51 protein-coding genes, 4 pseudogenes and 1 other annotated feature (2 of these 56 running past the window's edge) are annotated in these 57671 nt (G+C 39.3%); of the genes and pseudogenes, 23 read left to right on the top strand and 32 right to left on the bottom strand.

The features are described from left to right. From K1T76_RS01000 to K1T76_RS00985, 4 genes are all read left to right on the top strand, one after another. Window positions 1–497, top strand: the end of a protein-coding gene (locus tag K1T76_RS01000; RefSeq protein ID WP_230245601.1) for a leucyl aminopeptidase. 952 nt of this gene lie to the left of the window's left edge; 497 of the gene's 1449 nt are visible here — the last part of the coding sequence; the start codon falls outside the window, past its left edge; the stop codon is at window positions 495–497. Continuing rightward, window positions 490–900, top strand: coding sequence for a DNA polymerase III subunit chi (locus K1T76_RS00995; RefSeq protein WP_230243863.1), 411 nt, complete (start codon window positions 490–492; stop codon window positions 898–900). Before K1T76_RS01000 ends, K1T76_RS00995 begins: the two co-directional genes overlap by 8 nt. 47 nt (window positions 901–947) lie before the next feature. Next, window positions 948–1568, top strand: a complete 621-nt coding sequence (gene blhA / locus K1T76_RS00990; RefSeq protein ID WP_019838147.1) for a cell division protein BlhA — start codon at window positions 948–950, stop codon at window positions 1566–1568. Window positions 1569–1711: 143 nt separating this feature from the next. Beyond that, a complete protein-coding gene (locus K1T76_RS00985) occupies window positions 1712–1930 on the top strand; it encodes a hypothetical protein (RefSeq protein ID WP_026438238.1) in 219 nt (72 codons plus the stop codon). 108 nt (window positions 1931–2038) lie between these two features. Here K1T76_RS00985 and K1T76_RS00980 read toward each other — a convergent pair whose 3' ends face one another. The 7 genes from K1T76_RS00980 to glnK all read right to left on the bottom strand — a co-directional run bounded on the left by K1T76_RS00980 (window position 2039) and on the right by glnK (window position 8236). Continuing rightward, on the bottom strand, window positions 2039–2584 hold the full coding sequence (locus K1T76_RS00980; protein ID WP_019838149.1) for a VTT domain-containing protein: 546 nt from the start codon (window positions 2582–2584) through the stop codon (window positions 2039–2041). 123 nt (window positions 2585–2707) lie between these two features. Next, window positions 2708–3367: a riboflavin synthase gene (locus K1T76_RS00975; protein WP_230243861.1), complete on the bottom strand. Its 660-nt coding sequence runs from the start codon at window positions 3365–3367 to the stop codon at window positions 2708–2710. Window positions 3368–3401: 34 nt separating this feature from the next. After that, window positions 3402–4694 carry a DNA adenine methylase gene (locus K1T76_RS00970; RefSeq protein ID WP_178318305.1) on the bottom strand — a complete coding sequence of 431 codons (1293 nt, stop codon included), beginning with the start codon at window positions 4692–4694 and terminating at the stop codon, window positions 3402–3404. Further along, the gene (ribD, locus tag K1T76_RS00965; protein WP_230245600.1) at window positions 4691–5794 is read right to left on the bottom strand and encodes a bifunctional diaminohydroxyphosphoribosylaminopyrimidine deaminase/5-amino-6-(5-phosphoribosylamino)uracil reductase RibD; all 1104 of its coding nucleotides are present in this window, start codon (window positions 5792–5794) and stop codon (window positions 4691–4693) included. Before ribD ends, K1T76_RS00970 begins: the two co-directional genes overlap by 4 nt. A 36-nt stretch (window positions 5795–5830) precedes the next feature. Then, window positions 5831–6289, bottom strand: coding sequence for a transcriptional regulator NrdR (nrdR, locus tag K1T76_RS00960; RefSeq protein ID WP_179991343.1), 459 nt, complete (start codon window positions 6287–6289; stop codon window positions 5831–5833). Window positions 6290–6428: 139 nt separating this feature from the next. Further along, window positions 6429–7835, bottom strand: a complete 1407-nt coding sequence (locus K1T76_RS00955) for an ammonium transporter (RefSeq protein ID WP_230243859.1) — start codon at window positions 7833–7835, stop codon at window positions 6429–6431. A gap of 62 nt (window positions 7836–7897) precedes the next feature. Then, complete coding sequence (glnK, locus tag K1T76_RS00950; RefSeq protein WP_004650081.1) at window positions 7898–8236, bottom strand: P-II family nitrogen regulator; 339 nt, start codon at window positions 8234–8236, stop codon at window positions 7898–7900. A 276-nt stretch (window positions 8237–8512) separates the two neighbouring features. On the opposite strand from glnK, the gene K1T76_RS00945 reads away from it, so the two are divergent. From K1T76_RS00945 to K1T76_RS00920, 6 genes and pseudogenes are all read left to right on the top strand, one after another. Continuing rightward, on the top strand, window positions 8513–8740 hold the full coding sequence (locus K1T76_RS00945) for an accessory factor UbiK family protein (protein ID WP_019838153.1): 228 nt from the start codon (window positions 8513–8515) through the stop codon (window positions 8738–8740). A gap of 72 nt (window positions 8741–8812) precedes the next feature. Then, window positions 8813–9658, top strand: a pseudogene (locus tag K1T76_RS00940) (YifB family Mg chelatase-like AAA ATPase); the annotation flags it as partial. A gap of 108 nt (window positions 9659–9766) precedes the next feature. Continuing rightward, window positions 9767–11602, top strand: coding sequence for a hypothetical protein (locus tag K1T76_RS00935; RefSeq protein WP_230243857.1), 1836 nt, complete (start codon window positions 9767–9769; stop codon window positions 11600–11602). Between the two features lie 346 nt (window positions 11603–11948). Then, the gene (locus K1T76_RS00930) at window positions 11949–12170 is read left to right on the top strand and encodes a DUF6471 domain-containing protein (protein ID WP_268259873.1); all 222 of its coding nucleotides are present in this window, start codon (window positions 11949–11951) and stop codon (window positions 12168–12170) included. Between the two features lie 31 nt (window positions 12171–12201). Then, window positions 12202–13977 (top strand): site-specific DNA-methyltransferase, encoded by a 1776-nt coding sequence (locus K1T76_RS00925; protein ID WP_230243856.1) that lies wholly within the window; start codon window positions 12202–12204, stop codon window positions 13975–13977. Beyond that, window positions 13970–16807, top strand: a complete 2838-nt coding sequence (locus tag K1T76_RS00920; RefSeq protein ID WP_230243855.1) for a DEAD/DEAH box helicase family protein — start codon at window positions 13970–13972, stop codon at window positions 16805–16807. Before K1T76_RS00925 ends, K1T76_RS00920 begins: the two co-directional genes overlap by 8 nt. A gap of 178 nt (window positions 16808–16985) precedes the next feature. On the opposite strand, the gene K1T76_RS00915 is transcribed toward K1T76_RS00920, so the two are convergent. Beyond that, on the bottom strand, window positions 16986–18149 hold the full coding sequence (locus tag K1T76_RS00915) for a hypothetical protein (protein WP_230243853.1): 1164 nt from the start codon (window positions 18147–18149) through the stop codon (window positions 16986–16988). Between the two features lie 68 nt (window positions 18150–18217). On the opposite strand from K1T76_RS00915, the gene K1T76_RS00910 reads away from it, so the two are divergent. The 5 genes from K1T76_RS00910 (at window position 18218) to K1T76_RS00890 (ending at window position 23729) form a co-directional block, all read left to right on the top strand. Then, entirely contained in the window at window positions 18218–18523 is a 306-nt protein-coding gene (locus tag K1T76_RS00910) for a helix-turn-helix domain-containing protein (RefSeq protein ID WP_230243847.1), read from the top strand. A 36-nt stretch (window positions 18524–18559) separates the two neighbouring features. After that, window positions 18560–19522, top strand: coding sequence for a phosphoribosyltransferase-like protein (locus tag K1T76_RS00905; protein WP_230243846.1), 963 nt, complete (start codon window positions 18560–18562; stop codon window positions 19520–19522). Window position 19523: 1 nt separating this feature from the next. Continuing rightward, window positions 19524–21464: an ORC-CDC6 family AAA ATPase gene (locus tag K1T76_RS00900; protein ID WP_230243844.1), complete on the top strand. Its 1941-nt coding sequence runs from the start codon at window positions 19524–19526 to the stop codon at window positions 21462–21464. Window positions 21465–21830: 366 nt separating this feature from the next. Then, window positions 21831–23050, top strand: a protein-coding gene (locus K1T76_RS00895; protein ID WP_180106673.1) for an IS3 family transposase whose coding sequence is annotated in 2 segments (ribosomal slippage) — window positions 21831–22107 and window positions 22107–23050 — 1221 coding nt in all. Because the reading frame shifts where the segments join, the coding sequence is not laid out codon by codon here. Next, window positions 22106–22222, top strand: a sequence feature (AL1L pseudoknot). (Overlaps the previous gene by 117 nt.) Before the next feature lie 163 nt (window positions 23051–23213). Continuing rightward, a complete protein-coding gene (locus K1T76_RS00890) occupies window positions 23214–23729 on the top strand; it encodes a hypothetical protein (protein ID WP_230243842.1) in 516 nt (171 codons plus the stop codon). A 26-nt stretch (window positions 23730–23755) separates the two neighbouring features. Here K1T76_RS00890 and K1T76_RS00885 read toward each other — a convergent pair whose 3' ends face one another. From K1T76_RS00885 to K1T76_RS00825, 13 genes and pseudogenes are all read right to left on the bottom strand, one after another. After that, on the bottom strand, window positions 23756–25192 hold the full coding sequence (locus K1T76_RS00885) for a transposase (RefSeq protein WP_230243840.1): 1437 nt from the start codon (window positions 25190–25192) through the stop codon (window positions 23756–23758). A gap of 1 nt (window position 25193) precedes the next feature. Continuing rightward, a complete protein-coding gene (locus tag K1T76_RS00880; RefSeq protein WP_230243839.1) occupies window positions 25194–26285 on the bottom strand; it encodes a TniQ family protein in 1092 nt (363 codons plus the stop codon). 17 nt (window positions 26286–26302) lie between these two features. Then, window positions 26303–26473: pseudogene (locus K1T76_RS00875) on the bottom strand (TniB family NTP-binding protein); the annotation flags it as partial. Window positions 26474–26504: 31 nt separating this feature from the next. Then, the gene (gene tnpC, locus K1T76_RS00870) at window positions 26505–28109 is read right to left on the bottom strand and encodes an IS66 family transposase (RefSeq protein WP_230243837.1); all 1605 of its coding nucleotides are present in this window, start codon (window positions 28107–28109) and stop codon (window positions 26505–26507) included. A gap of 74 nt (window positions 28110–28183) precedes the next feature. Continuing rightward, window positions 28184–28519, bottom strand: a complete 336-nt coding sequence (tnpB, locus tag K1T76_RS00865) for an IS66 family insertion sequence element accessory protein TnpB (protein WP_000618091.1) — start codon at window positions 28517–28519, stop codon at window positions 28184–28186. Beyond that, window positions 28516–28899 (bottom strand): transposase, encoded by a 384-nt coding sequence (locus K1T76_RS00860; RefSeq protein ID WP_230243836.1) that lies wholly within the window; start codon window positions 28897–28899, stop codon window positions 28516–28518. Before K1T76_RS00860 ends, tnpB (K1T76_RS00865) begins: the two co-directional genes overlap by 4 nt. Before the next feature lie 85 nt (window positions 28900–28984). After that, a pseudogene (locus K1T76_RS00855) lies at window positions 28985–29629 on the bottom strand (TniB family NTP-binding protein); the annotation flags it as partial. A 32-nt stretch (window positions 29630–29661) separates the two neighbouring features. Further along, window positions 29662–31287, bottom strand: a complete 1626-nt coding sequence (tnpC, locus tag K1T76_RS00850; RefSeq protein ID WP_230243835.1) for an IS66 family transposase — start codon at window positions 31285–31287, stop codon at window positions 29662–29664. Window positions 31288–31361: 74 nt separating this feature from the next. Continuing rightward, a complete protein-coding gene (tnpB, locus tag K1T76_RS00845) occupies window positions 31362–31697 on the bottom strand; it encodes an IS66 family insertion sequence element accessory protein TnpB (protein ID WP_165382150.1) in 336 nt (111 codons plus the stop codon). Beyond that, window positions 31694–32077, bottom strand: a complete 384-nt coding sequence (locus K1T76_RS00840) for a transposase (RefSeq protein ID WP_130122116.1) — start codon at window positions 32075–32077, stop codon at window positions 31694–31696. The genes tnpB (K1T76_RS00845) and K1T76_RS00840 overlap by 4 nt, the downstream gene beginning before the upstream one ends. A gap of 21 nt (window positions 32078–32098) precedes the next feature. Beyond that, entirely contained in the window at window positions 32099–32284 is a 186-nt protein-coding gene (locus K1T76_RS15080; RefSeq protein ID WP_230243833.1) for a hypothetical protein, read from the bottom strand. 4 nt (window positions 32285–32288) lie between these two features. After that, window positions 32289–34202 carry a Mu transposase C-terminal domain-containing protein gene (locus K1T76_RS00830; RefSeq protein WP_230243831.1) on the bottom strand — a complete coding sequence of 638 codons (1914 nt, stop codon included), beginning with the start codon at window positions 34200–34202 and terminating at the stop codon, window positions 32289–32291. Then, complete coding sequence (locus K1T76_RS00825) at window positions 34203–34913, bottom strand: TnsA endonuclease N-terminal domain-containing protein (RefSeq protein ID WP_230243829.1); 711 nt, start codon at window positions 34911–34913, stop codon at window positions 34203–34205. Between the two features lie 157 nt (window positions 34914–35070). On the opposite strand from K1T76_RS00825, the pseudogene K1T76_RS00820 reads away from it, so the two are divergent. Then, window positions 35071–35721, top strand: a pseudogene (locus K1T76_RS00820) (ATP-binding protein); the annotation flags it as partial. Window positions 35722–35841: 120 nt separating this feature from the next. On the opposite strand, the gene K1T76_RS00815 reads toward K1T76_RS00820, so the two are convergent. Next, window positions 35842–36594 carry a TorF family putative porin gene (locus K1T76_RS00815; RefSeq protein WP_019838155.1) on the bottom strand — a complete coding sequence of 251 codons (753 nt, stop codon included), beginning with the start codon at window positions 36592–36594 and terminating at the stop codon, window positions 35842–35844. A 1130-nt stretch (window positions 36595–37724) separates the two neighbouring features. On the opposite strand from K1T76_RS00815, the gene K1T76_RS00810 reads away from it, so the two are divergent. Beyond that, window positions 37725–39053, top strand: a complete 1329-nt coding sequence (locus K1T76_RS00810; protein ID WP_230243825.1) for an OprD family outer membrane porin — start codon at window positions 37725–37727, stop codon at window positions 39051–39053. 98 nt (window positions 39054–39151) lie between these two features. Here K1T76_RS00810 and ppa read toward each other — a convergent pair whose 3' ends face one another. Further along, the gene (gene ppa, locus K1T76_RS00805; RefSeq protein WP_004975651.1) at window positions 39152–39688 is read right to left on the bottom strand and encodes an inorganic diphosphatase; all 537 of its coding nucleotides are present in this window, start codon (window positions 39686–39688) and stop codon (window positions 39152–39154) included. A 124-nt stretch (window positions 39689–39812) separates the two neighbouring features. Then, the gene (locus K1T76_RS00800) at window positions 39813–40211 is read right to left on the bottom strand and encodes an MAPEG family protein (RefSeq protein ID WP_230243823.1); all 399 of its coding nucleotides are present in this window, start codon (window positions 40209–40211) and stop codon (window positions 39813–39815) included. Between the two features lie 104 nt (window positions 40212–40315). Here K1T76_RS00800 and K1T76_RS00795 point away from each other — a divergent pair, with 104 nt between their 5' ends. Continuing rightward, on the top strand, window positions 40316–40696 hold the full coding sequence (locus K1T76_RS00795; RefSeq protein ID WP_104852905.1) for a hypothetical protein: 381 nt from the start codon (window positions 40316–40318) through the stop codon (window positions 40694–40696). Between the two features lie 108 nt (window positions 40697–40804). Here K1T76_RS00795 and K1T76_RS00790 read toward each other — a convergent pair whose 3' ends face one another. From K1T76_RS00790 to K1T76_RS00765, 6 genes are all read right to left on the bottom strand, one after another. Further along, window positions 40805–42481, bottom strand: a complete 1677-nt coding sequence (locus tag K1T76_RS00790) for an AMP-binding protein (protein ID WP_230243821.1) — start codon at window positions 42479–42481, stop codon at window positions 40805–40807. Window positions 42482–42629: 148 nt separating this feature from the next. Then, window positions 42630–44849: a DNA topoisomerase IV subunit A gene (gene parC / locus K1T76_RS00785; RefSeq protein ID WP_230243819.1), complete on the bottom strand. Its 2220-nt coding sequence runs from the start codon at window positions 44847–44849 to the stop codon at window positions 42630–42632. 170 nt (window positions 44850–45019) lie between these two features. Beyond that, the gene (gene niaP, locus K1T76_RS00780; RefSeq protein ID WP_230243818.1) at window positions 45020–46339 is read right to left on the bottom strand and encodes a niacin transporter NiaP; all 1320 of its coding nucleotides are present in this window, start codon (window positions 46337–46339) and stop codon (window positions 45020–45022) included. A 153-nt stretch (window positions 46340–46492) separates the two neighbouring features. Further along, complete coding sequence (locus K1T76_RS00775; protein ID WP_161419638.1) at window positions 46493–47137, bottom strand: trimeric intracellular cation channel family protein; 645 nt, start codon at window positions 47135–47137, stop codon at window positions 46493–46495. Between the two features lie 65 nt (window positions 47138–47202). Beyond that, window positions 47203–47670, bottom strand: a complete 468-nt coding sequence (locus tag K1T76_RS00770; protein ID WP_230243816.1) for a YchJ family protein — start codon at window positions 47668–47670, stop codon at window positions 47203–47205. Window positions 47671–47769: 99 nt separating this feature from the next. Then, window positions 47770–49353: a TerC family protein gene (locus K1T76_RS00765; protein ID WP_070154766.1), complete on the bottom strand. Its 1584-nt coding sequence runs from the start codon at window positions 49351–49353 to the stop codon at window positions 47770–47772. 333 nt (window positions 49354–49686) lie between these two features. Between K1T76_RS00765 and K1T76_RS00760 the strand changes: the two genes are divergently transcribed. Next, window positions 49687–50313 (top strand): TIGR00730 family Rossman fold protein, encoded by a 627-nt coding sequence (locus K1T76_RS00760; RefSeq protein WP_026438242.1) that lies wholly within the window; start codon window positions 49687–49689, stop codon window positions 50311–50313. A gap of 162 nt (window positions 50314–50475) precedes the next feature. Here K1T76_RS00760 and K1T76_RS00755 read toward each other — a convergent pair whose 3' ends face one another. After that, on the bottom strand, window positions 50476–52362 hold the full coding sequence (locus K1T76_RS00755; protein ID WP_070154768.1) for a choice-of-anchor I family protein: 1887 nt from the start codon (window positions 52360–52362) through the stop codon (window positions 50476–50478). A 183-nt stretch (window positions 52363–52545) separates the two neighbouring features. On the opposite strand from K1T76_RS00755, the gene mdtD reads away from it, so the two are divergent. From mdtD to K1T76_RS00735, 4 genes are all read left to right on the top strand, one after another. Beyond that, the gene (mdtD, locus tag K1T76_RS00750) at window positions 52546–53937 is read left to right on the top strand and encodes a multidrug transporter subunit MdtD (protein ID WP_070154770.1); all 1392 of its coding nucleotides are present in this window, start codon (window positions 52546–52548) and stop codon (window positions 53935–53937) included. A 133-nt stretch (window positions 53938–54070) separates the two neighbouring features. Next, window positions 54071–54829, top strand: a complete 759-nt coding sequence (locus K1T76_RS00745; RefSeq protein WP_084792814.1) for a glycoside hydrolase family 25 protein — start codon at window positions 54071–54073, stop codon at window positions 54827–54829. Window positions 54830–55338: 509 nt separating this feature from the next. Continuing rightward, window positions 55339–56394 (top strand): DNA polymerase IV, encoded by a 1056-nt coding sequence (gene dinB, locus K1T76_RS00740; RefSeq protein ID WP_230243815.1) that lies wholly within the window; start codon window positions 55339–55341, stop codon window positions 56392–56394. Between the two features lie 449 nt (window positions 56395–56843). Continuing rightward, on the top strand, window positions 56844–57224 hold the full coding sequence (locus K1T76_RS00735) for a RidA family protein (protein ID WP_230243807.1): 381 nt from the start codon (window positions 56844–56846) through the stop codon (window positions 57222–57224). Between the two features lie 88 nt (window positions 57225–57312). Here K1T76_RS00735 and K1T76_RS00730 read toward each other — a convergent pair whose 3' ends face one another. Then, window positions 57313–57671 carry the 3' portion of a DUF2726 domain-containing protein gene (locus K1T76_RS00730; RefSeq protein ID WP_230243805.1) on the bottom strand. It continues 178 nt past the right edge of the window, so the window shows 359 of its 537 coding nt (coding positions 179–537); its start codon lies off the right edge, out of view — the gene reads right to left on this strand; it ends in the stop codon at window positions 57313–57315.

Raw genomic sequence — 57671 nt, 5'->3', positions numbered from 1 at the left:
TTGTGACCAGTATGAGCGGTCAAACCATCGAAATTTTAAATACCGATGCCGAAGGTCGTTTGGTACTGTGCGACACCCTTACCTATGTGAAACGCTTCAACCCTGCTTTGGTAATTGATATTGCGACGTTAACAGGCGCTTGCGTAGTTGCACTCGGTTCGGTACTCACAGGCATGTTTACCCCAGATGACCAACTTGCTGCGGAATTGGAGACTGCGGGACACACCGCATTTGACCGTGTATGGCGTATGCCCGTGATTGACGATTATCAAGAACAACTGGATTCACCATTTGCCGATATTGGCAATATTGGTGGGCCTAAAGCAGGCTCAGTGACTGCAGCATGCTTCTTGCAACGCTTTACCCGTGACTATCGCTGGGCACACTTAGATATTGCAGGCACTGCATGGAATTCAGGTACCAATAAAGGTGCAACAGGTCGTCCTGTACCATTATTGATGCAGTTCCTCGCACAACGTGCAGGCAATAATGGCTAAAGTAAGCTTTTATTTGTTTGAAAAAAGTCCAGAGCGGCAGGTGGAAAGCACTTGCCGCTTATGCCGCAAAATTTTGCGGCAACAGACCGCCCGCATTTGGCTGCATTGCCCTGACCCAGAGTTACAGCAAATATTGGATGAACATCTGTGGAGTTTTGATGCCAGTAGTTTTATTCCACATGGTATTAACCAAAAACAGGCTAGCGTATGTATTTCTGCCGATTTACCACAGCAATCGGACTGGATTGTATTTAATTTTAACAGTCAGGCACTTGAAGCCTATGCAAAATTTAGTCACATTATTGAGATTATTGAAAATCATGAAGAAGCAAAAGTGCTTGGACGTGAAAAATTCAAACAATATCGACGTTTGGGCATAGAACCACAGACGTTTAAGCTTTAATTTTAAAAATTTTAAAAAAAATATAGCTCGGAATAAGGAGAGATGCAGTGACTTTAAATGTCGGCTCAGATTTTAAACAGCGCTGGTTAACTGCGCCTCAGGCTGTGCGCCAGACATTTATGGATGATCTGCATCGAATTTGTGAGGTCTTGCAACCTGAAACACAATTACACCAGTGGATTGCAGAAGATCAGCGTGCTCAGCAACAATCACAGGAAAAAATTGAACAAGCCTATGCTGACCTAAAAGCACGTTTGATTGAAGAAGCACGCCAACGTCGCCAATTGGCACTTGAACTCAAATTAGAACAGCGTCGTGCAGAACAAGCCGCTTATGCTGCACAGTTACAACAAGATGAAGTACAACGCTTCGCAGAACAAACTCAAGTACTTGAGCTGATGCGTCAAAGTCTGGATCAGGAAATTTCAAACTATACGGCGCGTTATGAGCAAAATCCTGAATTACCTACAGTGACTTTTAACCAAGCCGCAACTGCAGTAAATGATGATAAAATTACCTCTGAACTTGAAAGTGTACGTTTGCGCTTAGAGCTAGAAGCCGAAACTCAAATTGAGCAGGCGGTCACGGTCTTTCGTGCGCGACTGCATGCCGCAGCTCAAGAAGAAATTGACTATATCTTAAAAAATTCAAGTTTTTCTAAAGAATAAATTTACTTTTACCCCCTATTCGCCCATAGCCTTAAATCAAGTGTCATCAAAATGAAATAATTTTGTCTCATGATTGTCATCCAGAAAAAGTTGAATTTTCAGCTTTTATCTTCTTTAATAACTTTGACAATCTCGGGTTTCAAATGGATATCTTGACGAAAATTTCAGGCAAAATCGACCATCTTAATACGGGCGAACAGTGCAGTATTCGTGCTCAGGATTTATGGATCAGTCGTGCAGATTTCCAATCATTAAGCATTTATTTGTCTAAAGAAGCGGAAAAGGGTAAGTTTTCAATTCAAACAAACGATACTTTTAGCTCGCGCTTAGGTGGTACAGAATTAATTGTCACCAAACACTAAAACTGAACCAGACCAAAAGTCCACACGGTGGGCTTTTTTGTGGTCGTCAATCAGTTTTTTTGAGTTATCGCTGTTGATTTAGAATAAGAAAATAGGAAACATTAGGAATTAAATCCAATCACCCAACCAAGACAAAATATTGCCCAAACCATAACCTATTGCCATTAAAGAAAAAACCCACACGGCAGCACCCACCACATTATAAAAACTAAAAGTCGCCAAAGGCATGTGCCCAGACCCTGCCGCAAATGGTGCAAATGAACGTACAAACGGTATAAAACGCGCCATTAAAATAGTTTTGCCACCATGTTTCATAAAATAATGGTTGGTTTTTACAATATATTCAGGTTTGAAATAACGTGAATGTTGATGGAAATACTTCACACCTAGAATTCGTCCAGTGTAATAGTTGACGCTATACCCCAAGACCGCAGCGACAAAAAGCAAAACCCCCATATAGTGCAAATGCACCACATCGGTGGTGGAACACAAGGCACCAATGGCGATCAGCAAACTATCGCCTGGTAAAAAAAACATAAACACGGAACCTGTTTCTGCAAAAATAATCAGAAACAAAATGGCATAAATCCACAGACCATAATTATCGAGTAATAATGGCAGCCAGTGTTCCAAATTCATTAAAAAATCAATCATCTACATTAAGCCAAAGGGGTGTTTATGATGAAAAAACTATCTATATCTCTTTAATTATCCCTAAAAACAAAAAAACAGTCTAATTTTTCAATCAGACTGTTTAAATTTCATTCGGCTCAGTGCTTATTTTAAAAAGCCATTTTCTGACAAGAATTCCATGCTAATTTTGGACTGCTGCGTTGTTTCTGCCGCTTTATCGCCCAAGAGCAAACGCTCAATATAACGTGCCAAGACATCCACTTCTAAATTGACCTTGCTACCAACTTTCCATGTGCCAATATTGGTACGCTCTGCCGTGTGCGGAATTAAATTCAGACTAATGACATTACCGCGTAAATGGTTAATGGTCAGGCTAATCCCATCAACTGTCACCGAACCCTTTTCTGCCAAGTATTTGGCAATTTCTGCAGGTGCAGTCACTTCATAGTAAATCGAACGTGCATCTTCACGTACCAGCGTAATTTCACCGACTGCATCAACATGCCCACTTACGATATGTCCACCAAAACGTGTGGTCGGTAACATGGCCTTTTCAACATTGACAGGCTGACCCACTTTCCATATGCCTAAAGTGGTACGGTTTAAACTTTCACGGGACACATCTGCGGCATACCAATTGTCGCCCCATTCAATCACAGTCAGGCAAATACCATTGGTGGCAATTGAATCCCCCAAATGCACATCCGACATATCCAAATCGGTCTGAATACGCAAACGTACATCACCGCCCACACTTTGCAGGCTTTCTACTTTACCTAAACTTTCAATAATGCCTGTAAACATAATCTTTTCTCTCATTCACTGAGGATTTGTGGATTTACCACAACGCCAATTGGGTACTCACACCTGAGGTATCTACACCACCCAATTCTGCAAAATGGTAGAGTTGCCCTAACAACTGGCGAATAGGTGGGCCTGACTTAGCATGCGTATCGGTAATCACAATAAATTCCAGTACGCGCGCACGCTCAGACTGACGCTGTTTACTCACGCGATAACGCGGAACATCTTGCGTCAATAACGTCACTCGACCGCGTTTTAAATTGGCTTGCAACAAGTCTGTGGCACTAATATTACCATCGGTAGAATAACTGGTCAGAATAAAACGTGCATTAATGGTGTCCAATAAGGTTTCATACGCCTCTTTGGCGTACTTAGATGAGTTGTATGGACTTGGGCGTTCTTTGCGCCATGCGCGGTCAATACCGCTTTTAAAGCCTTTGGTGTCTGGAGTTGGTAAATCAATCTGATCCCACAAAGTTAAGGCATTTAACACATGATAGTTACTGCTATAAGCATGTTGATTATACGGTGGGTCTAAATAAGCCACATCCACCTCAAAACCACTCATTTGATTGGCAAGATGCTGTGCATCGACACACCACATTTCTGCAGCAGGTTTATTCGGTTCGCCAATGTCACAAAAACGACTTGGAGTGAGCCACAATAATGATTCAATTCGTTCGAGTGCAGTTTGGGTTTTGCCGCCCCAGCCGTGGTGGAAGCTTTTAAACACCCCGCTGGTATTGCTGACAAAACTGGCAGAATAGAGTAAAGGTGCCAACAAGGCCGACATCTCAACATCATCAATTGCACCCTGCGCTTGCCACGTGGCAATTTGCTGACGAATCGCATCAATACGCATACCGTTACGACGTTTAAAAAATAAACGGTCACGGCTCGGGTCATAAATTTCGTCGTTACGTGGGCATAAGTTATGCGTTACCCAGCCTTTGACTTCAGGCAAGCGGTTCAAATAATCAATGGCTTTTTGATAGCCACCTAATTCTTTAAACGCAGGTGCTTCAGTGCAGGCCAAAATCGCATGGTTTAAGGCATGGCTGTACGGTTCCCAATCATTGGCAATCACTCGATAACCATTTTGGCGCGCCAAACGTGATACCACTCCTGAACCTGCAAAAAAATCGGCAAAAATTGGGGCACGACCATTTTTAGGATGCAGCGTTCCTGTCTGTTCAAGCGCTTCTAGAATCAGATGCAGCAAACGGCGTTTATTGCCCAAATAAGGCACTAACTGATGAAATAAATACTCATCAGTGGTGCGTGCCGCATGACGGCGTTTATGATAAACCGTTGACTCTGAACTCATAGTGTCTCTTGAGAAGGAATTAACCTAAGGCGCACGTCATCACCCAATTGAGTGACATCGTAAAGTTTAAATCGAAGTTGCTCTGACATCTGCTCAAATTCTGCATTAAACATGGTACGAGCCGAGCTCCCTAACAATGTAGGTGCCACATAGCTGATCACTTCATCTACCCAACCTTCCTGCAAGAAAGCAGTCGATAAGGTTGCTCCCGCTTCAATCAATACATCATAAATTTGATGTTGTTGTACCAATTGGGCAAGTAAGGTTGCTAAAGGCTGTACCGCCAATTGTATCACGCCTAAGGCTGCCAACTCTGCACGATATGGTCCCATCACCATCACCGTTTCAGGCTGCTGCAAAATTTGTGCGCTCAAAGGCAAACGGCCTTGGCGATCTAAAATAATCCGTTTGGGTTGTACCACGCTGTGAGTGTCATCTACACTCGCTAAGTGGCGTACATTAAGCAGACAGTCATCGGCCAGCACTGTGTCGATACCCGTTAATACTGCAGCAGAGATTGCCCGCCAATGCTGCACATCAGCACGGGCAGCTGTGCCAGTAATCCATTTAGATTCACCCGAAGCCATTGCCGTGCGACCATCCAAACTTGAAGCTACTTTTAAACGCACATAGGGCATGCCCGTAGCCATGGCTTTTAAAAAGCCTAAATTTAACTGACGCGCTTCAGCTTCTGCCACACCGACATCAACCTGAATACCCGCATCTTTTAAAATTTGAACGCCCTTACCTGCTACCAATGGATTTGGGTCTGGACAAGCGACTACCACTTTGACCACGCCTGCATCGACCAACGCTTTGGCACAAGGTGGAGTGCGTCCATAGTGCGCACACGGCTCCAAAGTTACATAGGCTGTTGCACCACGTGCCTGTTCACCCGCTTGACGCAAAGCAAACACTTCAGCATGCGGTTGTCCTGCACGCGGATGATGCCCTTCGCCCAACAATTGTGCATCTTTAACGATCACACAGCCGACATTTGGATTAGGTTTGGTGCTGTATTGCCCCAAACGTGCCAACTCAATCGCACGACGCATCCAAAAAAGATCATTGGGAGGTAAATTAGAAGTGAATTCAGTCATATTCAGATGTTGTCTGCTTTTTGCTGACATGAGGATTTATTGCTCACGTAACTGCATTTGTTCAATTTGACGACGAAACGCTTCGACATCCTGAAAGTCCTGATACACCGAAGCAAAACGCACATACGCCACGTGATCCAATGCAAATAAAGCCTGCATCACAATTTCACCAATGGTACGCGATTTCACATCACGCTCTCCCAAACGGCGAATTTGCAGTTGGATGTCACTAAGTACCGTTTCAATTTGCTCTTGGGTCACAGGACGTTTTTGCAAAGCGTGCATTAACGAACGACGCAACTTGGCTTCATCGAAAGGCTCACTTTTACCATCGGATTTAATTACCCGAGGCATGACCACTTCATAACTTTCAAAGGTGGTAAAGCGTTCACCACAGCCAATACACTCACGACGTCGGCGAATTTGGCAGCCTTCTGCCGCCAAACGTGAGTCAATCACTTTACTGTCTGCAGTGTTGCAAAATGGACAATGCATAGCGGTTTAATTGCACAAATTTAAATGAAAATGCAGTGTAGCAAAATTTCCAAACTTTGTAGAGTTTTACGCAACATATAGAAAAAAAACAGCCCCGAAGGGCTGTTTTACACAATATATTGATTATGTGCTGTCTGAATTATTCTACACGTTCACCATGTTGGCTTAAGTCGAGTCCCATACGCTCATCTTCTGCAGCCACACGAATACCAATTGTTAGATCAATTACTTTTAAGATGATGAAAGTCAGTATAGCTGAGTAAGCAATGGTCGCTAACACACCTTCAACTTGCACCCAAAGTTGGCTCATCAAGTTGCTTGGTGCAGCATCGCCCATAATAAACTCGCTGGCAAAGAAGGCGGTTAAAATTGCACCGACAATACCACCTACACCATGTAGTCCAAAGGCATCTAAAGAGTCATCGGCTTTCAGGGCGCGTTTTAAGGCAGTAATACCCCAGAAACATACGATACCACCAATTAAACCCATCGCTAATGCACCACCAACAGTCACAAAACCTGCTGCTGGAGTAATCACCACCAAACCTGCAACAGCACCCGATGCAGCACCTAATACCGAACCTTTACCACGTACCAGTTTTTCAACAACAAGCCATGCGATTGCTGCGGCTGCGGCTGCCACTTGAGTCACAACTAAGGCATAACCCGCTGCACCATTCGCGCCTAAAGCAGAACCACCATTGAAACCGAACCAGCCCACCCAAAGTAAACTCGCACCCAGTACAGTCAAAGTCAGGTTGTGCGGAGCCATAGATTCACGGCCCAAGCCCATACGTTTACCCAACATGTATGCAGCCACCAAACCTGCCACGCCTGAGTTGATGTGAACGACTGTACCGCCAGCAAAGTCGAGTGCGCCATCATTGCCTAACCAACCACCACCCCATACCCAGTGGGTAATTGGTGCATAGACCACGACCACCCAGATCGCGATAAAGGCAACAAAGGCACCAAACTTCATTCGTTCTGCAATTGAACCACTGATAATTGCCACAGTAATAATGGCAAAGGTCATTTGGAATATCACAAATAGAATTTCAGGAATACTGCCACTGAGCGCATCGGTACCAATGCCCGCCAGCATGACTTTGTCTAGACCACCAATAAAGGCATTACCTTCACCAAAAGCCAAACTATAGCCCACTGCCACCCAGGCAATACTGACCACGGCTGCTGCTACAAAGCTATAAGCCATAGTATTGAGTACATTTTTCTTACGTACCATACCACCATAAAACAGTGCCAAACCAGGAATGGTCATGAGTAAAACTAAAGCAGTCGAAACTAAAATCCAAGCGGTATCGCCTGTGTCTAATACAGCTTCTGGTTCAGCAGTTTCAGGCGTGCTGACTTCTGCTACAGCTGCAACTTCTGTTGCATTTGTTGTTTCGATAGGAGATGTTTCGACAGTGGTTACTGCCACATCTGAAGATGGAGTGGTGGCTATTGCGGCTTCTTCAGCCCAAGCAACAGAACCACCAAGAAGTGCGCCCGATAGACTCAGCGCGAGTAGCATTTTTTTCATTTGTGTCCCCCGACCTTTGTTTTTGTGAGTTATTAGGTACTCAGCAAACTTCATGCCATCTTTTAAACAGCGTCTGCACCCGTTTCACCTGTACGAATACGGATGACTTGTTCGAGGTTAGTCACAAAGATTTTGCCATCACCAATCTTGCCTGTACTAGCAACACGAGTGATTGACTCAATCACCGAATCGACCATTTCATCGCTAATTGCGATTTCGATTTTAACTTTAGGCAAGAAGTCAACGACGTATTCAGCACCACGATATAGTTCGGTATGACCTTTTTGGCGACCGAAGCCTTTGACTTCTGTTACGGTGATCCCTTGAACACCAATTTCAGATAATGCTTCACGCACATCATCTAACTTAAAGGGTTTTACAATTGCAGTTACGAGCTTCATGTGTGTTTTCCTTCGGCTTAATTCACCAGTAAGGTTTTATGTTCAAATTCCATGCCAAAGTTCTAAGGTCGGGGGAAATTAGAAACCCTGACATGAGTTTTCTTTATACCTTATTTTATACATTTATATGGTTTTGATCTTCAAAAAATAGACATATTTACTAGAAGATTTACGATTTTACTCATCGAATAAATCCATATTTCGTCTGAAATGCTATAGTCTATTCAAGACCAGTGCTACACTGCCTCCATTTTCTCCATCTTTGTGGAAACAACAATGATTGAAACTTTATTACAAGCCATTTTGGAACAAATTGAACAACCTAAAAAAGATTTAGAACATAATTTACGTGCTTTGCTCAATGAAGCGGTCACCAAAATGGATTTGGTCTCGCAAGATGAGCTAGACCGCCAACGGACTGCGCTCAATAATGCCAACTTACGTTTAAATGAATTGTTAAAACAGGTTGAAGTACTAGAACAGAAAATCCAACTCAAAAAATAAGCACCAATTGAGTGCTTAAGTACAAAAACCAAACATTATAAAAATAACGCACCAAAACGGATCATAATAAAAATGTCTTTTGCCAAAGTGTATACACGGGGGCTGCTCGGCTTGCACGCCCCTGCAATTGAAGTTGAAGTCCATCTAAGTCAAGGTTTACCTTCTTTAACCATTGTCGGTCTAGCCGAAGCTGCCGTACGTGAAAGTAAAGATCGGGTACGCTCTGCCATTATTAATAGTGGTTTTCAATTTCCGACTAAACGTCTGACCATTAATTTAGCGCCTGCCGACTTGCCCAAAGATGGGTCGCGTTTAGACTTAGCCATCGCCTTAGGTATTTTAATTGCATCGGGACAATTGCCCGAACAGAGCACTGACGGTTTAGAATTTATTGGAGAATTGGCTTTAGATGGTCAATTACGCCCCACCACAGGCACACTCAGTATTGCGATTGCCTGCCAACAGGCACAGCATCGTTTGGTTTTACCTGAACAAAACGCACAAGAAGCTGCACAACTGCCAGACTTTGAAGTCTTTGCCGCCACACATTTAAAACAAGTTTGCGAACATTTGGCACAAAGCCAGCTTTTAGATAAAGTCATCGCGACTGCACAGCCACAGTTATCACACTCCGCATTTGATTTGGTCGATGTGAAAGGCCAATTACGCCCACGACGTGCTTTGGAAATTGCAGCAGCAGGTGGACATTCATTGCTATTCAAAGGCCCACCCGGTACAGGTAAAACCTTATTGGCATCTCGGCTTTCCAGTATTTTACCGCCCTTAAATATGCAGGAAAATTTAGAAGTTGCCAGCATCTATTCTGTGGCGAATAGCCCGCATACGTTTGGACAGCGTCCCTTTCGTGCGCCGCACCATACCGCTTCTGCTGTGGCATTGGTCGGTGGAGGCTGTCATTTATAAAAATAAAAGCTAGTTTATAGAAATAGAAGCTAGTCAAATCCCAAAATATAGATTATTAATAACTCGTATCTACTTAAATTTTATTAAGGCTCATCTTTTGACATGATATCAATTGACTCATTTCCTAATGATTCTATAGAGCGAGTTGTCTACTTGTATAGTTGTTTAAAGTTAAATACAAGTTCTGAATCTGACAATATATTAGTAGAAATCCTCCTTGTTGAACTTGATCCCTCAAATTCAAACCGTTTAAAAATATCTAAAAATTCATACAACAAGTATGATGTTACTTTTCGAGATTTGGATACAGTACAAATTGGCTCAATATGGAAAGGACAAACACTGATAGAAAGTAGAAAATTTAATTTTAACAATTGCTTGAGAACAGTTGACTTTGAGTTTGACTTCTCAAGGAGTAAACCTAAAATTATTAGATTTGACGATAAAATTCCTAATTCAGAGGAATACTATTTATACAATAAAAAAATATTCATCCCTACAAATGAATATAATACCAATGTACCTCTTAGATATTATCCACTTTTAATGAGTAAATACTGTGTTTTAGATTCAAAAAATAATATCGAAGTGATTATAAATTGTATTCATGTATTACATGCATTTTACATTCCTGCAAGAAAGGACATTAGAGGTTATTTAATTAATGAAAATTATAGTATTTCACGCATTGTAAACTTATTCTTAGATCAATATGAAATTCAGCATGATGAAGATGGTTTTAAATTATTAGTTACAATGAAAAAAAATGTAGTTAAAACAATTGGAAAAGAAGCAATTACTCTATTAGCAAATTTAGCACTGAATAAAGAAACTCAAGAAAAGGTGCTGAATATTCGTAATTCATTAAATGATATAAGTTTAGATAAAAAAGGGAAACCCTATCCAACTAGATTCCCTAGTGTAATCCCTCCGCACTCAACTAAAATGAGTATTACCGCAGAGGGTATCTGGCTTGAAGATGAAAAGCGATTTTTAATTACACATATATCTAGAATTACTCCTATTGCTGACTATCCTGTAGTAGCCTATGCCCCTGTGACTGCAACTAATGAAGAATCTAAAATTATCGATGATGATGAAAAAACTCATCGGAAAAGTAGAAACAGAAAGAGTCCCAACAACACACGAATCAATACGCAGGAAGACCCATCACACAGCCGAGGTGAAAATAAAAAACAGACCGATATTTTTGTAGATTTTAGTGGATTTGATATCCAAATTATCGAAGAAGTAAGCGAAACTGAAACAACAGTACAACAACACATCGAAGCTCAAGATAATAATAGAAATAATAATGATGAATCATCAGGAAATCGTCATGGGAACAAAAAAAACAAACCTAGAAAATCTGAAAATACAGAAAAAAAACCTAAAAAATTAGAAGTAGATGAGCTTTCTCTTATATTTAATAGCTTAAAAAAAATGGAGAATCAAGACACCAATAAATTAACTAAAGTGTCTTGTATCGATCAGATAGGAAAAACTTCAGATAATTTTTCAATTTTACAAATAAAACCGATTGTAGAATTTCCCATCCATAATACTTGGATCAATAATAAAGTTGGAAGGTCATTAATGCTTCTAAAGCTAGAATTAATGGATTATCACGATCATCTCTATCTTCTGGATATTAAAAAAAATAATAAAAATGAAAATTATTGTTTTTTCTTATTTACAACCAAAGAACCCCTTAATGAAAAAAATATAAAAATAATTAGTGAAGCAATTGAGAAAAAAAAAGGAACAAAAAAATGGTTTAATGTTTGCGATGTCAAATTCAAAAAAATAAGAGCATTGAAGCACATGCATACAGTTCAATCTGATTGGATTAATAGTTTTAACAAAGTCTTGAATCAATTGGTGAAAAATAAAAAATTACCAAATTTGACAGCAAAGACAAAAGTTGATGCCAACTGATATACACAAAAAAGAAAATCAAAATATTTCAGTAACACTATCCCATATAGATCATGCTCCACGTTGAAGACAAATGGGGTATTCTCTGCTCTAACATACCCCCTTGAGCAACAAAAAAGCTTGTTCATGTGTGAGTTGCATAGTCTTACACATAGATAAAGTACGAGCTTTTACTGATAATAAAAAATATTGGTTAGATTATTTTTCACATAACCAACCACCACCAACTCAGTTTAGAAAAAATAAAAAACTTATAAAATCAAAAATTTAATATATTGAAATATGCTTAATCACCTAATATGATGATTAAAAATTTTTTCCAATAGACTGTGTCATTTATCTTTTTTTGGAGTCAAACTCTGAATGGAAAGAATACGCTACTGGTTTAATTAAGACAGAAATTGCCCGCAAAAATCTCACTTTGGTTAATGTGGCGCAGAAGCTTCAAGTAATGGGAATATCCGAAACACCACAGAACATTAGCAATAAGATTAATCGAGGTACATTTGGGGCTATTTTTATGCTTCAAATACTCAAAGTACTTGATTGTAAAGAGCTTCGACTTTAATACTTAATAAAATTTAAATAGGAATTTATTTATGTCTGACAACTCACTCAAAAAAGGTCGATACACACGATATAGTAATAAAATTGGTCTTTATTCAACAAGCGGAGACAGAACGGGTTTCTTAAACAACAATGATGATGTAATACTCCATTTCCCATTTAAGGATGCTGTTCTTGAAGCAGGGATGAATAAAGAAGATTCAGGGCGAGAGGAACGCTTTTTACATCAAGAAATTGATGGTAAGGATATTGATACTTTATTTGAGCCAAAAGTATTAACAAACTTTGAATACATTTCAAAACACAGTACCTCAAAAGAACAAATTGATTTTTTTGATGAACAAGGCAACTTGCAAGAAAACTTGTTGATAAAGGGTAATAATTTACTAGCTTTGCATTCTATAAGTGAGCGTTTAGCAGGAAGCATTAAGCTAATTTACATAGACCCGCCCTACAACACGGAAAGTGATAGCTTTAAGTATAACGATAGCTTCAACCATTCCTCATGGCTGGTATTCATGAGAAATCGACTGGAAGAAGCAAAAAGATTACTTAAAGATGACGGATTTATTTGCTGTCAGATTAATGACGATGAGCAAGCTTATTTGAAAGTTCTAATGGATGAGATTTTTGGTCGAGAAAACTATCTAACCACTCTGTATATTCGCGTGCGTTATGCCGAAAAAACACTAAAATCAGACATGGATTTTCATAAAGAAATTGAACAAATTCATATTTATAGAAAATCACCGTTAGCAAAACCAATCTTAGATGGTAAAGAATCAGGTTTGGATAAATATTGCTACTACTTCAAAGAATTAAGTGCAGGAAAAGTGATTGAGCTTGGTGGCAAGAAAGTTGAAGTTTTTAATAAAGATCAATATGTAATTGAACAACGTGAAGCATCTGAATTTGGACTCAAGGAAATTTGGGCATCAGGCACAATTTTAGACGGCAACTCATCGGGTCGTTTTTTCAGAGATTATCTCACAGGTCGCAGTCAAATTGATGGGCTTGGGGCAATGTATAAAGTTTATGGTATTGGTGATGATCGTTTTGATCACCGATACTTTACGGGTGCTAAAAGAGAGAATGCAACCAAAGGGAAATACTATCAAGGAGTCCCTCTAGACCAATTGAACAATCCTCAAACCACCAAAACCACACCTATGCCAAGTTTTTATGATTTAGCAGGAAGCTTTGGCAATTGTCGCCTAGAAGGGGATGCTGACTTTAGAAGCGGTAAAAAACCCGAAGCTTTATTAAACATTATTCTCAAACACTTCTCTGAAGAAAACGACATCGTTCTTGATTACCACTTAGGTTCAGGCACAACGTGTGCTGTAGCTCATAAAATGGGCCGAAGATGGATTGGTGTTGAGCAGATGGATTACATTGAAGATATTTCCAAGGTTCGCTTAAAGAAAGTTGTTGAAGGTGATCAGAGTGGAATCTCTAAAGCTATTAATTGGCAAGGAGGGGGTTCGTTTGTTTATTTCGAGCTTAAAAAATACAACCAATATTTTGTAGACAAAATTATGGCAGCCAAAAGCAAAGGTGAGCTAGATGACGTTTACACCGAAATGGCAAAAAATGCTTTCTTGAAGTTTTGGTTTGATAAAGATGAATTTGAAAAAGACGAAAACTTCCGTTCACTAGATTTAGATCAACGTAAAGAATTATTGATTGGCATTTTGGATGAAAACCAACTTTATCTGAATCACGCAGATATGCGTGATAGCCGTTACCAAGTCACAAATGAAGAAATGGCTTTAACCGATTTATTCTATGGGGCGAATAATGACTAAGAATGCAAAAACCAAAGTCAAAGATACGCTAGACAGATTCTTATTCAATGAAATTGCATCGGATGAAGAATACCAAAAATGGGCTGAAGATTATCAACTACCATCTTATATCACCGATAATCTTTCAAAAAAATTGCGTGATTATCAGGAAGAAGCTGTAAAGCACTTCATTTGGCTTTTTGAGCGAGATCCAAGTAAAGCTAAACATCTGCTTTTTAATCATGCAACAGGGACAGGTAAGACGCTAACTATGGCTGCCGTTGTCTTGTACCTCTACGAAAAAGGCCATAGAAATTTTGTTTTTTTAGTGCATCAATTGCAAATTAAAAATCAGGCGGTAAAAAACTTCACTGATTATAAGTTTGCTAAATACTTGTTTAATCCTAAAGGGGTTAAATTAAACGGTAAAACCATTAATATTCGTGCGATTGATCGTTTTCAGGATGCTCAGGAAGACGCTATTAACTTTATGTTTTTCAGTACCGCACTTTTATACAATCGCTTGACTGAGGATAAGGAAAACAGCCTAACCGCTCAGGATTTTATAGAGAATAAAGTGGTTGTTATTGCCGATGAAGCTCATCGCTTAAACGTGGATACACGTAAAAAATTAAAGAAAACAGACGAAGAAGATATTCGTAATTGGGAAACGGCTGTTCAGTCAGCAATTGGTGCGCGAAAAGATAATCTTTTGTTGGAATTTACAGCAACGGTTGATCTAGAGAATCCACTCATTCACAGTAAATACCGTGACAAGTTGGTTCATCGCTATGAATTCCTGCAATTCAATAAAGATGGATACAGTAAGGAAGTCGGTTTTCTCTATAACGATGAAACACAGATTGAAGATCAAAAACGGTTATTGGTCATTAATGCTGTAGTAATGAGCGAGTATCGTAGATTACTGGCTGAACGAGAAATGAATGTTCAGATTAATCCGATTATTTTGGTTAAATCAACAAAGATTGCTAAAAGTGAGGAAGATCGTGAATTTTTCCATAAGGTCGTTAACTCCTTAAAAGTGGAAGATCTAGATCATTTAAGAAACTTAATTTCAAACACGCAACAATCTCCCGAGGAAGAAGATCGAAACCGATTTATCTCGCAGATGTTTAGTTGGATTGGTTCTAATAAATCAGGATTGGCTACCGCCAAAGAACCTAATGGCTTAAATAGGTTCATTGCTTACATCAAAGAGAATTTCCGCGAAGATAACAGCATGACGTATAACAGCCAGAAAAAAGAGAAGGCTGACTTACTTCCTCTGCTTGATAGCCCAAGAAACGTGATTCGAGCAATTTTCTCTGTCAATGCGCTTAATGAAGGGTGGGACGTACTCAGCCTATATGACATCATTCATTTTGATATTTCTGAAAGCAAAAAAGTATCCTTACAAGATATTCAACTTATTGGTCGTGGTGCAAGATTGTGTCCATATAAGCTACCAAAAGCTTATAAGATTCCTCAAAGTGGAGGGTTGTTTGATGAGGAACATAGCTATGAATTTGATCCATTTAAACGTAAATTCGATAATGCACCGTATGTGTATGGGCGAATTTTAGAAACCTTCTTCTATCATTTTGTTAAAACAGGTACGTTCTTAGATAACCTTCAATACGCCTTACTTGATGAAGGGATCGTCAATAAAAGTATGGAAAAACGGACAATCAAGCTCAAGTCTGAATTTCTTAATAGTGAAACCTACAAAAAAGGTTTTGTGCTGGTTAACAAACAACTATACCGATCAAAAACAACTGACACCGAAATTGATGCAACTTTTAAAAAAGAAATCAAAGCTAGTGTCTACCGACTTTATACAAGAGGCCTAACTGATGCTGAACAAAACAAAGTTCAGGCAGGCATCCGATACAAAACTATTCATCTAACCGAAGATTATTTCTCACCGCTGATTATACGCAAGGCGTTAATGTCAGCAGAAAATAACTTCTTCCGTTTCAATAATCTGAAAAATCATATCGTTGGGATACAGAGCATTGATGAATTAATAGAAAAATACCTCCCTTTGTATGAGATTAAATATGCATATTCAGAAGGGAAAGATATTGATCAACTTGAAGCCCATGAAAAACTGCAATTATTGATTGGTGTAATTCTGCCCGAAGTGCGTAAAGCCATAGATCGGCACATGCCACAAATTACAGGAAGTCATATATTTAGACCAAAATCACTATCATCCATCTTTCAGCAAGAAAAGAATATCTACCTAGTTTCATTCCCTGTCCAAGATTTAAATGGTGAAACAAGTGATTATGCACCTGATGAACGAGCCAAACCACAATCAGACCATGACGATCCTGATCTACGATTTGATATTCATACTGCAGACTGGTATGCCTATAGTGAAAACTACGGAACAAGTGAAGAAAAACGCTTTGTTAAGTTTATTGCGACCCAAATTAATGAATTGAAATCACGTTACAAAGGAGCGGAGATTTACTTGATTCGCAACGAACTCGATTATTGGCTATTTAGTCCTAAAGATGGTCGCAGATTCAGCCCTGACTACATGCTGATCATTAATGATGCTGAAAATGGTGAAATGTACTATCAATGCTTAATTGAGCCTAAAGGCGGTCATTTGCTTGAAAAAGATGCTTGGAAAGAGGAAGTTTTGATTAGTCTAGCCGATGAGTGTGAAATTACTTTTGACACAGATCACGATGACACTCAAAACTATGTGGATTTCGTAAATGAAGTCAAAGAGCATGATTATAAAGAGGTAAAATGTTTAGGCTTTAAATTCTACAATAGCGAATCTAGTCATGAATCAGATTTTGCTATTGATTTTAAGACAAGAATGCCGAGTTAACCTCGGCTTTTCTTATAACTGACTGACTATAATTCTTTTATTCGGTTTCTACATAATATCATAAATATTATTAAAATATTGAATCCTGTATCAATAACACACATTTCAATAAGTTTTTAATAAAATACTTAGACCTTAAAAACATTATTAAAAAAATAAAAATTTAATTTTATAAAAACTATAAAATAGGAATATTCAAAATGGCATTGCGCGTTAAATATTTTGCACATTTACCTTGAGCATGTAATTCTCTCCATTTCTTTCCAATATCACTAGAAATACTGTTCCAAATTAACTGATTATCTTGAGATTTTGTTTTCAGTCTAAAGATTGATTCTGTAAATATATTACCACCTTCTTTCACTAATGACTCTCTAGCCAAAGAACGTCGCCCCACTCTTGAAATTAAAATATCATTCGACTCCGCATAACTGTATAAATTATCAGTTTTAAATTCGTTATCTAGATATAAAAATTGATCCACCAAATCTGTTGTATGAATAAATTTTTTGCCAAGATCATCAAAGTATTTTCTTGTTTGACTTCCACGTACTAAGCTAACATCAAAATCTTTTAAAATCTTACACCCCTTACCTACTGTAAGCCTAATATCTTGAATTTCCTTATGATATAAGTAACTCAAACTATTTTTAGCTAGAGATTCATCTATTGAAATTTCATCAATAATGTCTCCTTTAAGATTCATTTTTTTTAATAAAATCTTCTTACTTAAACTGCCTGAAAAAGGATGAGCTATTAACACATAAGATTGAACTTCTGCAGAAGTAAAAGTACGAATATCTAAACTAATTATCTCAAGAGACTGAAACTCTTTTACGAATTTATCTCGTTCCATGGCATATTTTTCTGACTCCACAAAAGGAGCAGACACTATAAAAACGATTGAAGAGGTAGATGTTTTTGATGCTAGAGTTTTATCTAAAAAAGCAATATCTAACTGATGAAAAAAACTTCCATTATTTAGAGAATAAAAATATTTAAATTCATACCCTGTATTTTTTCTATTAAAAGGAGGGTTACTCAAGAATAAGACAGAACTTTCTCCAACCATTTCTTTTAAAAATAAATCTTCTGACAAAACATCTTTGTTAATTACACTGATATTTCTATTTTTAGATGATTTTAAATAACTATATCTATCTTCATCTAGTTCCACCATGATCCCTTTTTCACCATGAAACAAGCTCGAAAGGTTCCCCAATCCAGCTCCTAAATCCACAAAAAAATCATAGTTATAAGAAATATTAGACATCACAGAAGTGGCAATTTGAACAGGAGTATCAAATTGTCCTAGTTCATTTTTTTTAATGATAAAGCTCATATTTTTTGACTTCTCATTTCATTTTAGCTTATTATATATGTAAATTTGCATATTATCAAGTTTATTTCATGTCAGAAAAAATGCCTATAGAGTTAACACAACTAAAGACTGATATTAAAAACAATATCATAACAGTTGATTTTATTAGCAAAAAAACAGGTATTGATCAATCCCAAATTAGTAGAATTTTAAGCGGAAAATACAAAACCAAATCGGAAAATTACAACAAATTATGCAAATTTGCATTATTAAACTGTAGTTTTACGAACACATCGCTTAAAGATGCAATCAACGAGAAAATTCAATCCGTTTTTAACAACAATGATCCTATCGTACTTAATAGTATCTATAGAATTTTAAAAAATTTAGAGTAAAATACTAAAAACTAAGTATTTTTATAAGGGTAGGATATGAATTCTGAGGATGAACAAGAATTAGAGAACTTTGCAAACGAAAAAGAAAATGAACTAGTAGATAAGTATAAATTTTTGATTACTCAAAATCTTTTTTACATTCGAGATGGGTTGGTTCAAATACGCAATTGGTTAAGTAATTTTATAGATGTACGTGAAAAAATAGTTGCTCTTTTTGTTCTAGAAAATCTAGTCTTTAGAAACTTTGAAATGCTTGAAAAAGCGATGATGAGAGTTTTAATCAAAGATATTAAGAATATATATGAAAAAATCCATAATAAAAATTATGATATTTTCACATGGCTACATCATTTGAAATATTCAAAAAATTATTTAAATATCAAATTTATTGCTGTCGACAAAAGTGCTATCACTCAATCCAGTGCCGTAGTAGCTCGACGATTTGGAAATCTAGTTAATGCATGCTATATGGCCCAGAATGATGAACATATCGAATCTGCATTAAAGAATAATAGCCTAATAATTTATATTGATGACTTCCTGGGATCAGGAAAACAGTTCGGAGATTTTTTAGGGAATAAAATTTATAACCTATCCAATTTCACCAACTCAAACAGCCACCATATTTACACTCCAATTCTCGCAATGACAAAAGGAATTGATTTTATTAATAAAAACCATCAAATGATTAACATCATTCCATCCGAAACCATAAAATTAGACCAATCTCTTTTTAATCAAGATGCATTAGATAGCTTCTTTGACAAAATCTCAATTCCTAGAGAAGAAATGCATATTACCTTAATGAACATTTGTTCAAGATATGGACTTAATAAAAGTAGCTGGTTGGGATGGGAGAATGCAATGCTTTCTGTTATTTTTGAATGGGGATGTCCTAATCAAACTATTAAATTAATACATCATGAACAGAACTCAACAGCTCTTCTAACTAACAAAAAAGCTTTGACCTATTATCCTTTAGCATCACGGAGAGCTTAAAGTGATTTCCATTCAAAATTTACTCAAAAATGTCTCTGTAGCTCGAGCAGAATTCAAAGCACAAAATGAAAGTGTATTTTCTTCATTTGTTAAACCGCCTTTTTATGAACAAATAAACATACTCAATGCCCAACATTCAATTGCATTAGTTGGTGGACGTGGTTCTGGAAAAACTATGTATCTCAAATATTTTTCCCACTGGTCTCAATTGGATATTACTGCAACTCCCACAACCGACAGCTTAAAAAATGTAATTCTTTACTGGAAACCAAATACTATTTTTTTAAGATCACTTGAGCGAGGATGGATTGAAGAGAAATATGCAAACCAAGCCTTTCAATCTTTTGTCTCCATTGAAATCACAAAAGAAGTTATCTCTTTTTTGAGCAATGCTTTACATCACTTTCCAGATGACATTTTATTAGTCTTAGAACAATCAAATTTTATAAAAAAAATTAATCAAATATTTGAATTATCAATTGATAGCCTTCAAGAGGCAAATATACATCTTGACCTTTTAATGGGTGAAATTAGCTCCAAAGCACTAAACGAAGATAATTTTAAGATCTTATCTCCAGAAAATATTATTAAAATCCTAGTAACTTCATTAACTCAAACAAAATTATTCAAGAGTTTATCAATAAAAATCTTCATTGACGAGTTTGAAAATCTTAGTATTAATCAGCAAAGCTACATTAATGGCTTAAGAAAGCATTCTAATAGCATGATTAGCTGGAATGTTGCTTACAAAGCTTTTGCTACTGTATCAAACTATGTATATACAAACTCCCCTGATAGTGAACAGCTACAAAAGCAGAATGATTATCGTGTAATAGATATTGATAATATTATTAAAAATTATCATGATAAAAAAAACATTAGAGCAATTGATGGCTTTTTTTCAAAAATACTTTTAGTTTCAATTAATAAAGAACAGTTTTTAACTTATGAGTTTAGTGAAAGCCTCGCCCTTGTATCACATATACTTAAACAAAATAGTTTAAAAGAATTGGTTGTAAAATACAGTGATTCTAATAAAAATTTTATACCTAGAGTTCTTAAACAGTTAAGTGATTTAAAAGAGCCTATTGGAGAGGAGCTATTTAACAAGATTGGTGAAAATCCATATTTAGCAATTTCACTAACAGTGATAAAAAAACATAATAATTTTAGCATTGAAACATTAAAATCATATCTGGATAAAACTATTGATGATGTTTCTAAGAGAAAGTTTGAGGAAAAACAAAATCATTATATTCCAGCAGCTATTTATAAACTCAATATTGCTTCATCTTACAATAACATTCCTATATATAGCGGATTTGATAAGTTTATGACACTCTGCTCAGGAAACGTAAGACACTTTCTAGAGTTATGCTATCAATCCTTTCAACTGTATTTTGCTGAACAAACTAATAATGAGGATGACACAATAGAAATCACAAGCATGAAAAGTATTTCTAGCCAATTAATGCATAAAGGCGCGACTCAAACTAGTGAAGAACTCGTAAAAGAAGTAATTTCCTTTGCCCCAATGGGACAAAAGCTAGACATGCTGGTTTCAAGATTAGGTGAACTATTTCGAATTAGTCACCAAGCCGATGTAATCACTGAACCAGAACAAAATCATTTCAGCTTAACCACAGGGACAGTTGATGAAAAGACACAAAAAATCATATCACAAGCTCTATGCTGGAACGTACTTATTGAACATCGCATTACAAAAGAGAGAGATATAGATCGCTCCTTAAAAGATTATCAATTAAATCCTATTTACGCACCAGCCTTTGGTATAAGTTACAGAAAAATGCATAAAGTAAGTTTTTCTGTGGCTAATTTCCAAATTATCTGTGGTACTGACAACCATAAATGGGAAAATTATAGAAATATATTTGAAGGAAATAATGCTAAAATAGAACCAGTACAGGGTGGATTGCTTTAATGAGATGCCTAAATTGGTTTAATTACGAAGACACCACAAAGTTCGATCCACTGGTTAAAGATTTTGATACGCTCATCATTGGAACTACTTTAGGCATAGATGATCGCTCAAGATATACTCAAGAACTCTTTTCGAGCAATAATAAAAGTATCCGAAACTTTCAAGTCACTTATGATGAAGATGATAATCAAAACTTAAAAATTACACTTGATCATGTAAACATATCAATCAGAAACACATCAGTGTTAAAAGAAAGTTTTTTAAATCAAAAAATTTTAATTGATATGACCTGCTTTGATATCCAAGATTTAACATATGAACCGTACCGGGTTTGTCGGAGACCACTTTTCTTGAGAGAATGTCCCGATGAAAAAAGTAAAATACACCCCTGAAATCAGAGATAGAGCGGTTCAATTATTGATTGAATCCGAAAAAGATTATCCATCGAATTGGGCTGCGATCACAGCAATTGCGCCTAAGATTGGTTGTACTCCTGAAACACTTCGTGTTTGGTATCAAAAATATTTAGATAAACAAAATCCAGTTAAAGTACAGCAGCTTTCAGACCAAGAACGTATCAAACAACTCGAACGCGAAAATAAAGAACTGCAACGCGCCAATGAGATTCTACGTAAAGCAGCCGCTTTTTTCGCCCAGGCGGAGCTCGACCGCCCACACAAATAATGGTGGATTTTATCCATAACAATAAAGATCGATATGGTGTTGATGCGATTTGTAGGATTTTACCGATCGCAGCTTCAACCTATTACCGAACTTTAGATCTCGCTGACAATCCAGAACATCGAGCGAAACGAGATCTACATGATGAGCATCATGCTGAACAAATTCAACGAATTTGGAAAGAAAGTTCAGGTCGATATGGTGTGCGTAAGGTCTGGCAACAATTGAAACGTGAAGGTTATGTTATCGCACGTTGTACAGTTGCTCGATTGATGCAGAAGCTAGCTATACAAGGTGTTTGGCGTGGTAAGAATAAACAAACCACCCGTAGCCGAGATGATCAAAAAAGAGCAGATGATTTAGTGAAACGTAATTTTAATGCTGATCATCCTGACCAACTGTGGGTGAGTGACTTTACGTATATTCAAACTCATTCAGGCTGGGTCTATACCGCCTTTATTATTGATGTGTTCTCACGAGCAATTGTTGGATGGAAAGTATCTACACGGATGAATACAGATATGGTGCTCGATGCACTTGAGCAAGCATTGCACGATCGAGGCATGCCAAAGAATGTGATTCATCATTCCGATAGAGGTGTTCAATATCTTTCTATTCGCTATACCAATCGTTTAGAAGCTGCAAATTTACGAGCATCAGTCGGTACGACTGGTGATTCATACGATAATGCTTTGGCTGAAACGGTGAATGGCTTATACAAAACAGAGGTGATTGAATATTTAAAAGCAGATTGGCAAGGTTTAGCAGATGTACAACTTGCGACACTAAACTGGGTAGATTGGTTCAATAAAAAGCGTGTACACAGTGCACTGGGTTATGTATCGCCTTTTGAGTTTGAAGCAATGTACTATGATAAGATTAACCCGTTAGGTCAGGTGGCCTAACTTAAATAAAAAAGTCTCCGACAAACCCGGTACGGTTCAATATTTACTATTTTTTTTATGTAAAGAAAAAATTTCATTTTCAATATGTTATGTCGAACCTAAAGTATACAAGAAAAAAGATAAAATAAATGGCTTTTCCTCAGCAACCAGTGGAGAGCACTCCTTGTCTGACGAGGGAAATGGCATCAACTACTTACCTCCATTCTTACCATCTCCAACAAACAAATTATCAGCATACATCTTAAGCTTAGGCTTTGAATCATATAGATTAGCTGGCTTCCTAAAATCAGATGAAATAGATCTTGAGGGAGAGAAGTCAGTCTTATTAGGTATCCCAGCATTTGATATTGGCTGGGAACGTAAAGCAATCAATGCCAATTACAAGCATATTAAAAGTAGTAACGCAGACATCCACATTGTTCCTGCTGATGATCCAATTCAAACATACCTTAAAATAGATCAAATATATCGAAACCTATCTGCTAGAAAATATCAACTCAATCTATTACCTATAGGAACAAAGCCTCAATCATTAGGAATGATTTGGTTTGTAATTGAAAAAAACCTTGCAACCCCTAAAGAGCACATTGGATTAATGTATGATTTTGTTAAAAAAATACCAAACAGAACACATGAAATTAGAAATATTCATCTATGGAACTTTGATAGTTCCATTTAAAGATACGAAGTTCATGAAATAACAATTTATTTAAATCTTGAGCTATGCTTTGGCAACCAATATGATTGGTTACAGTAAAGCACAGTATATCCATCTTGTTCCTCAGTAATCATTTCAGCCTTCACGCCGATTACTTTTTGATTACTCATATTATGAAAGTACTGCAAGCTCTTTCTGACCCATGCAATTACGTCAACAGCATGATCAGTACCCATGATTTTCAACAAATCTTGCTCTAGCTTTTTCTTACTCGCATCATTTATAAAACTAGATTTTTTTAACGAAATATAGTCTATGTTGGTATCATAATGATCGTTTAGAAAATTAATGAAGCCTGTCAATGCAGCAGCCTGACCTGTATATTGAGCTAAATATGCTTTTATCGATCTTAGATCGGGGAGCAAATTATGTTTATGATCAATAGTTAACATAAGTGCAACAGCAGGTTTTATAGCAAGCCTTACCGATCTAGCTGTAGTCCTTCCTTGAGCCATCTTAGCATCAAGCTTTTTTTTATAAGCAGAGACTATATCAAAAGCCAAAGAAGGGTTAGGCAACTGCTTAATCAATCTCTTTGCTTGGTCTATCTCAGAACATTCCTTTTTATTTACAGGTAAAATCTTTACCCCATGTATTTGATCAAGCCACTGCACTACTAATTCAAACTTCCTAAGCCCGCTTGCCCGCAAAATTTGCAATAGTTGATCTGCATCGGGAATAGTATCAGTCCACAACACTTCTGTTTTAATAAAAAAATGAGTATGTTTATTTAAATAAAGAGCAGCTTGATGCTCTCCGACTGAAGTAGCTAACCAATGCACATAATTTTCATATTGTTTTTTTAAAAAAGAGGACTCAAACAAATGAATATTTTGATTAAACTTAATCCACAAATTTTTACGCCAATAACAATGATCACATAAATCAGCACATCCCGCTGAAATCAGAATTTTACATTCAAGGCAGGGTTTATTGGGTAAAACTCTACATTTTTTACAAAGCTTCTTTCCATTTTCATCCGATTCCAACAAACGATACTTATGACATGATGAGCATGTTTCATAATCCCTTGTAGAACATTTAGGGCAGACTCTCAAATCATCATTGAAACGTGAGACTTTCGTTAATTTTTGCGATTGAACATTACATCGCTCACATCGCTCAATCTCTCTAAAATATACAGAGCAACTATTACAAACGAATCCATACTCCGTAAGCTTTCCTATTGGTTTATTCAGCAGATTACATCGAATACAAGGCTGCTTTTTTATACATTGATTACATATTGCTTGATTATCATGTTTAGGTAATCGAGCAGACAACCCACATTTTGGACAAAGACTTTTTTTAAAAAGTCGAGCATAACAAGTTGAACAATATTTTAGCCCCTTATACCTTTTCTTTATCTGGGTGACTGATTTTTCACACCCATTGCAAACCTGCTCAATCTTCACCTCAGTCAAGCTAATTACTCCGTGTTTTTCTTGACTTCCTTAACAAATTAAGCCACTTTCGTTGCACAGTTTTTTTTGATTTTGGTTGTCCATTACTAAGATTTACACGTTGTAAAGCATACATTTTTACAGGTTGGATCATGGCAGACTTCATGAGTTGAAGTTGTATAGGTAATTTTTTACGTTTATCCCAAAAATTTGCACTACTAACCCCATATTCATGCGACCGACTAATAATCAACTCACAAGGAATTTTCATTATTTGATCCAGAATAGAAAGTAAGATTATACGCTCATTTGTATTTAAATACTCAAACGCCACTGGAGTCAAAGGAAATTCCAGATTTAGACTAACCCCGAAACTTTCAAACATCTCAACAAGTTGAACATTGTTAGTGTTGACTAGATATCTGATTTCACTTATCCATGCACGTACGATCTCAAACCATTCTGCAGCCGAAATGCTTTGGTTATTATATAATCCCAAACCTTTTGTTAACACATTATCAGCATTTTTTTGAAAATCTAAAATTTTAATATTCTTTATTTGGGACTGATACTTAATAAAATTATAACCACACGAAGAACATACAGCTAATGACCCATGTTGTAAATCTATTTTAAAAGGCTGAATTACAACACCACAATCAGGACAATGATCAATTAAATTTATTTGATGTTTTTCACAATATGTATGCCATCCCATTCGCCACATTAAACGTAAATAAGCTGACTTCCCATCACTTTCAAAACATTGAGTACATACCTGCCGACCTGAAAAGTTTGTTCTACTACGTTGCCCTAAATTTAAAATCCATGTATTAGTTGAATTCTTTATTAGATAGGGAGCTACATTACTTAACATTGTTTGCAGAATTTTTTGTCTATCTTCAAAAGAGTGTTCAAATAATAATTCAAGCCTGTTCTCTGTCACCCCTCGATCAAGATCAATTGTTAATGCTCTCCATTTACCCCACAAGGCTTCTGTAAGAGCCAAAGGTGAGCACCCTATATCTAAGGCTGAACGAATTAACCAAGAAGATAACACCTCACCATCTTCAATTGGTGTATGAATAAACCAATTTTGAGCATAACTTGGCATATATACCTCGAACCATGCTAAATAGAGTTAAGCTGAATATGGCGAATATTACGAGCACCTTCTGTTGGTTTAAGCCACTTAAATTTTTTAACAATTTCGAGCGTAATTTCTTCTTTACCTGTTAAAATTGCTTCTTTTGCACACTCGACCAATAAACGATTTAAATCACCAAGATTCCCACCTGAAATGTAAGCGTCCGCTGAATCCCATACCTATTTTTTAATTCGATTTAGGTTTCCAGCAGTGCGGCAGCAATTCTTCAATCTGGGTCACTTTATGTGTCGGCAGCCTTTTCAGCACATCACTTAAATAGGCATACGGATCCAAGCCATTCAGCTTTGCTGACTGGATTAACGTCATGATGTTTGCCGCTCGCTGACCACTGCGCAGCGAACCTGCAAACAGCCAGTTCTTGCGCCCCAACGCCCAGGGACGCATCTGATTCTCGACCCAATTATTGCAAATCGGTAGATTGCCATCATCCAGATAGCGGCTTAAAGCTGGCCAACGCTTCAGAGTGTAATTGATGGCCTTGGCGGTGGGAGAACTCGATGGCACTGTCAGATGATGTTGGTTGAGCCATTCATATAGTTGTTGCATCACTGGTTGACTATGCTGTTGTCGGTATTCGCGGCGGTCTTCCGCTGTACCATCGGTCTTTTTCCTGAGCTCTGCTTCTATCGCATACAGTTTCTGAATCAGCACTAATGCCTGTTCAGCGACCTGACTTTTCCCAGTTACATGCAGTTCATGGAATTTACGACGTGCATGCGCCATGCAGCCCACCTCAATGACATCGCCTGATTTAAAGCGTGCTTTATAACCACTGTAATCATCACAGACTAGATAGCCCTGCCAGCCTTTCAAGAACTCTTCAGCATGCTGGCCTGAACGACTATCCTGAAAGTCATAGATCACCGCCTGAACTGGATTGTACTGTGTAGTGGCATAGGCCCAGACATAACCTTTCTTCGGTTTTTTATCATTCTCACCCATCCGCATGATGGTGACCGGTGTTTCATCTGCATGCAGCACCTGCTGTTGTAGTACCACCTCTTTTAAGGCATTGGCCAGAGGTTCCAGTTCTACACCGCAGCGACCTATCCAGTCAGATAAAGTTGATCTAGAAAGTTCGATTCCCGCCCGCTGATAGATCAGACGTTGACGGTACAGCGGCAAATGATCGGCATACTTCGATACCAGCACATGGCTGAGCAATTCAGGTGAAGCAATGCCTTTATCAATCACATAGGCGGGCATCGCTTGCTGAGTCAGAGTGTCACACTGATCACAGACCCATTTACCACGCACATGCTGTTCCTTATAGAACTGTGCCGGTCTGAAATGCAGTTTTTCACTGACATCTTCGCCGATACGACGGAGTTGGCAGCCACAAGCACATTGGGTTGATGCAGGTTCATGCTCAATACGGATGGTGTGTAGATGATCTGGCAGTGGTCGACGTTTAGGTTTGTTGACTGTTGCTTTGTGTGTCGCTGCATTGGTTTTATCTGCATTTAGCCGTTCCAGTTCTAGATCAACCGCGGCAATATCTTCTTCAACCGCTTCATCCCACAGATGGATTTGTTTTGCCGTTAAGTGTTCATTCTTTTGGGCGAATTCGTGCTTTTTAAACAGCGCCAGTTCATGCTCGTATTTTTGATTGAGAATAGAAAGATGCTGAACTTTGGCATCCAATTGCTGGTTTGATTTTTCTAATTCTTGATTTGATTGTGCCAGAGACTGATGCTGCATTGCCAACTGTCTGGTAAATTCCAGCAGTTGTTCATGGGTCAGTTGGTTTAAGTCAGGCAGTGTATTCATGACCGCAGTATGCCTGAGGTCATGAAGAGAATGAAATAGAACGTTTGGAGAATAGCAGAATGCACCAACCTGGTTTAGAGCATCGTCACTACCTGCTGTCGTCCAATGCGCTGCCAGGGCAAACCCTGGATCAGTGCCTGTAACTGTTCCGGGCTGAGGGCCACGGTTTCACCTTGGTGAACTTGAGCCCAGTGAAATTTACCCTGTTCCAAACGCCGGGCACACAGCCAGATGCCCAGTCCATCATGTACCAACACTTTCATACGATGGCCACGTTTATTACAGAACAGGTAAGCACAATGCGGTTTGATGTAGCCAAAGGCTCTCACCACCTGGGCCATGGTCGTATCCATACCTGCACGCATGTCCATGGGCTGAGTAGACAACCAGATTTCATCAATGCGGATCATGTTGCAAGTGCCTTGAGTAATTCTGCCAAGGCAGGTATTTCTGATGTCTGCCATTTTAGCTGAATATCATTATTCGTATGAGGCACGGTGATACACAACGTGATCCTCTCATCAATAGGTTGGCTGATTGCAGCAGTGTAAGGCAAAGCAATAAATGCTGGATTCACATGAGTAGGATCCTGCACGGCACCCTCATGATGCCTGAAGATCCTGATCCAACGACTGACAAGGTTGGCATTAATACTATGTTGCAGTGCGACCGAAGCGATCGAGGTATTAGGATTTTTACAGGCATTGACAATACTGAGTTTGAATTCTTTGCTGTATGTTCTGCGTTTTTTAGCAACAGGAGGTGTTGCTGAATATATATCCATGTTCATGGATTAAGTCCCCACTTGTTTTTAGGTGGGAACTAAATTAAGGCTTATAGGATCGCTTGGTAAGGCTGTGTTAGCCGGATGCTTACCCTGAAATTTCATAAATTAAGGTAGCTATTTCTTGTGATGCTAAATTTGATCGTTTTTTAAGAGGAAGTAATCGAACATAACTTAAAAGCAGTCTTAAAAAATCTTCATCCAGCTTCCATAAGGGTAAATCTAAAACCTCAAAGCGGCTTGCGTACTGAGCGTCTGTATGAAGAATCAATGATGCATCACGAGTTCCCACACCAATGATATTAAGACTAAGTTCATTACTTAACATTTTAAGTGTATTCATCACTTCTTGGAGTTGTCTTGCACTTCCACTCAAACAATTATGCAACTCATCAATAATCAACATTTTTGTTTCATATTTACGCATCAAGTGCACGGCTTGATTTCTCAATTTACTCTCAGGATCAGTTACACGAAATGGAACAAAAAAATGCTCTAGAATATTAATATATAACTCTTTTACATTTGCCTTAGAAGGGGCTTGAATGGGTATAATGCGCTTGGTTAATGACATAGGTTGCATATCCATATCATAAACTCTATTCGTATAGTGTTCCTTTGCAAACTCATGAATAATCGTAGTTTTCCCCATATTTGAATCACCTACAATTAAAAGACACTCAGGTCTCAATTTTCTAGGTCTATTCAAAATATCAGTCAGTATATTCAAAACAGTAGTAAGCGTCCGCTGAATCCCATACCTATTTTTTAATTCGATTTAGGTTTCCAGCGGTGTGGTAGCAATTCTTCAATTTGGGTCACTTTGTGTGTCGGTAACCTTTTCAGCACATCACTTAAATAGGCATACGGATCCAAGCCATTCAGCTTTGCTGACTGGATTAACGTCATGATGTTTGCCGCTCGCTGACCACTGCGCAGCGAGCCAGCAAACAGCCAGTTCTTACGTCCCAACGCCCAAGGTCGCATTTGATTCTCTACCCAATTATTGCAAATCGGTAGATTGCCATCATCCAAATAGCGGCTTAAAGCTGGCCAACGCTTCAGAGTGTAATTGATGGCCTTGGCGGTGGGAGAACTCGATGGCACTGTCAGATGATGTTGGTTGAGCCATTCATATAGTTGTTGCATCACTGGTTGACTATGCTGTTGTCGGTATTCGCGGCGGTCTTCCGCTGTACCATCGGTCTTTTTCCTGAGCTCTGCTTCTATGGCATACAGTTTCTGAATCAGCACTAATGCCTGTTCAGCGACCTGACTTTTCCCAGTTACATGCAGTTCATGGAATTTACGACGTGCATGGGCCATGCAGCCCACCTCTATGACCTGGCCTGATTTAAAGCGTGCTTTATAACCACTGTAATCATCACAGACTAGATAACCCTGCCAGCCTTTCAAGAACTCTGCAGCATGCTGGCCTGAACGACTATCCTGAAAGTCATAGATCACCGCCTGAACTGGATTGTACTGTGTAGTGGCATAGGCCCAGACATAACCTTTCTTCGGTTTTTTATCATTCTCACCCATCCGCATGATGGTGACCGGTGTTTCATCTGCATGCAGCACCTGCTGTTGTAGTACCACCTCTTTTAAGGCATTGGCCAGAGGTTCCAGTTCTACACCGCAGCGACCTATCCAGTCAGATAAAGTTGATCTAGAAAGTTCGATTCCCGCCCGCTGATAGATCAGACGTTGACGGTACAGCGGCAAATGATCGGCATATTTCGATACCAAAACATGGCTGAGCAGTTCAGGTGAAGCAATGCCTTTATCAATCACATAGGCGGGCATCGCTTGCTGAGTCAGGGTGTCACACTGATCACAGACCCATTTACCACGCACATGCTGTTCCTTATAGAACTGTGCCGGTCTGAAATGCAGTTTTTCACTGACATCTTCGCCGATACGCCGGAGTTGGCATCCACAAGCACATTGGGTTGATGCAGGTTCATGCTCAATACGGATGGTGTGTAGATGATCTGGCAGTGGTCGACGTTTAGGTTTATTGGTTTTGGCTTTGTGTGTCGCTGCATTGGTTTTATCTGCATTTAGCCGTTCCAGTTCTAGATCAACCGCGGCAATATCTTCTTCAACCGCTTCATCCCACAGATGGATTTGTTTTGCCGTTAAGTGTTCATTCTTTTGGGCGAATTTGTGCTTTTTAAACAGCGCCAGTTCATGCTCGTATTTTTGATTGAGAATAGAAAGATGTTGAACTTTAGAATCTAATTGCTGATTGGTGACTTCAAGATGTTGAACTCTGGCATCTAATTGCTGGTTTGATTGTGCTAGAGACTGATGCTGCATCGCCAACTGCCGGGTAAATTCCAGCAGTTGTTCATGGGTCAGTTGGCTTAAGTCAGGCAGCGTATTCATGACCGCAGTATGCCTGAGGTCATGAAGAGAATGAAATAGAACGTTTGGAGAATAGCAGAATAGCCGAGCTTGGTTTAGAGCATTGTTACCACTTGCTGTCGTCCAATGCGCTGCCAGGGCAAACCCTGGATTAATGCCTGTAACTGTTCCGGGTTGAGGACCACGGTTTCACCTTGGTGAACTTGAGCCCAGTGGAATTTTCCCTGTTCCAGCCGCCTGGCACACAGCCAGATGCCCAGTCCATCATGTACCAGCACTTTCATACGATGGCCACGTTTATTACAGAACAGGTAGGCGCAATGCGGTTTGATGTAGCCAAAGGCTCTCACCACCTGAGCCATGGTCGTATCCATACCTGCACGCATGTCCATGGGCTGAGTAGACAACCAGATTTCATCAATGCGGATCATGTTGCAAGTGCCTTGAGTAATTCTGCCAAGACAGGTATTTCTGATGTCTGCCATTTTAGCTGAATATCATTATTCGTATGAGGCACGGTGATACACAACGTGATCCTCTCATCAATAGGTTGGCTGATTGCAGCAGTGTAAGGCAAAGCAATAAATGCTGGATTCACATGAGTAGGATCCTGCACGGCACCCTCATGATGCCTGAAGATCCTGATCCAACGACTGACAAGGTTGGCATTAATACTATGTTGCAGTGCGACCGAAGCGATCGAGGTATTAGGATTTTTACAGGCATTGACAATACTGAGTTTGAATTCTTTGCTGTATGTTCTGCGTTTTTTAGCAACAGGAGGTGTTGCTGAATATATATCCATGTTCATGGATTAAGTCCCCACTTGTTTTTAGGTGGGAACTAAATTAAGGCTTATAGGATCGCTTGGTAAGGCTGTGTTAGCCGGATGCTTACAAACAGTAATAGCTTTCTGATAACCAATCCACCGATCTTCATAGAGTATATTAATTCTTTCAGCATCATTAAGAGCCATAGTTTCAAGGACATGCTCTGCGAGGTAATCATATTGTTTCATTGTCTTACCTCAAATCGTCAAAAGCCGTTAAATTTTTATCCCATAAACTATTTTGAGACTTAAGTTCATCTTTACTTGTATTGGAATCAATATTTTTTTTGTTTTCATGATACAGCTCAGTAGTTACTTTTGCATTCTCTTTTCTTCTTTGATTCATTCGACGCTGCTTTTTAGTTAAAGTTACTGATTCATCTACTTTTTCACGAAGATAAATAATTGCTCTGTAAATAGCATCTTGATCGACTGTATCTAATCGCTCACTTTTAAGATAGGTTTGGACTTGCTTATATTCATGCAAACTAATTGGTGGTATCTCACGTTTAACAGTAGGAACTTTAAAATATGTATTAGTATTAGGCTCATAGAACCAAATCATAGATATATCACGGGGATCTCTTTTAAAAAGAAACTTCCTTTTTCGCCTTTTATCATCATCCATCGGGTCAATCGCATTGATCCATGGTCTTAAACAGTCAGCAAAATAAAAAAGCTTATCCTTTTGTACGCCTGTTCTTTGAATAGTTGATTCAAATTCAGGAGCAAAATCCAAAAACAGTGTTGCTTCATCTGCAACTCGTTCTTTTAAGCCTGTACCAACTCTAAATTTTGTTCCCCAAACACCTTCTTCCCACATTTGCTGTGGAGGGATTTCGAGAGTTGAATGCTTACTTTTATGATATACATTTACAATCCAATATACGATGTAATGTTCCAACTCACGGAATGTTAAACATGCATTCTCGGCTGAATCATAAGTTCCTTTTTCAAAAATGTTAGATTTAGTCGTCCCTTCTAAAACATGCATTTCAAGATTTACGATACCAAGTAGACGTTCAATATGCCCGCCATACTTAGCACCTCCAATAGGTCTATATTCCCAATTAATATCATACTTTAAACATGCTTTTCTTAGATGATTTGTTCTAAAATCAGCACCATTATCGGAATGGACTGAATCCATAATTCCTTCAATATCCCAATCCCCATCTACACCCAGTTCAAGGAGTTTTCTTTTCTTTGATAAAATTGCAGATGAAATACACATAGCAACAGAGGTTGTACTAGGGGCTTCTAAAGAAAGGTGATAACCCGCAATCATTCTACTAAAAACATCAATAGCTAATGTCAGATATGCCCTACCTATTGTTTGTCTATACTGTTCATCAACTATCTCTATATCTAATGGGGTATGATCAATCTGTACATACGCTAATGGATAGTCTGCATTTGGGAATGTTCCCGCAGAAGCTTCATACTTATCTCTAGCTGCCTTTTTTCCAAGTCTTGCTTTGGTGACTTCATAAGCATTAAGTGCATCTATTCTATATCGAATTGTATTATCATGAGGTGGTTCAATTTTTCTCTTAAAACATTCAAGCTTAACTTCCAAAATTGTTTTTGCAATACTTGGCTTTAAGCTTGTTAAATATTTAGTATGAATAGCTTGTCGAATGATATTATCTAATTCTGGTGATAACCTAGTTTTTTCAGTTGTCCACCCCCGTTTCTTAGGAACTAAAGCTAAAATAGACTTATTTTCTCGATAAGCTTTAAGCCATTTCCAAACAGTATTGACATGAAGATTATGTTCATTTGCGATCTTCTTGACTGCTTCAACTGTAGAGTGGTCGATTAGTTCCTTTATAATTTCATAGCGATCTAAAGCGATTTGCCATGATTCAGAAGATATATCTTCACCTTTATTAAGTATAGAATTTAAATTCTCATCTTCCCCCAAACGCGATAACTCACTTATGCTTACTTGAAGACTTCGTGCGGACTCTAAATTAGCAATAACAACATCACTTGCACTTAATATATTGATAATTTTATATTTTTCACCTTTATAACCAACAATGGCATTTGGCTTAATAACTATGCGGCTTCTATCAATCTTCACAGAATCATTTTGTAGCATTTAAATAACTCCTTGTACTACAGACTTATCATTTACCCAAATAACAGTTTCAGCAGTAAATGGACGATATAAATCACAAACCAGTATATTTTTTGAAACTAAAGCCCAAATTTGATGAATAGCCTTTAATATATTTTTCTGATCTTTAAAAATATAAGCAGGCAATTGATTAATTGTTGAGTGACCTAGTTTTGATAGTGTTTCAACTAACACTCTCTGATCCACCTCATCAACATGAGAACGCCTGAATCTTTTTAAAAAATTAATATTTTCCCAATATTGATCATACAAACGAGACTCATCAATAATTTTGAATTTCCAACCTTTCTCAGACGCTAAAGTATAAGCAGCCTTAAATTTTGGTCTAAGCTTTCCCCAATCTTCCTTTAACTTTTGTCTTGGTTTAATTTCGATTAATAATGGTGCAGGAAATGAATCTAGATCATCATAAATTGCACTTGAAAATTGCACTAAATAATCAGGGGTATATATCGACTCATTACCTAATTCAGTCACATAGGGAATAGAAATAGGCTGTTCAACCACATCAATAACATTACTGTTATATTCTTGCTTGAATAGAAAATCTCGTTCTAAGGTTGATTCAAACCAAATCGTTTTTTCTCCCCTAAAAGAGTAATTACCCGAAATACTTCCATAAACGGTTTGAACTTTTCTAACAGGACTATATTCCTCACTGATTCTTTTCACATCTAACCTCTATTATCATCCACTAGCCCTTATTTTTGTATAATTGCAATCTACTAGCTTCTATTGCTGTAAAAACTAGCTTTTATTTCTATACAAAACAACATTAACCTGTTGAATTTATATCATGCCACTAGCTTGTATTGGTGTAAATGACAGAGGCTCATATCCCAAACCAGGTGAAATTACCTTGGCACATTTAGGTGTTTTATTTTTAGATGAACTGCCTGAATTTGATAAAAAAGTGTTAGAAGTACTGCGCCAACCTTTAGAGTCCAAAGAAATTGTGATTTCCCGCGCCTCTCGGCAAATTACCTTCCCAGCCAACTTTCAACTGATTGCTGCCATGAATCCTTGTCCTTGTGGTTATGCTTTTAATCAGGATGTGCGCTGCCAATGTTCAGCAGAAAGTATTAAACGCTATCAAAACCGTATTTCAGGGCCGTTGTTGGATCGTATCGACTTACACATTGATGTACCACCTCTGCAAGCACATGAATTGCAGGACACTCGACCTGTAGAAAATTCTGAAACCGTGCGAAGCCGTGTCATTCAAGCATATACACGACAATTGCAACGTCAAGAGTGTCTCAACATGGCACTCAGTCCCAAACAATTAGAGCAATTTGCAAGCTTAGATAATACTGCCCAAAATATTTTAGCCATTGCACAACAGCGTTTGAATTTATCGGCACGTGCGTATCATAGGGTGTTACGAGTGGCGCGTACCATTGCAGATTTAGCCCAAAGTGAACAGATTCAAAGTCCACATTTAAGTGAGGCGCTGTCTTATCGTGCCCATGAAACATGATTGAAAGTCTAAGAAATGAAAAATAGCCCATTGCCATGCCTGTACAATGGGCGAGTTGTTTTTATTGTTTTTAAGTTTCACTCCTTACTGGAGCTTTTATTTATCGTCGTAGCCCTATCTTTAGAAGGCTTTAGTTAACGTGAATACGGCTCCTGTTTCAACGCCACGCGCTGCAGCATGCGAAAAACCATCGGTATCAATATCAGTTCCTACAGCAGCCAACTCCGCAGATAAGCCTTCAATTGAAGTAAAGTTATAGCTTACGCCGACTTTCCAATCTACGTAGCTGTCATTGTTATTCCCAAAATCAAAGTCATCTGCTTGGGTGTAACCTAATCCAGCCACACCAGAAAAGCCGGTACTTCCAATGGGTGCGGTATAAGTGGCATTGAAATACCAAGCATCGGTGTCACCACCTAAGAAATCATTGGAATAGTTGATTGCGGTCAATAAGCTGGCATCTTTAAACAACACATCGCTAAAACCTAATTTTGCATAGACTTCAAGCCAATTTAAATCGCTCTCACTTGGGTAGGCGTAATACCACAAACCCACATCCAAAACAGGTTTGCTGGCAAAATAATCTAGGCTTGTGGTATAGCCAATATAAGGGTCAAGCTCTAAATGTGCCGTACCACCAAAATCCACATTGGAACCCCACACGCCTGCATACACCCCAGAATCATGGTTCAGTAAGAAACCTGCTTGCACTGCGGGATCATTGAATGTTTGGGTTAAACCACGATAACGATAATCACTGGTCAAGGCTGCTGTCCCGCTAAAGGACACGCCTGCCGTATTTTCTGCAGCAAAGCTGAAGCTAGATGTAGCTGCGACCATCGCCAAAGAAAGTGTTTGAAGTACGAATTTCATTTTAGATTCCCCCTGCATCGGATAAGATGCGTTGTCTATTTTTTGCTTGACTCATTGAGGGAATTGCAAGCCCTATGCCAATGTTAGAGTTTCGAAAAGTAATTAAGCATTAAAACTCAAAAAATTAAGATTAAGCCATTGTTATATATTGATTATTTATTATATTTTTTTATTTTAATTACAGTGACTTTTGATGTACATCAACTGTCCTCTTATATAAGGACTACACTTTAAACATTGATTTGCACAGCGGTATGATTATTTTTTGCATCCTTGCATAGCAATAAAGCTAAATCACATGCCTAAAAAAGTGCAGTCAAGAGTCAAAAGCCTATTCTGATCAAACAATCGAAAGTCATGCCTATCCTCTGTTCATCCTTACGCCATCAACTATCAAAACTCAGTGAACAGACGGAAATCCTGTCCTAAACTGCACTATATTTTTGCACCAAAATTTGACATCAATATACGACGCGACACTTTAATCTTCACAGCAAAAATAATTCTATTACCAAAACGATAGATCAATTTTAATTTTCGCAAGCCAACGACCTTATAAGAGTTATGTATAAAATATCTTCTTAAACAGTTCTGTTTTCATCGTAACGCCCAAAACTAAACACAGATGTTTCACATGAAATCCGTAATAGCCAAAAGCTATTACTGAAAGCTTAGATAAAATTTAATTTTTATACTCTTAATTCAAATAAAGATTTATAAATTTATTTCTCCACTTATCTCTTGCCCAAAATTCGACTTAAAAGATAACCACATCACTGGAAAAACTTCACCCTATTTTAAAATTTATGCTGTGTCTTATGCGCTTTGATCACTCACCAAGCTGTTGAAAAATTAAACAAACTGTATTTTTAATGTACAAATTGCAGATGCGCTGTATTTGGCTATGTTTCACTGACTCAGTAAGTTTTAAATATGTTTATGTTTTTACTAAAAAATAAAATATTTATTCAACTTTTGAAAAGTCGATATTTTTAATGACCCCACAGTTTATCGAAAAAATGCTTAACTTTAGTGTCATAAGTGCTTTAAAAGTGATATTTTCGCGCATAAATAGCGATACAATTCGCCTACGTTTCAACTACACATTTACTGCATGAGGCCATCTCCCAATGCTGCAATCTAAAAAATTAACACTTGCGTTGCTGATCAACGCAGCGCTTGTTTCAACTGCATTTGCGAGCGAACAAAGTGAATCTAAAGGCTTTGTAGAAGACGCAAACGGTTCGGTTTTATTCCGTACAGGTTATTTGAATCGTGATAAAAAAGATGGACTAACAAACGACACAAGCTCTGCAGCTCAAACAGCAATTATCAATCTAGATTCTGGCTTTACTAAAGGTATTGTTGGTTTTGGTGCAGGTATCATTGGTGATGCTTCATTCAAACTAGGTGAAAACAAAAATACTGGCAACCAAATGATCCCAACGCATAGTGAAGATAATGCCGATGGAACTAAAGATGCCTATGATCATTGGGCACGTGGCGGCGCTTATGTAAAAGCACGTGTATCGAATACCACAGCTAAATATGGTACACAAGTATCTGAAATTCCAGTAATTGCAAGTAATACAGCGCGTTTAACACCTGAATACTACACTGGTCTTTATATTGAAAGTAACGAAATTAAAGACTTGACGTTAATCGGTGGTAAATTCACTAAAAACCAGTGGTCAAATGACATCAGCTCAGACCAACAAGGTTTGGATAGTGCTATTTTCTGGGGCGCAAAATACAAATTTAACGACCAAGTAAATACTTCTTATTACGGTGTTGATGTTAAAGATAAGTTAGATCGTCACTATGGGAATGTGAATTATAGCTTCCCTACAGCAAATGGTGCGAGCGTAACTTTAGATGCAATGGGTTACAATACCAAATGGAAAGTTGGAGCAGCAACCACTGATCCACGCAGTGCAACTGAAGAATTGACTAACTCGATTTGGGGTGTATCTGCAAGCTATAACAGGGAGGCACACAATTTGATGCTTGCATACCAAGATAATGCGGGCAACATAGGTTACGACTATGCTTACAACCAAGATGGTCTACAAAGCATTTATGTACCAAACTCATACTTATCCGACTTTAATGGTAACGATGAAAAATCTGTTGGCTTACAGTACAACTATAATTTTAAAAACCATGGTCTCCCAGGTCTAAACTGGACAACAGCATTCGTTTATGGTTGGGATATTGATGTAGCCGAAAAAAATAATCCAGCACAAATTATCGACCAAGCTGAAGAACATGAATTCTTTAACCAAGTGAAATATACGGTTCAATCGGGTGCGTTGAAAGATGCAAGCTTACGCTTACGTCACTCTTACTTACGTGCAAGCGATACGTATAACAATGCGAAAGGAAATTACGTCAGTAATGCTATTGGCTCAACCAACGAATGGCGTATCTGGTTAGATATTCCTGTGAAATTATTCTAATTTCTCGGAATAGCAAAACCAATAAAAAACCTGCACAGAATATGTGCAGGTTTTTTTACATTTCAGCTTTCATTTGAATGCTGAACAGGCTACGCAAATTATGGATTTGCAGCTTTGTAGCCTTCAATTGAGTTCAATACTTCTTGTTTCGCAACATCAGCACCTTCCCAACCACTTAACTTCACCCATTTGCCTGGCTCTAAGTCTTTATAGTGTTGGAAGAAGTGTTCAATTTGGCTGATCAATAATGGCGGAAGATCCGTATATTCTTGAACATCTTTATAAATTGGGGTTAATTTTTCGTGCGGAACAGCAACCAGTTTCGCATCAATACCACCGTCATCTTCCATGTTCAATTTACCCACTGGGCGGCAACGAATCACAGAACCTGGCTCTACTGGATGTGGTGTTACGACCAATACATCTAATGGGTCACCATCCAATGAAAGTGTATTTGGTACATAACCGTAGTTCGCTGGGTAGAACATTGCTGTACCCATAAAACGGTCTACAAATAACGCATCAGAATCTTTATCAATTTCGTATTTGATTGGCGCTGCATTGGCAGGAATTTCAATAATTACATAGATGTCATTTGGTGCATCTTTACCCGCAGGGATATTGCTGTAGCTCATAGCATCACTCTTTAACAAGTTAAATCTTTTTAAAACCGCGTCAATTATAACGGTTTTCTGTCCTGAATTACTGCGCGATTATACATCTGCAAGGCAAAAATACATATTTTCACACCTGACTTGATCAGGTTAGTTTAATCACCATCAATAAAATACAAATTGGGCAAAGTAAAGACAACATCCAAACAATTGAACGCAGTGTCGCCCAATTGGCTAAATAACAAATTCCATAAATAATGCGCAGCACAATATAAGCAATACCAAACATCATCACCACCACTTGTGGGATGACCATATATTCCGCCATGAGCACTGCAGCAATAAACAAAGGTAGGCTTTCAAAGCTGTTTTGTTGTACGGCGTTGGCACGTGCAGCCAAACCTGTAGTTTTAGCTAAAAATTCACGTGGATTTTGGTTATCTTCACGTTTAAAACCGCCTGCAATTTTGGCCACTACGGTAAAAACATAGGGCAATAGGCATGCAATAATAATCAGATAAACAATTCCACTTATGCTTTGCATCAATTTTTTCTCATAAACTGTATTGAGAACTTATCATAACATGGCATTTCTGGAATAAATTTTGTTAAATAGCATGTTTTAAGCAATTGTATAAAGGATCCATTATGGTCAGCCCAGATCAAAAGGAAATGCTAGATGTACTTGAAAAGCAACGCCAACATCAACTGCGAGTGGATCGTGTTTTAAAAATTGTGTTGCCGATTGTGGCATTTTTATTGACGGTAATTTGTGCCAACATGAACGTATGGTCGACCATTTTTAGCTTTGTTGTGCTTTGGGTGGCGTTTTATGCGGTGGGGATTAAGCGTTTACCGTTATGGCACTGGATTATCGTGATTGTGGTGTACTGCTTAATTGATAATATTTTAAGTTATGGCAGTTTTAATCAATCAGGTTTTAGTCGCCAATTTGGTGCGATGTTTATTTTCTTGGGTATTGTGGGTGTTGGGCGTCGCTACTTTGACCGTTGGTTGATGAAAGAATAAGGTCTGGTGATACTTCGTCTGTATTGAACAAGAAGCTATCTATTTTTATAAGCATATAAAAAACGCCCCTGAGTTTTCAGAGGCGTTTTTGTTTCAAAGCAACATGAATTACGCTGTTTTACGCAAATCTTTACGCAGGATTTTACCTACGTTCGATTTTGGTAATTCATCCATAAATTCAACATAACGTGGACGTTTATAGCCAGTTAAGTTCTCTTTAGCGAATGCCAAAACTTCTTCAGTCGTTAAAGATGGATCTTTTTTCACAACGAATAATTTAGGTACTTCACCTGATTTTTCATCTGGTACACCAATAGCAGCCACTTCCAATACTTTCGGATGCTTCGCAATCACTTCTTCAATTTCAGATGGATAAACGTTAAAGCCTGATACCAGAATCATGTCTTTTTTACGGTCTACAATTTTCACATAGCCGCGTGAATCCATAACACCAATGTCACCTGTACGGAAGAAACCATTAATCATCACTTTATCGGTTTCATCTGGACGGTTCCAATAGCCTTTCATGACTTGTGGACCACGGATTGAAATTTCACCTTGCTCACCCAGTGCAACTTCATTGCCATCATCATCCAAAATAGCCACTTCAGTTAATGGTAATGGAATACCAATGGTGCCACTAAATTCTTCAGATGCAGGTGGGTTTGCCGTTGCAACTGGTGAAGTTTCAGACAAGCCATAACCTTCAATAATGTTAGTGCCTGTGACTTTTTTCCATGCTTCAGCAGTTGAAGGCAATACGGCCATACCACCACCCATCGCCATTTTCAATCGGCTGTGATCAAGCTGTTTAAACTCTTCATTGTTCACAAGTGCATTGAATAAGGTATTCACCGCAGGGAAGAAAGTCGGTTGATATTTACGTAATTCTTTCATTACCGCAGGTAAATCACGCGGGTTTGGAATCAATACGTTTGCCTGACCCTTATACATGCCGTAAAGCGCGCACACCATAAATGCAAAAATGTGATAAAGCGGCAATGCACAGAAAATACGATCATCTGGCTGACCATCTTTCGCACCAAATTTACTTTGGAAAATACCATCACATTGCAGCATGTTTGCCACAAGGTTGCGATGCGTTAATTCTGCACCTTTAGATACACCTGTTGTACCACCTGTGTATTGCAACACAGCAGTATCACTTAAAGTTAAGTTAGGACGTTTGTAGTTGCTTGGGCTCACTTTAGATATTGCCGCATTAAATTTAATGTGACCCGGAATGTTCCATGCTGGAATCTGCTTACGCACTGAACGTAAAACAAAATTCACCAAGGTACCTTTTAATGCACCTAACATATCGCCCACAGAAGCAACAACCACATGCTTCACAGGAGTTTTACCAATAATTGCCTGATAAACGGATGCAAAGTTTTCAATAATGACTAAAACTTCAGAACCAGAATCATTTAATTGATGCTCTAACTCACGTGAAGTATAAAGTGGGTTCACGTTCACCAATACTAAACCTGCGCGGAACACCCCCAGTGCAACCACAGGATATTGAAGTACGTTCGGCATCATCACCGCAACACGCGAGCCCGGTGCCAAACCTAAACTTTGTAAATAAGTTGCAAATTTACGGCTAGCTTCTTCTAGTTCACTGAAGCTTAAAACCTTATCCATAAAGATAAAGGCATCACGTGAACCAAATTTTTGGAAATTACGTTCAAAAATGTCTACGAGTGACGTATTTTCTGCAGGCAGTTCTACAGTTTCTGGAATTCCTGTCTTTCGGTATTCAGCAAACCAAATCTTTTCCATAATGCCAATTTCTCCAATCAGTAATCCTTAGTTTTAAACTATTTTTTCCAATACAGGACGTCGTTGTTTGCTTGTTTATGTCCTGTATTGCATCCATTTTCACGAATACAAACCATATATAACGTATTTTGCTTAAAATACGCTAGTATTATCTTTGAATTAACAGTTTATTTGCTTTTTGGTAACCGCGTGGTAAGAGCTGACCTTTCGTGCCGCGCTTCGCCACATACTTCAGTAAATCGTCTCCTTTGAGTTTGAGTTGTTGTTGTCCTGCAAATATTTGAATTGCTTCATCTAAACTTAAAGGTAACATAGACACCAACTGATCTTTTTCCTCAAGTTGTATCAATTTATTACCTTTACCTTTATTCAAAACTGGCAATTCTGACAACTCAATCACCAGTAAACGCCCTGCTGAACTGAGTAGTGCAACATGACTGGCGTGTTCAATGATTTGCAAGTTCATCACTGTCGATTGTTCAGGTAAAGATAGGAATGCTTTACCTGCTTTGGCACTGGTATCTAACTGTTTGGCTTGCGTTTTGAAGCCGTAACCTTTACTGCTGGCTGCTAAAATTTCAGCTTCATCATCGGCAATCAGTAATTGTTTAAACCCAACCCCACTGGCAGGAGCAAGTTTTGAGCTTAATGGCTCACCCAAACCACGTGCCGAAGGCAGGCTATTAATTGGCAACGCATAACTGCGCCCCGTATCATCTAAAATATAAACGCGCTGATTGGATTTGCCTTGCGCATGACTGAGATATTGATCACCCGCACGGAAGTTCAGATTTTCCGCATCAACTTCATGCCCTTTGGCACAACGAATCCAGCCTGCTTCAGACAACACCACCGTTACAGGGTCGGCAGGCAGCATATCTTGTTCATTAATCGCAGTCGCTTCAGCACGCAATACAATCGGTGAACGACGATCATCACCAAACTTTTTCGCGTCTTCTTTTAACTCACTGATAATTAAATTTTTCAATGATTCAGGATTCGCCAATTGTTCACGAATAATGGCAGCACGTGCCTCTAATTCTTCTTGTTCACGGCGAATTTCCATTTCTTCAAGCTTAGCCAAATGACGTAGCTTTAATTCCAAAATGGCTTCGGCCTGAATTTCATCAATACCAAAATGTGCCATCAACTCGGCTTTGGGATGATCTTCTTCTCGAATAATCCGAATCACGGTATCAATATCTAAATAGGCAATCAGCAAACCTGCCAAAATGTGCAGTCGCTTTTCAATTTTATTGAGATGATATTGCAAACGACGTGTGACGGTATTTTTACGAATCTCAATCCATTCCAGCAAAATACGACGAATTGATTTCACCTGTGGACGACCATCTGCGCCAATCATGTTCATATTGACACGATAGCTCGATTCCAAGTCAGTCGTGGCAAATAAGTGACTCATCACTGCTTCGGCATCAATACGGTTGGAACGCAGTACAATCACCAAACGGGTTGGGTTTTGATGGTCGGATTCATCACGCACATCGCTCACCAACGGCAGTTTTTTCGCCTGCATCTGATCAGCAATTTGGGTAATGATTTTTGAACCCGAAACCTGATACGGCAATTCGGTAATTACGATTTCATTTTTTTCGATGCTGTACACCGCACGCATACGGTAACTACCACGACCTGTACTTTGCATTTTCAGCAATTCTTCAGGCGGGGTAATAATTTCAGCTTTGGTCGGTAAATCTGGTGCAGGAATATATTCTGCAACTTTTTCGTCGGTTAAATTTGGGTTACGAATCAGGGCAATTGTGCCTTTCACCACTTCACGCAAGTTATGCGGTGGAATATCGGTCGCCATTCCCACGGCAATACCTGTGGTGCCGTTAAGCAAAATATTCGGTACACGCGCAGGCAAATTGACAGGTTCTTTTAATGAGCCATCAAAGTTATCTTGCCAATCACAAGTACCTTGCCCCAATTCCGCCAAAAGTACTTCACTATATTGCGATAGTTTGGCTTCGGTATAACGCATGGCGGCAAAGGATTTAGGATCATCGGGTGACCCCCAGTTGCCCTGCCCTTCAATAAATGGGTAACGATAACTGAACGGCTGCGCCATCAACACCATAGCTTCATAACAAGCATAATCACCATGCGGATGGTATTTACCCAATACATCCCCCACGGTACGTGCCGATTTTTTCGGTTTGCCACTGTGTTTGAGTCCAAGCTCACTCATGGCGTACACAATACGGCGCTGTACAGGTTTTAAACCATCACTGATATGGGGTAATGCACGATCCATAATCACGTACATGGCATAGTTAAGGTATGCACGTTCGGTAAATTCTGCTACAGAACGGTTTTCTGTTGCATGATGCGCAAGGCTGGTCATAAAACCTGTCGTCCTAAATCATTTGTTTTTGTATCAATCGGCTTATGCTATGCCGCAGCAGCATCCTGCACAAGAGTTAGTAGGGATGCTCTGCGACAATTTGTGTCTTATGCCGTAAAAATATTCATTTTATAAAAGCATTGCAAAATATACGATGGCTTGCAGTCATTTTACAAACCTATCGACTCTAAAGTTCTGCCTTTGGTTTCTTCACCCAACACCACAATCACCAAAGCAACGGCCAATAAAACCGCGGTAAACATCATAAAGACATAACTAAAGCCATTTTGCATGACCATCATGTGCGTGACCACCATTGGGGCGACAATACCGCCCATGCGTCCAATGGCCGAGGCCCAACCTGAGCCAAAAGCACGAATATTGGTTGGGTATTGTTCTGGGGTATAGGTGTATAGCACCCCCCACGCGCCCAAGTTGAAGAACGACATCAAACAGCCCCAGAACATGATCATCGCCACGCTATCCGCCTGACCAAAGAAGTACGCCGATAAGGCACACATGCCAATAAAACCTGCCAGTGTGGCTTTGCGTCCTAATTTTTCGACCAGCCAGGCGGCTGCAATATAACCAGGTAATTGTGCCAAAATCATGCCTAGCACATATTCAAATGACTGTACGATGCTGTAGCCTTGCTGCACCAACAGACTAGGCAACCAAGTGAAAATGCCATAATAGGAATAAACAATACCAAACCAAATCAGCCACAGCATTAAACTACGACGCGCAAATGGCCCCGACCACAATTGGGTAAAAGAAATATGCTGTTTGGCGGAAACAGGCTGAACTTCAATGTGTTCAATGACCTCAACTCCACATTGACGCTCAAACTTTTGTACCAGTGCATGTGCTTCGGCAATTCGACCACGATTGATCAGATAAGGGATAGATTCAGGGACTTTTTTCCAAATGACTAAGGCATATAAAGCAGGTAAACCACCGATTAAAAATGCTGTGTGCCAATCAAATTTTGGAATCACAAAATAAGAAACTAATGCTGCACACAACCACCCCAAGCCCCAAAAACTTTCCAGCAATACAATAAAACGCCCACGCACATGCGCAGGAATGTACTCGCTGACCAAAGTGACCGCTACTGGAAGTTGCCCGCCCAAACCTAAACCAACAATAAAGCGAAAGACCAGTAACCAAGTTAAATTCGGTGCAAAGGCACAGGCCGCAGTAGCTAGACTGTAAATCACCAGCGTGGTAGCAAATACGGTTTTACGTCCAATTTTATCGGCCAGACCGCCCGAAAAGACTGCGCCAATGGCCATTCCGACAAAGCCAATTGACACCACCATGCCTTTTTCTGAAGGAGTCATGCTCCAGTCTTCTGCCATCTTTGCCAAAATAAAAGAGATGAGTCCTGTATCCATGGCATCAAACATCCAGCCCAGACCAATCACCACCAGTAGGCTATAGTGGAATTTTCCAATGGGTAGACGTTGCACACGCGAAACTAAATCCATAACACACTCTTTAAGTTGGCTAAAAGGATATGGGCGATGCCAAACACAGCTGCTGTTATATTTTTATACTATGAATTGACAGGATGTGGATAGCATTAAAAAAACCGATCTGGTGATCGGTTCACTTATGTTCAATACTGTTCTTAAAACCTATTAGGTTTCATCTTTAGAAGATGCCGAGTGCTCATCATCGTCCTGATAAATAAATTTAGGCATTTCTAAGCCAAAATAAATCGCAATCAAACGCAAGGTAAAACCAAAAATCAGCGTAGCAATCACGGTTAATTCGAGTGATAAACCGATTTTGATACACAACCAATAGCAAATCACGGACACAAAAGAAATACTGGCATATAGCTCACGGCGGAACACCAAAGGCACATCGTTACATAAAATATCTCGTAGAATCCCGCCTGACACACCTGTTAAGACGCCTGCAACGGCAGACACCACAAAGCCATGCCCCATTTCCAAAGCAATTTGACAACCAATGATGGTGAAGCCAATTAAGCCTAAAGCATCGAGCACCAAGAAAATGGAACGTAAATGACGCATCCATTTTGCAATTAAAATGGTGATAAAAGCCGCAATACAGGTCAGCACCAAATATTCAGGATGTTTGACCCAAGTCAGTGGATAATGCCCCAACAATACATCTCGCACCGAACCACCGCCCAATGCGGTGACACAGGCAATTAAGGTGACACCAAACCAGTCCATGCTGCGACGCCCTGCAGACAATGCGCCTGTCATCGCTTCTGCGGTAATCGCGATTAAGTAAATGACCAACAACAACATGGACTTGCCCTTCTTTCACTAGGTCAAAAGATGTGCGTTATCATAAGCGAAAAACCAAGATAAAGTTATAAAAATTGCGCACAACATTGCTTAAATTTTTTACCCGAACCGCAAATACACGGCTGTTTCATAGTCGGCTGTTGCCCTGTAGTCGGATCTAGAAAATACCAACGGGCCTGATGTTGTACAAAATGGGAAATTTCATGGTGAATTTGCGTCTGCTTGCCATCATGGTAATGGGCTTTAAACTCAACTTGGGCGTGGTTTTTATCTAACTTTTCATTGCTATTCAGCACTTCGAGCTTTAACCATTGATTCGACTTGCTCCAATCTGCAATTGCACCAACATCCAGACTTGCCTGTTGTCCTAGCGCAGTGGTTTGCACAATATAATCAATTTGTTGCAAGGCAAAAGCACTATAGCGCGAACGCATGAGTTGGCTCGCAGTTTCTGCATGTGCCTGCCCCACATGTAAAGGTTGGCAGCAGTGTTGATAATTGCCCTGCCCACATGGGCATGCCAAGTGATTCATAGAAAATTCCATAAATTCAAATTGATAATAAAAAAACAGCCTGACAATGCAGGCTATTTTAGCGGAAGCACGAGACTGAAATACAGTCTAGCATTCAGTTTATGATGCGCTTGAAGATTCCTGTTGAATCAAATGCACTTTTTCAATTTTATGTCCATCCATGGTCACAATTTCAAAAATATACCCATCCGAAAGTAGCTTCTCACCGTTTTCAGGCAAACGTCCCAAATGGAATAAAATATAGCCAGATAAAGTTGAATATTGCTCGCTTTCATCCACCAAATCACGACCCAATAATAAAGATACGTGGCGAATGTCGATAGAGCCATCTAGCAATAATGTGCCATCTTCCAAACTTTCAGCACTGGCTTCGAGTGCATCTTCATCTGGAAATTCGCCCGCAATTGCTTCCAAAATATCAATAGGTGTGGCAACGCCTTCAATCGAGCCGTATTCGTTCAGCACAATTGCCATTTGCAGCGGTGCTTGACGCAATTGCTCCATCACCATCAAAACTTGGGCATTTTCATGCACAATCACAGGTTCACGCAAATGTGTTTCAAAATCCAGCACCCCTGTTTCAATGTATTGATTCATAACTTTATGGGTCAGGACAATACCCGAAATATTATCCAGTTCACCGCGCGCCACAATCACCCGTGAATGGGTCATGCTTAATAACTGGCTACGAATTGAGGCTTCATCTTCGTCTAAATCAATCCATTCGAGTTCAGGGCGTGGCGTCATGACCGACTTTACAGGACGTTCAGATAAACCCAATACCCCTTGCACCATCACACTGTGATAGACCCCATTTTCTTCGTCAAAGACTTCATCGGCAAAGGCGCGGGTAGCCAAAACATCTTCATTCACATGGCTGCTTTCAGTGGTGTTTTGGCTTTTGCCACCTAACATCCGCATCACAGCCGAGGCAGTACGGTAGCGTAAATCGGTGGTGGTCACGGTTTTTTCCTGATTTCTGCGGATAGTTTGGTTCAAGAATTCAATCATCACTGAGAAACCGATGGCGGCATATAAATAGCCTTTTGGAATGTGATAGCCAAAGCCTTCCACCACCAATGAGAAACCAATCATCATCAGGAAGCACAGGCATAAAATCACCACGGTAGGATGTTTATTGACAAAGTCCATGAGCGCTTTGGAAGCCCACAGCATAATGCCAATTGCGATGATCACCGCAATCATCATGACCGATAAATGCTGCACCATGCCCACAGCGGTAATCACGCTATCGAGTGAGAACACTGCATCTAGCACCACAATCTGCACAATCACCATCCAGAAAGTCGCATGTACAGGATTTTCTTCTTTTAGTGCAGGTTTGCCTTCAATGCGTTCGCGCAGTTCCATCGTGCCTTTAAACAATAGGAATACACCACCAAACAGTAAAATCAGGTCGCGTCCAGAGAAAGGATGTTCAAAAATATGGAACAGTGGTTGGGTCAGGGTGACCACCCATGCGATAGATGCGAGTAATATCAGGCGCATGCCTAAGGCAAGAATCAAGCCCACGACCCGTGCAGTATTGCGTTGTTCTGGCGGTAGTTTTTCTGCCAAAATGGCAATAAACACCAAGTTATCAATACCCAGTACAATTTCAAGCACAATCAGGGTCAATAACCCAACCCACGCAGCGGGGTCAGACATCCATTCAAAGATCATCTGTTCTTCTCCTGAATATCTGAAGCGGAATACGCCAAAAACATATCCTGTATTAAAACCAACTTGGCTGGCCCTTGGAGGCTTAACATTACATTAAAAAATATTCGTTCGGTGCGACAACTGCCACTGTCCATGACGATTCTATAGTTGTAAGACAAGCCTTGAGTATAGGAAAGTTTGCGCTCAGATTCATCCCCTTTTTTAGACATCGTCCACACCCATGCAGCACTTTCACAAATCTTTGCAAATTGAACACTGCATATTGACGGGTTTGTCATATTTGGGCACTAAGCTAGAGCCGACAAAAAGAACATGCTATGGTGAAGAAAATAAATGAATAGCGTATCAAGAATGATTCAATCAACTTCTATTAATCATCCCTCTCCCCTTACCACCCAACCTTTGGTTGCTCTGTATTGTGGTTCGCGTGCTGGCAATAACCCAATTTATCAGGAAAAAGCAGTACAACTGGCAAGAAAACTGGCCGAACAAGGCTTTGGCATGGTTTACGGTGGTGCGAGTATTGGTTTAATGGGTTTGGTTGCCGATACCATGGTGCAACACGGTGGGCAAGCTGTAGGAGTGATACCTGAATTTATGCTCGATTATGAAATTGCCCACAGTAATTTAACTGAATTACACGTAGTCAAAAGTATGCATGAACGTAAAGCGATGATGGCAGAACGTGCTAGCGCCTTTGTCGCTTTACCAGGTGGTTTGGGCACGTTTGAAGAGATTTTGGAGATAGCCACTTGGGGTCAATTAAATCAGCACCAAAAACCCATGATTTTATATAATGTAAATGGCTTTTATGATGCGCTGATTCAGCAGTTAGACCATGCAGTGCACGAAGGTTTTTTACCACCGCAACACCGCGCTAAACTAATTGTGTGTAACCACTCCCATAAAATTATTAATGCTTTAAAGAATTTGGATGCTCCACCTCATTTTGTGGGTTAAACTTTTTTTTGATGCATCAAATAGCAGAGAAAGCGAGTCGGTGACTCGCTTTTTTTATTTACTGTTCATTGGTTTTACAGCATAAAAAGAGAGCACCGAAGTGCTCTCTTTAATGGGTCATACGTTTTTAACTTTCATACATTTCCAGTACTTGAAATACTGTTAGTTAAGCTTGATTTGGTACACAGCAGTAGTTCCGCTGACTTCATTACCCACAACCAAAAGTGGCTTGCCGTTAGGCGAGTCTTTGGCTGCAATAAAGATTAAACCTTCAGGGCCGAGATTTGAATTTTCAACAGTCACTACATTACCTTTTGCATCGAACGATGTACGGGTTTCACCAAACTTACGATCATTAAAATACTCAACAAATGATGCTTGTGTCGGCTGGGTAATGTCATACACCATAATGCCACCCATACGCTCCAACCCAATAAAGGCATAGGTTTTTTGACCAATTTTACCTAAAGCGATGCCTTCCGGCTCAGGACCTTTATTGTCACTACGATCATCTGCACTTAATTTTTCATGATTGGTATTAAAGTATTCTGGAAATAATTCAGCAGCTTTACGTTCAAAGTCATTTTTTGAGTCCCAAACAATTTTCTTGGTTTTAGGATCTACAATACTGAACGAGCGACCACCATAAGCATATAATTTGTCATAAGTCATTAAACCATTGCTGTCTAGCACAGGCTCACCATTTGCATCTTTCTTGTAACCTTGTGTCCAAGTAATCGTCAAACGACCCAATTGTGAATCTTTAATTAAATTATCTGCGCAGACTTCATTGGGATCTGTAGTGGTACATGCTTTAAATATGCTTGAATCAAGTTTTGCACCTTTAACCCCTGACTTTAATAGACGTAAATGCGCAGCATAATCGCCATTGCTACGGAAGCCTTTATTATTAAATAAGTGTTTAACACGAATTTCTTCTGCATAACCTTGAGTTAAATCATCTGTACCAAAATATAAGTCTTCATCAACCAACCATTCACGCGCATCGCCTTCATTGGCAGTGACCAAATAGCTTTGTCCATTGGCTTGATATTGCGCAATTGCATCTGGCATATACATGCCGTATAAACCAGGCCAAGCTTGAATATTAATCAATCCCTCATCTTTAGCGCAGGCTGTAATCGTTTTACCGTTATAATCTTGTTTACCCACAACACAATCACGATCACCAGCATCTAAAGCATTTGCAGCTAAGCCAAAGTCTTTATAACCCAACGGGAAAATATCGACCACTTGGTCTTGGGTCAAATCAATCACAGCAATGGCATTGTTTTCTTGTAGACTTGCCCAAGCAGTTTTACCATCGTCACTCACCGCAATATATTCAGGCTCCAAATCTTGTGCGACAGTCGCATTTGGCCCAAAAATACGCACGCCCGCATCAAGCAATTCCTGCTTACGTATATTCCATGCCTGAAAATCTGCAGTTTTTACAGTAGGCTTGTTAATATCAGTCAGATTAATAATACTGATCGAACCTTCTGGATCAATCGCATAGCCTTCATTTGGCTCACCTTCATTGGCAACCAAAACTTTTTTACCATCTGGGGTAAAAGTCAACATATCAGGCAATGCACCGACTTCAACTTTGCTGATAAAGCTCAGGTCTTTGGCTTTAAAAAATGCCACGATGCCTTTATCAGTTTTAGGTGTTGCCTGAACAGCTAAAGCGACAATACCTTGATGTACCGCAACACTATTGACTTCAGAATTCGCTAAATGAGTCTTGGCATCCAAGCTGTTCAGCTTAACAGGTGCACTTGGGTTGCTTAAATCCAGTACATCGACCACGCCATTTTTCGCATTGACTACAAATAAACGTTTGCTTTCAGCATCATAAGCAGGAATTTCCGCAGCACTCGCACCAAAAACTTGTGCATCGTATTCCCCTAAACGCTCCAAACTAATTGTAGTTGGTGTTGCTTCTACCACTTCTTCTTTTACAGGAATAGGATCATTATCATCATTACATCCCACCATCCCCACAGACAATAAAGCCAACATTAATGCAGAAATTTGCGTTTTCATAAATTACTCATCATTTTTCTAAATGCACCCAACTTACAAACTCAAAGTGAATAATCGGTGACAAATAAATGACAATTTCATGGCATTTTCTTGAATTTTAGAACACTTTTCATGTTTTTTCAGATGCAGTCCGTTAGATTGCAAAATGGTTTAAACTAGACCAAATGTCCATTTTGCCGAGTTATGAACCAAACACCGACCCATCAAGCCCTGCATCCTGAATACCGCCTTTTGGTATTTCTGGTTTCAATTGGCTTTTTTATGCAGGCGCTCGACACCACCATTGTGAATACAGCAATCCCTGCAATGGCACATAGCCTGCAGGAAGACCCGCTGCGGATGCACAGTGTGGTAGTGGCGTATGTGCTCTCGGTGGCAGCGTGTATTCCATTAAGTGGATGGCTGGCAGATCGTTTTGGAGTTCGCAACATCTATTTTGCAGCGATTATTATTTTTACCCTTGCCTCTTTGGGTTGTGCCGCTGCAGCGAGTCTGAATGAATTACTATTTTATCGGGTGATTCAAGGCATCGGTGGTGCATTGCTCTTGCCTGTCGGGCGCTTGGCGATGCTCAAAATTATTCCACGCACCCAGTTTTTATCTGCCATGAGCCTGATGAGTCTGGCAGGGTTGATTGGCCCCTTAATTGGCCCAACGCTGGGCGGTTGGTTGGTCGAAGTCGCCACGTGGCACTGGATTTTCCTCATCAATATTCCGATGGGCATCTTGGGCTGTTGGATTTGTATCAAAGCCATGCCGAATGTGACTGAAACTGAGGTTAAAAACTTTGATTTTCTCGGGTTTATCCTATTAGTTGTGGCGATGGCGGGCTTATCTTTAGGCATCGAAAATTTTGCCAATCCACACCATAATCTGCTTTGGAGTTTAGCGTTAATCCTGGCTGGCGGTATTGCAGCAGCATGCTATGCTCGCCATGCTCACACCCATCAAAATGCCTTATTCCGCAGCGATTTATTTAAAAATCGCTTATATGCCATTGGTATTTTAGGTAACTTTTTTGCCCGTTTCGGGGGCAATGCCATGCCTTTTATCATGCCGATCATGCTGCAAGTGGCTTTTGGTTTTGAACCGTTTATCACGGGCTTGATGATGATCCCGACTGTGCTTGGTTCTTTGGTATCTAAACCGATCATTCGACCTTTAATTCAACGTTTTGGCTATCGGCAGTTTTTGCTGACCAATACTTTATTGGTCGGTGCCTGTATTGCCAGTTTTGCGCTCACCACTGCCGAAACCGCAGTTTGGTTACGTACCTTACATTTCTTTATATTTGGGGTACTCAATTCATTGCAATTTGTAGCTATGAATACCTTTACGCTCAAAGATTTACCTCAACAAGAAGCCAGCAGCGGCAATAGTTTTTTATCCATGATTATGATGCTGTCGATGAGTATTGGCGTGGCATTAGCAGGTACTTTGGTGAATATGTTTAGTGCCTATTACGGTGCAGAACAGTTAGTGAGTGCCTTTCATGCCACTTTAATTTGTTTGGGTGTATTAAATATTTTGGCATTTTTAGTATTTTGGAATATTCCTAAACACACGGCTGTTTAAAACGCCATTACCGAAAGCGCATAGTGCTACACCGCACTGCGCGTTATGATATGACATTGCCCCGCGAAGCTTTTCCAACATGCGCAAACCACCAAATCGAGCTATAAACTCAGCTTTTACACCGCACTATCGTATGATGATTGCGGTACTCGGCAGTACTATTTTGGCGGTTTTATTGTATTTGGGTGTGTTGCGCCAACAACCTGCGGCAGCCGAAGAATATCCGATTCAAGGCTTTGATGTGTCACATCATCAAGGCAATATTCAGTGGCAAAAAATTTCCCCACAAAAATATCCCTTTGTCTATTTAAAAGCCACCGAAGGAGGCGATTTTAAAGACCGTAAATTTCAGGATAACTGGCTCAAAGCCCGTGAACATGGTTTTTTGGTCGGCGCCTATCATTTTTATCGCTTATGCCGTGATGGCACAATCCAAGCAGAAAACTTTATTGCAACTGTTCCCAAAAAAACCGACAGTTTGCCCCCCGTGATTGACTTGGAGTATGACAGCAACTGCATTAATACCTATAGCAAAGAACAGTTACTGCGCGAAATTCAAATCATGCATGATGCGCTATATCAACATTATGAAAAACAACCGATTTTTTATGTATCTAAAGCCTTTTACAATATGGTATTGACTGAAAGTTTCAAGCAAACACCACTTTGGGTCAGAGAATATCAGGGTAAACCACAATTGGCAGGTCAGCCAAAATGGCTGTTTTGGCAACATACCAATAGGGGTCAAATACACGGTATTCACACCCCAGTCGACCTGAATGTTTTTTATGGAAACGCCAAACAATGGCAGCGTTTTTTAACAGACAACGCGATTCAACCCGCTAGACTTGAACCGAACCAAAAAAATAACAAGCTAGCCGTATCACAATAAAAAAATACCGTCATGAAATTGCTTAAAGGACTGCTCTCGCGCTCTGCATTTTTCAGGATTCACGCTGCTTTACCTATTACAACCTGCGGGTAAACTGGAGCAATTTTCAGCATGGGAATATCCAACAAAAACTATAAGTTCTAATTTAAAGGTACATTATTTTGACGTATCCACCCTATTATTTGATGATGCGAAACTAGAATCTAATTGATGGATTTTTAGTCGCCTCTCTATTTAGACGAAACTGCAGGGACGTTGCGTCCTCATGTTATGACTCCAATCCATTGGGATAAATTTTTCAGCCTTTAGCGCGCCCTAAAGAGTTTTTGCCTCGCATTGCCGACCATAGACCACACAGTTTAGTGCAATTGATCGACTGTGCAGAACAACAATCAACACAAGCGATTCTAGTGAATAGCAACACGCCTTAACCGTTTGCTCCGATGCTACAACCCGCTTCCTAAACGTGCGATACTGTTGAAATCTAAACGCTTCATCTAGTTTGTGCCATGCGAAAAATCATTCATATTGATATGGATGCCTTTTATGCCTCTGTTGAGCTGCGCAGTCGTCCTGAATTACAACATTTACCTGTGGTGATTGCTTCGCATCATCCTCGGGCTGTGATTGCCGCGGCATCTTATCCTGCGCGTGAGTTTGGTTTACGTTCTGCCATGTCGATGGCACAGGCCCACAAACGCTGCCCGCAGGTGATAGTACTCGAACCTAATTTTGCGCTCTATCGTGAAGTTTCTTCACAAATTCATCAGATTTTTCAGCGTTATACACCATTGATTGAGCCCTTGTCTTTAGATGAAGCCTATTTAGATGTCACCGAAAATTTACAAGGTATTTCAAGCGCAACAGAAGTCGCTATGCGAATTCGAGAAGAGATTTTTCAAAGTACAGGTTTAACAGCTTCGGCAGGTGTCGCACCGAATAAGTTTTTAGCCAAAATTGCTTCGGACTGGCATAAACCCAATGGCATTTGCGTAATTAAACCCAGTCAAGTGCAGCAATTTATTCAAGACTTAGCCTTACAAAAAATTCCAGGCGTAGGCAAAGTCACACAGGAAAAATTAAAAAGTCTGAACTTAAATACCTTGGGCGATTTGCAACACATCGAAGAAAACTTGTTGATTCATCATTTTGGTAAATATGGCAAACGCCTGTTTTTATTTGCCCAAGGCATTGATGAACGTCCTGTGCAGGCAGAGCGTGAACGACAGCAAATTTCTAAAGAAATCACCTTCGATGATGATTTAAACTTAGTTGAATGTGCAAATTACTGGGCTAGCTTGATTGATCAGGTTTGGCACAGCTTACTGAAAAAACAATATGTTGCACGTGGCGTGTCAGCCAAATTAAAACTCAAAAATTTTCAGGTCTTACAACATAGCAAAAGTTTTAAACAGCCCCTTGAAAGTAAAAATGATCTTGAAAACGTCCTGCAGCATTTGCTCCACGAAATGCATATTCCCGCACAGGATCAATTTCGTTTAATTGGGGTTGGTCTGTATCAACTCAGCCCTGCCGATGAGCAAGTGCAACTATCTTTACTTTAAATATCAAGGATATTAAAGCAGTAAACTTGCTGCCCTACATAAAACATCCCAAGCCTATGCTTAACAATCGGTAATAAAGCTAATTTTTTGTATAAATTTCAGCCAAAAGAATAAAAGTTAGACTATTTATCCTTCACAGTTGTGCTTTTTAGAGTAATCTATACGCGCGATATATTTATCCGTATATACGCTGAGATGTCAAAAATCACCATTACTTTTGGCATACTTGTCCTGTGATTGGCGTGACGATCAAATCCGAAGATTACAGGACAACTCTGCGCTTGGCACTTCGCTGCTTTGACACCGCATCTCTCTTTTCCTCGTATTTTCCATTCGATTACTTTTTATTTTTTAGCAGACTACTGCCTGCATATTTTCCACGTGCTTGCCTGCCTCTATAATACCTCACGCTTTTTATACCTAATCGCTTGGCGCGAGGATTACACCCAATGGCTGTTCAACGTCTACATATTCAAAAACGTTATTCTGAAATTGCAATTTCGGGAAATTTAGTCCATTTGGCAGGGCAACTGGCAGAAGACACACAACAAGATATTGTGGGGCAAACCCAACAAACACTTGCCCTGATTGATCGTTTACTGGCAGATGCGGGTACAGATAAAAGTCACATCATGTCGGTGATGATTTTTCTAAAAAACATTGAGCGCGATTATGCCGCAATGAATCAAGTTTGGGATGCTTGGGTAGCAGATATACAAGCTTTACCGCGTACCTGCGTAGAAGCCAAGTTATATCATCCTGATGTTTTGGTTGAAATGACTGTGGTTGCAGTCAAACCTGAATACCAACCCAACGTAAAACAGATGTAATTGGATCAGAAACATAGCCAAAAAAATCAGCATGTGATGGCAACATGCTGATTGATATTGTCTATCTTGCGATTTTAGCGGCAAGCGTTTAGCCCAATACCTTCACTTTATGGCGTACAGAATGCGCTATAAAATCATACTTTTTTAACGCAGTATCCAAATCATCTAAATCTGTAAACGATGACTGCCCAAATGCTTCGCGCAATTCGTGATATTCAGGCACCTCTTCATAACGCAGGACTTTATAGCCCGCTAAACGCAACAATTCATCTTGGTATTGTGCATTGCGGCTACGTTTCAACATCAACAGATCATCTAAGGTCACAATTGCAACGACCTGATGATTGGCATCCAACACCACAAAATCGGCAATCATATTGCGGTATTTGTGGCGAGTGCGTGAAAATTTCGTGGTCAGCAAGGCATCAAAAGACACATGCGCCAAGA

It is taken from the genome of Acinetobacter sp. PW68, assembly GCF_020982655.1.
Taxonomy (GTDB): Bacteria; Pseudomonadota; Gammaproteobacteria; order Pseudomonadales; family Moraxellaceae; genus Acinetobacter; species Acinetobacter towneri_A.
This window is presented reverse-complemented; position numbering and strand designations above follow the sequence as displayed.

Excerpts from the sequence above, each read along its gene's own strand:
- ribD (WP_230245600.1), bottom strand. The coding sequence starts at position 5,794 with ATGACTGAATTCACTTCTAATTTACCTCCCAATGATCTTTTTTGGATG.
- ppa (WP_004975651.1), bottom strand. The coding sequence starts at position 39,688 with ATGAGCTACAGCAATATCCCTGCGGGTAAAGATGCACCAAATGACATC.
- K1T76_RS00880 (WP_230243839.1), bottom strand. The coding sequence starts at position 26,285 with ATGCCAAGTTATGCTCAAAATTGGTTTATTCATACACCAATTGAAGAT.
- K1T76_RS00985 (WP_026438238.1), top strand. The coding sequence starts at position 1,712 with ATGGATATCTTGACGAAAATTTCAGGCAAAATCGACCATCTTAATACG.
- tnpC (WP_230243837.1), bottom strand. The coding sequence starts at position 28,109 with ATGAATACACTGCCTGACTTAAACCAACTGACCCATGAACAACTGCTG.
- mdtD (WP_070154770.1), top strand. The coding sequence starts at position 52,546 with ATGAACCAAACACCGACCCATCAAGCCCTGCATCCTGAATACCGCCTT.
- niaP (WP_230243818.1), bottom strand. The coding sequence starts at position 46,339 with ATGGATTTAGTTTCGCGTGTGCAACGTCTACCCATTGGAAAATTCCAC.
- K1T76_RS00745 (WP_084792814.1), top strand. The coding sequence starts at position 54,071 with ATGATGATTGCGGTACTCGGCAGTACTATTTTGGCGGTTTTATTGTAT.
- K1T76_RS00830 (WP_230243831.1), bottom strand. The coding sequence starts at position 34,202 with ATGCTACAAAATGATTCTGTGAAGATTGATAGAAGCCGCATAGTTATT.
- K1T76_RS00970 (WP_178318305.1), bottom strand. The coding sequence starts at position 4,694 with ATGAGTTCAGAGTCAACGGTTTATCATAAACGCCGTCATGCGGCACGC.
- K1T76_RS00975 (WP_230243861.1), bottom strand. The coding sequence starts at position 3,367 with ATGTTTACAGGCATTATTGAAAGTTTAGGTAAAGTAGAAAGCCTGCAA.
- K1T76_RS00800 (WP_230243823.1), bottom strand. The coding sequence starts at position 40,211 with ATGCAAAGCATAAGTGGAATTGTTTATCTGATTATTATTGCATGCCTA.
- K1T76_RS00915 (WP_230243853.1), bottom strand. The coding sequence starts at position 18,149 with ATGAGCTTTATCATTAAAAAAAATGAACTAGGACAATTTGATACTCCT.
- tnpC (WP_230243835.1), bottom strand. The coding sequence starts at position 31,287 with ATGAATACGCTGCCTGACTTAAGCCAACTGACCCATGAACAACTGCTG.
- K1T76_RS00755 (WP_070154768.1), bottom strand. The coding sequence starts at position 52,362 with ATGAAAACGCAAATTTCTGCATTAATGTTGGCTTTATTGTCTGTGGGG.
- nrdR (WP_179991343.1), bottom strand. The coding sequence starts at position 6,289 with ATGCATTGTCCATTTTGCAACACTGCAGACAGTAAAGTGATTGACTCA.
- K1T76_RS00995 (WP_230243863.1), top strand. The coding sequence starts at position 490 with ATGGCTAAAGTAAGCTTTTATTTGTTTGAAAAAAGTCCAGAGCGGCAG.
- K1T76_RS00815 (WP_019838155.1), bottom strand. The coding sequence starts at position 36,594 with ATGAAATTCGTACTTCAAACACTTTCTTTGGCGATGGTCGCAGCTACA.
- K1T76_RS15080 (WP_230243833.1), bottom strand. The coding sequence starts at position 32,284 with ATGAAACAATATGATTACCTCGCAGAGCATGTCCTTGAAACTATGGCT.
- glnK (WP_004650081.1), bottom strand. The coding sequence starts at position 8,236 with ATGAAGCTCGTAACTGCAATTGTAAAACCCTTTAAGTTAGATGATGTG.
- K1T76_RS00920 (WP_230243855.1), top strand. The coding sequence starts at position 13,970 with ATGACTAAGAATGCAAAAACCAAAGTCAAAGATACGCTAGACAGATTC.
- tnpB (WP_165382150.1), bottom strand. The coding sequence starts at position 31,697 with ATGATCCGCATTGATGAAATCTGGTTGTCTACTCAGCCCATGGACATG.
- K1T76_RS00810 (WP_230243825.1), top strand. The coding sequence starts at position 37,725 with ATGCTGCAATCTAAAAAATTAACACTTGCGTTGCTGATCAACGCAGCG.
- K1T76_RS00860 (WP_230243836.1), bottom strand. The coding sequence starts at position 28,899 with ATGAACATGGATATATATTCAGCAACACCTCCTGTTGCTAAAAAACGC.
- K1T76_RS00955 (WP_230243859.1), bottom strand. The coding sequence starts at position 7,835 with ATGAAAAAAATGCTACTCGCGCTGAGTCTATCGGGCGCACTTCTTGGT.
- K1T76_RS00935 (WP_230243857.1), top strand. The coding sequence starts at position 9,767 with ATGATATCAATTGACTCATTTCCTAATGATTCTATAGAGCGAGTTGTC.
- tnpB (WP_000618091.1), bottom strand. The coding sequence starts at position 28,519 with ATGATCCGCATTGATGAAATCTGGTTGTCTACTCAGCCCATGGACATG.
- K1T76_RS00765 (WP_070154766.1), bottom strand. The coding sequence starts at position 49,353 with ATGATCTTTGAATGGATGTCTGACCCCGCTGCGTGGGTTGGGTTATTG.
- K1T76_RS00760 (WP_026438242.1), top strand. The coding sequence starts at position 49,687 with ATGAATAGCGTATCAAGAATGATTCAATCAACTTCTATTAATCATCCC.
- K1T76_RS00735 (WP_230243807.1), top strand. The coding sequence starts at position 56,844 with ATGGCTGTTCAACGTCTACATATTCAAAAACGTTATTCTGAAATTGCA.
- K1T76_RS00905 (WP_230243846.1), top strand. The coding sequence starts at position 18,560 with ATGAATTCTGAGGATGAACAAGAATTAGAGAACTTTGCAAACGAAAAA.
- K1T76_RS00925 (WP_230243856.1), top strand. The coding sequence starts at position 12,202 with ATGTCTGACAACTCACTCAAAAAAGGTCGATACACACGATATAGTAAT.
- K1T76_RS00910 (WP_230243847.1), top strand. The coding sequence starts at position 18,218 with ATGTCAGAAAAAATGCCTATAGAGTTAACACAACTAAAGACTGATATT.
- K1T76_RS00795 (WP_104852905.1), top strand. The coding sequence starts at position 40,316 with ATGGTCAGCCCAGATCAAAAGGAAATGCTAGATGTACTTGAAAAGCAA.
- dinB (WP_230243815.1), top strand. The coding sequence starts at position 55,339 with ATGCGAAAAATCATTCATATTGATATGGATGCCTTTTATGCCTCTGTT.
- K1T76_RS00945 (WP_019838153.1), top strand. The coding sequence starts at position 8,513 with ATGATTGAAACTTTATTACAAGCCATTTTGGAACAAATTGAACAACCT.
- parC (WP_230243819.1), bottom strand. The coding sequence starts at position 44,849 with ATGACCAGCCTTGCGCATCATGCAACAGAAAACCGTTCTGTAGCAGAA.
- K1T76_RS00980 (WP_019838149.1), bottom strand. The coding sequence starts at position 2,584 with ATGATTGATTTTTTAATGAATTTGGAACACTGGCTGCCATTATTACTC.
- K1T76_RS00770 (WP_230243816.1), bottom strand. The coding sequence starts at position 47,670 with ATGAATCACTTGGCATGCCCATGTGGGCAGGGCAATTATCAACACTGC.
- K1T76_RS00790 (WP_230243821.1), bottom strand. The coding sequence starts at position 42,481 with ATGGAAAAGATTTGGTTTGCTGAATACCGAAAGACAGGAATTCCAGAA.
- K1T76_RS00840 (WP_130122116.1), bottom strand. The coding sequence starts at position 32,077 with ATGAACATGGATATATATTCAGCAACACCTCCTGTTGCTAAAAAACGC.
- K1T76_RS00775 (WP_161419638.1), bottom strand. The coding sequence starts at position 47,137 with ATGTTGTTGTTGGTCATTTACTTAATCGCGATTACCGCAGAAGCGATG.